The following is a 51,018-nucleotide window of genomic DNA, read 5'->3' on the forward strand; positions in this document are numbered from 1 at the left end:
GCTCGCCGGCGTCGCCGATCACATTCGCCGTTTCTGGGAGCCGCGCATGCGGCGTGCGATCCTCGCGGCGCTCGATGAGCCGGACGCGGCTGCGTCGATGGCGCCGATCGTCAGGGAGGCGCTGACGAAATCGCGCGACGCGCTGACGCCGGCTGCTGCGGTTTGATGGGGTTCGACTGAAGCAACGCCAAAGCGGGAACGAAAAAAACGTGCGCCGGACAAGCCCGCCCTAGCCGTGCTCTCGCGTCCGCCCGAACCACATTTCGCAGTGGCGCAAGAGCGCGTTGCCGTCCGACGCCGGCCGGCCGCGCGCGCAAATATAACCGTCCGGCCGCACGAGATAGAACGCCGGCCGCGTGCGTCCATACGACTCGCTAAGCGAGGGCGCGCCGTCGCGGGGCGTTTCGGACACGTGCCAGATGCGCACCGCGCCCGGCAGCGCGCGTTCGAGATCCTGAGCCAGCCGGGCGAGTTCGGCGTCGAGCGCGGGCGCGGCGCGCGCCGGCGCGTCGAACGGCGTGTCGCCGTCCTGCTCCGCCGCAACCAACAGGAACAGCGAAAAGAACCCCGGGTCGTGCAAATCGAAGATGCGGCCAATGCCTGGCGCACGCCCGAGCGGACCGTCGACCACATGAACCAACGCATCAGGCGCCCGCTCACCCGCGCGCGGCCCGCCGTCGAGCACGCGTTCGAGCGAGAGCGCACTGCGCCGGTATTGCACCGACAACTCGCTGACCGTGAGCCGCGCCGCATCGCGCAGCGGCCCGAGCGTGGCGAGCACCGGCATCACGCGGTCGCGCAGCAATTTGAGCGGACCGTGTTCGGCTTCGGCCATCTGCATCATGAAGCTCGTTTGGCGCAGCACGTCGCGCTCGATCGGAAGACGCTCGGCCTGATACGTGTCGAGCAACTGATCGGGTGCGCCGCCCGACATCAGCCGCGCGAGCTTCCAGCCTAGATTGAACGCCTCCTGAATCCCCGTGTTCATCCCTTGCGCGCCGGCGGGGCTATGGACGTGGGCCGAATCGCCCGCGAGGAAAACCCGTTGCGCGCGCAACCGTTCGGCCATCCGGCTGTTCACGTGGAAATACGACGACCACGCGAGCGTATCGAGATCGAGCCGGCCATGCACGCGCCGCGCGGCAATCTGCCGGCATTCGTCGAGCGACGGCGCAGCCGCCGGCGATGCGATCGCCTGATGGGTTGCCGCGGCGTTCGCTTCCGCCGTCGTGCCGGCGACAACTGCGGCCAGCGACGGCGGGTTGTCCGCGATCAGACGATGACGCCCGCCGCCCAACGGAAACAGCCCGACGAGCCCCTCGCCCGACGCGAAAATATGAAACTCGTCGTCGGAGCAATCGGATACGGCCTGCAGATCCGCGAGCAAGAACGTCTGCTCGAACGTCTTGCCCGCAAAACCCACGCTGAGCAGATGCCGCACCGTGCTGTGCGCGCCGTCGGCGCCGATCAGATACGCCGCGTGCGCGATCTCGCTGCGGCCATCGGCATGCGACAGCACGGCCTCGACCCGCGACGCACCCGGCGTCATCCCCGTCAGCTCGACACCGCGCTCGACCGTCACGCCGAGCGTCGCCAGGTGCTCGGCCAATAGCCGCTCGGTGACGCTCTGATCGAGAAACAGAAGGTACGGATAGCGCGTCTGCAGCGGATCGAAATCGAGCCGCGCAAGCCGGTGTCCGTTCGAATAGAGATTGGCGGCCCGTGCGCGATGGCCGAGTTCGAGAAACGGCTCGACGATCCGGTGCTGCTCCAGCAATTCGAGCGTGCGCGCCTGGATGCCGATCGCGCGCGAAAACGGCGACGGCTGCGGCGACTTGTCGATCAACCGCACGGGAATGCGCGCCCGCGCCAGGCTCATCGCGGCGGCAAGCCCAGTCGGACCCGCGCCGACGATCAGCACTGGATGCGCGTTCGGGTGGACGTCGGCGCTCATGCGTGTCCTCCAACGGGCAACATCCAGCCAGTGTACGCCGCCCTCCCCGCTTGAGGCACACCCCCCCCGCGTCCCAAGGCCACTTCCTTCGGGGCGCAGGAAGTCCCCGTGGGGGACGGCCCGTAGCGGACGCCCGGATTACAGCGCTCCGTGCCCTCAATAGTCCCGGTGATCGAGCGAGCAATGATGCTCGCTCGTGCCGAGATCGACCTGCAGCGTCGCATGATGCATCGCGTACTGCTCGCGCAGCGTCCGCACGATGCCGTCGAGCACCGAATCGCCCGGGTGGCCCGCCGGCATCACGAGGTGCGCGGAAAGCGCGCTCTCCGTGGTCGACAGCGCCCAGACGTGCAGATCGTGCACGCCGGCGACGCCCGGCTGCGCCGCGAGGTAGCGCTGGATGCGCTGCGTATCGACGCCGGGAGGCACTGCGGCGAGCGCCATGTGCACGGAATCGCGCAGCAACCCCCAGGTGCCGTAGACGACCACCGCGACGACCAGGAGGCTCATGACCGGGTCGATCCACGTAAGGCCGGTCGCGAGGATCACGAGACCGCTCGCGGCCACCGCGGCCGAGATCGCCGCGTCTGCGGCCATATGCAGGAACGCGCCGCGGATGTTCAGGTCGTCCTGGTCGCCGCGCATGAAGAGCCACGCCGAGAAACCGTTGACGACGATGCCGATGGCCGCCACGACAAACACGTCGAAGCCCGCGACCGGCGCCGGATTCAGCAGCCGCTGAATCGCCTCCGCGACGATCGCGCCGCTCGCGAACAGCAGCAGCGCGGCATTGGCGAGCGAGGCGAGAATCGACGAGCTGCCGTAGCCGAACGTAAAGCGCGCCGACGGACGGCGCTTCGCCAGCCAGATCGCGCACCAGGCGAGCAGGAGGCCGAGCACGTCGGACAGATTGTGGCCGGCGTCGGCGAAGAGCGCAGTCGAGTGCGCGAGCACGCCGAAGACGACCTGCGCGACGACGATCGCGAGGTTCAGCGCGACCGCGATCGCGAACGCGCGTCCGTGACCCGGCGCGGGCGCGTGGTGATGATGGTGGTGATGTCCGCCGCCTGCGCCGTGATCGTGGCCGCCGTGCGAATGCGCCTGACGATCGTGGCTGCCGCCGCCGTGATCGTGGTCATGCGCGGGGTCGTGCGAAGGGGGTGCCGTCATGGTCGAGTCGTGGAAGGTTCGAGCGCTTCAGCCACGGTACCGCAGGATCAAGGCGTCGTCGCGACATCGGAGGGACGACCGTTCCCTTGTTATAGACCACGCGGGCCTTCGTCCGAAAGCGGGGGCGTCCCGGCGAGTGTGGGAGAATGCGGCGTTTGCCTGTCCGCATCTGCCCGTCATGGAACCCCTTTTTGACCGTGCCTACGCGGCCCACGGCGCAGGCCGGCTCGCCGACGCCGAGCGCGATTACCGCGCGGCGCTCGACGCCGATCCGGCCCACGTCGACGCGCTGCACCTGTTAGGCGTGCTGCGCCATCAGCAAGGGAAGCACGCCGAGGCGGCCGAACTGGTGCGCCGCGCGGTCGACTTGCGTCCGCACGACGCCGCCCTGCAACTGAACCTTGGCAACGCGCTGAAGGCGCTCGGCCAGCTCGACGGCGCGATCGAGCGTTTTCGCAACGCGCTCACGCTCGCGCCGGAATTTGCGCTTGCCCACTACAACCTCGGCAATGCGTACGCGGCCGCCGGCCGTCACGAAGACGCGCTGTTCGCGTTCGAAAAGTCGCTGCGCTTCAAGCCCGGCGACGCGTCGACCTTCAACAACCTCGGCAACGCCTTGCATGCGCTCGGGCGCCACGACGAGGCGATCGACGCGTTTTCGCGCGCGCTCGAGCTGCGCCCGCGGCATGCGGGCGCGCACAACAATCTCGGGATGTCGCTCGCGGCGCTCGCCCGGGCCGACGAGGCGCTCGCGCAATTTCGCGCGGCGACCGCCGCCGAGCCGCGCTTTGTCGCCGCGCACTTCAATCTCGGCAACACGCTCGATGCGATCGGCCGGCACGAAGAAGCGGTTGCGGCATTCGAGGCCGCGCTCGCGCTGCACGCGCCGTTTTCGCCGGCCCTGTTCGGGCTCGGCAACGCGCTCGCCGCGCTGGGGCGGCACGCCGAGGCGGCGCAGCGCTTCGAGCTTGCGGTCGGCCTCGATCCGACCTTCTGCCTCGCGTGGCTCAATCTCGGCACCGCGCACCATGCGCTCGGCGCGCACACCGCTGCGCTGCGCGCGTTCGACCAGGCGTTGCGGCTGCGTCCGGATCTCGCGTCCGCGCATATGAACCGCGCGCTCACGCTGCTCACGCTCGGCGATTTCACGCGCGGCTTGCCCGAATACGAATGGCGGCTGAAGGCGCTCGCCCACACGTCCGGCGCCGCAACGCCGCTGCCGCGCTGGCAAGGCGAGCCCCTGGATCAAGAAACATTGCTCGTGGAAGCCGAACAGGGCTTCGGCGACACGCTGCAATTCATCCGCTTCATGCCGCTCGTGCGCGAGCGCGCGGCGCTCGTCGTGCTGGAAGTGCAGCCCGAATTGCTGCCGCTCGTGGCGCCGCTCGCGGAAAAGTGGCGGATCAAGATGGTTGCGCGCGGCGCGCCGCGGCCGCTCGCGCACCTGCGCTGTCCGCTCCTCAGCTTGCCGTTCGCGCTCGGCATAACCGCCGACACGCTCCCCGCGCGCGCCCGGTACCTCGACGTGCCGAGGGACTATCAACGCCGCTGGCGCGGCTCGCTCGGCGGCCATGCGAAGCGCAAGATCGGCCTCGCCTGGTCGGGCCGCATTCAGGCGCGGGAGAACCGCGCGATCCCGCTGGCCGCGCTCGACCCGCTCTTCGCGCTCGAAGGCATCGACTGGATCGTGCTGCAGCCCGACTTGAGCGCCGACGAGCGCCGCGCTCTGGACACGCACCCGCGCGCCGTGTCGATTCATCGCTTCGACGAGCACATCGGCGATTTCGCCGACACGGCCGCCATCGTCGACCGGCTCGACGCGGTGGTGTCGATCGATACGTCGATTGCCCACCTCGCCGGGGCGCTCGGCAAGCCGCTGTGGCTGATGCTGCCGCTCGCCGCGGACTGGCGATGGTTCGTCGATAGCGACCGAAGCCCGTGGTATCCGAGCGCGCGTCTCGTGCGGCAGCGCACACCGGGGGCTTGGGAAGAGGTGATCGAGGCTGTCGCGCGCGAAGTGCGCGGCGCTTGACGCGCGGCGCGAGCCGCATGCATCGACGCCGGCGTGAAACCGCCGATGGTCGTCGCCAGGCGGTACGCGAGCGAAAAGCCGGCGGTCCGCACGTCCGACGGCATCTTCGCGTATTTACCCATTCGGCTCGCTGACAGCGAGCCGCGGCCAGGCAGTAAACTGGCCGCAATACGATTTTTCCATCGCTTTCGATGACACTCCCCGCGCCTATCACGTTGCGTCACGCGAGTCCCGCCGATGCGGGCCTCCTTGCTGCCATTCACGCGGCAAGCTGGCAGGCGACTTACCGGGGCATCCTGCCCGACGAATTCCTGGACGACCAGGTCGCCAACGAGCGCGCCGCGTTTTGGCACGAGCGGATGAACGCGCCCGACGACGGCCGGCGGCTCGTCCTGATCGCCGAGTTGGCGGGCGAGGCAGTGGGGTTCGTTTGCGTCGAGCGGCCGATCGGGTCGGCCTGGGGCGCGCTCCTCGACAACCTTCATGCGTTGCCGCAGCGCCAGCGGATCGGCATCGGCAAGCTGCTGATCGGCGCGGCGCAGGATTGGGCGCGTGCGTGCGGCGAATCGCAGATCCATCTGTATGTGCTCGAAGGCAATACGGCCGCGATCGCGTTCTACGAGCGCCAGGGCTGGAAGCCTGCGGGCAGGGAACCGGACCACATGGGCGGCATCGATGTGACCGCGCTGCGCTATGCGTACCGGTTGAGCTAAGCCGGATCGGCACAATGCGCGCTGCCCCTCTTAAACGCCCGTAAAAAAGGACGGTATGCGTTGGATCATGCGGCGCTTTGATTGCCCCCGACTCCCGCTCCGTTACTAAAACCAATTCAGGCTTTTTAGGACAAGTCTGATCGTCAGACGGACAGTGAACGAGCATCATCGGCTGCACATCGCGGAACTCTCTGTGCAGGCGTTTGCGAGCGCCCGTCTCGAAAGTGCCGCATCCCGATATCGTTGTATGCCACCGCTGTCAACACATCCGATGACGACCTTACCTCGCGCGGTCATTCGAGGCGCGCTCGCGTTGCCGAGAATGCGTCCCCTGGGCGATCCCACTCCGTCGTTTGGCAGCGAATGGCGATTCTCGCTGCCGCAAGTCGATTTTCGAGCCGACTTTCCCACGCTTTATGCGGCGGTTCTGGAAACCTTCTGCGTGAACCGGCGGTGGCAGACAGCCAAGCCGGACGCTCAGCGGACGGCGGAAAAGCCAACGCCCGCCCCGGCGCCGTCTGCCGAACCCGTCTCCACGGCGCCCAAAGCCGCCCCCATTTCTCCGGCGCCTCCGGTCCGGCCGATCGCGACCGCCATCCGTTCGACGCCGCGGGAGCGCAAGATCGGCGCTGCTTGCGCGCTGGCCGGCGCGGCGGTGCTCTCATGGATCGTGCTCAGCCACCTACCGCCAAGCCCCACGGAGCGGTACGCTGCCCGCGGCGGCGATGCCTCGCGCGGATCGACGGAAGGTCCCATCGAGCCCGCCGAGCCCGCGGTCCAGATCTCGACAGCTGCCGGCGCGCCGGCAACCATGGCAGCGAAGGACAAGCCCGCCACTGAACTGGCCTCGGCAGCTCCGCTGGAGCCGCTTCCGCAACCGAGCACCCACACGGACGAACACGCCCCGATGCCACGGCATCGCGCGGAACCGGCGGTGCGGCCAGAAACAGTGGTCCGCCGTCCGCCGCTCCCTGCGACGCTCCCGCCCACGGCACCTATCTACGCCGACCAACAAGCGGAGCGCGCCGCGGGCCAATCGGTCGCAGATGCATCGGCCGCGCAGCAAGAGACGTCGCAACCCGCCGCTCCCGCCGAGCCGGACTCAGAAAGCACGGCAGTCGCCGCAGCGAGGCCCGCAGCCGCCCCTGGCCGCCATGCCGCCGGTCTCCCCGGCTACGCAAAGGATACGACCTGGGTCAACCACGTCACGCATCGGCGCATCACCGATTCGCCGAACCAGTTCGGCATGTAACGCAGAGCGTCAAAGGCAAAACGGCTCGACCAAACGTCGAGCCGTTTTTTTGCGGCGGTGGCCTTATCGAGCGACAGAAACGGCCGCTCGACAAGGCCAGCCAGAACCGCGCCTAGAAGCGTGTTTCCCGCGCGACGCGCAGGAACGTGTCGAGCAGCGGCGTGCAGTCGAGCAGTTCCGGACCGCCCGCGCGATGGAACTCGGGGTGCCACTGCACGCCCACCACGAACGGCGCGCGCCGGTAGCGAACAGCCTCGATGATCCCGTCCGACGACGACACCGCCTCGATATTCAAGTCGCGGCCCAGCGTCTTCACGGCCTGGTGGTGAATCGAATTGACCACCGCTTCGCTCCGGCCGGGGAACATGCTGGCGAGCGTCGAGCCGCTGGGGAAGCGGACGGCATGGCGGTGCTGGTCGTAGTGCTCGTTGACGTGGACGCCGGCCGTCGGCACATCGGTCGCGATGTCCTGATAGAGCGAGCCGCCAAACGCGACGTTGATGAGCTGGCAGCCGCGGCAGACGCCCAGCACCGGCTTGCCGGACTCGACGAATTCGTGCAGCAGCTCGAGCTCGTACATGTCGCGCACGCGGTCGCCGGGCCATTCGGGGCGGCTCGAGGTCTCCGCGTAAGACTGCGGCGAGACGTCGGCGCCGCCTTGCAGCAGCAGGCCGTCCAGATGCTTCGCGTAGTCGCGCAAGCGGATGTTGCTCGGATGCAGCATTCCTTGATGGCCGACCGTCGGAATCATGAAGACGAGCACGTCGCGCGACATGACCCAGTGGGCGATCGACTCCTCCAGATACTGCAGCGTCTTGCCGCGCAGGCCCTTCGCGCCGGGCTCCGGGTGGAAGATGCGCGCCGATACGCCGATGCGCAGCGTGCGTTGCGTGATGCGCTGGCCGGCCCGGTCGAAGAGCCGCCGGGCGCGCGCCGCGACCGTGCGGCCCAGCACCGACCACGCCGAATCGGTTTGCCTCAGGTAGGCGGGCGGCGCGGCAGGCACCGAGCCTGGGGGCGGCGGGCGCGGCGTATCGAAATCCGGTGGCGCGCCGAAGCCGGGCGGCGGCGTGCCTTGACGCGTGGCGCTTGGCGGCGCCGCCTCGGGTTGTTCGGCGGGCGCCGGCTCCTCCGCCAGTGCGGCTGCCGCGTGATCCGGCACCTCCTGTGCCGCAGCCTCATGCGCGGCGCGCTGCGGGGCGGGATTCGAAGCCTGGGATTGACCGGTTGAAGCGGATGCAGAGCCGGGGCTACCGGCGTTGGGCGGCGTGTTTTCGCTCATGGCTTTAGGGCAGGCGCGCCTGGCACGCGAACGGTGGAGAGTGTCCCATTATCCGCTAGTGAGCGCGGCGGCCGCAAACGCGCGCTCCCTGCGCACCCGGGCCGCCCCGCCGCGAAGCCTTGCTCTACAATGCCAGCGACATCCGCCCACCCGACTTTCGAGACGACCCAGCACATGCCGGCGCACGCAAGCGCGCGTTTCGCCGCAACCGCGCCGCGCTGCGTACGGATCCCAACCGCCCCAATCTCATCGCCATGTCAGCCGACTTCACCCCGTTTGCCCCGCTCGCTCAACTCGCCGCCGATCTCGCCGCGGGCAAAACGACGAGCCGCACGCTCGTCGACGCGGCGCTCGACAGAATCGCCGAACCGTCGGGCCAAGGCTCGACCGTATTCATCGAGGTCGACGCCGACAGCGCCCGCGCCGCCGCGGACGCGCACGACCGCCTGCGCGCCGCCGGCACCGTACTCTCGCCGCTCGCGGGCATCCCGGTGTCGGTCAAGGATCTGTTCGACATCGAAGGCCAGGTCACGCGCGCCGGTTCGCGCGCGCTGGCCGGCGCCGCCCCGGCCGGCGCCGACGCCATCGCGGTCGCCCGGCTCAAGCGCGCGGGCGCGGTGATCGTCGGGCGCACGAACATGAGCGAGTTTGCGTTCTCCGGGCTCGGCCTCAATCCGCACTACGGCACGCCGCTCTCGCCGTACCGCCGCGACGTTCCGGGCGATGCGCGGGTGGCGGGCGGCTCGTCGTCGGGCGCGGCGGCATCGGTTGCCGACGGCATGGCCGCGGTCGCGCTCGGCACCGACACGGGCGGCTCGCTCCGCATCCCCGCCGCGATGTGCGGCCTGGCGGGCTTCAAGCCGACGGCCAGCCGCATTCCGAAGCAAGGCGGCGTGCCCCTCTCGAGTACGCTCGATTCGTTCGGCCCGATCGGCGTATCGGTCGCGTGCTGCGCGCTCGTCGACCGCCTGCTCGCCGGGCTCGAACCGCGCGTGCCCGCGCGCCGCCCGCTGGAAGGCGTGCGCCTCGGCGTGCTGAGCCACTACGTGACGGACGATGTCGAGCCTGCTGTGGCTGCGGCCGTCGATACCGCGCTCAAGCATCTCGAAGCAGCCGGGGCGATCGTCTCCGAGGTGCGCTTCGCGCCGCTCGACCGCTGGCAGGAAATCAACGGCATCGGCTTTTCGTCGATGCAAGCGTACGCGTGGCATCGGCCGCTGATCGAGAAGCACCGCGACATCTACGATCCGCGCGTGCTCGCCCGGATCCTGAAAGGCGAAACCGCCACGGCCGCCGACTATCTCGACCTGCTGGCCGAGCGCACCGCGCTCTTCGACGCCGCCCGGCACGCGCTATGGCAGCGCTTCGACGCGATCGTCGCGCCGACGGTGCCGATCGCTCCGCCGCGCCTCGCCGACCTCGAACACGACGACGAGACGTTCGCGCGCATCAATGCGCTCGTCCTGCGCAATCCGAGCGTGTTCAACGTGCTCGACGCGTGCGCGCTGTCGGTGCCGTGCCATGCGCGCGGCGACGCGCCGGTCGGGCTCATGCTCGCCGCCGCGCCGCATGCGGACGACGCCCTGCTCGGCATCGGCCTCGCGGTGGAACGGGTGTTGAACCCGATTCGCTGAGCGGCGCGGCATCTGACAAACACGCCGCCTGTGCGCGGCGCGGAGTCGAATTGCCGAGGTGGTGTTGATGCAAGAATTGCGTGTTCGAAAAGCGCACTAAAATCACCCGGTTCTACCCATTTCGAAATCAATTTTTCTCTCATGAACGACAACACCACGTTGCTGCGCCGCGAGCGCCGCCTCCTAGTCCTGCTGGGCCTCGTCTGCCTGGGCCTCCTGGCCGGCGCGCTCTACATGCAGTTCGTCAAGAACGAAGATCCCTGCACGCTGTGCATCATCCAGCGTTATTTCTTCGCGCTGGTCGCGTTCTTCGCGTTCTTCGGCGCGACGATGAAAGGCTGGCGCGGGGTCGCCGTGCTCGAGACGCTCATTGCCATCACCGCCGCGGCCGGCATCGCGGCGGCCGTGCGCCACGTGTACATCCAGTTGAACCCCGGCTTCAGCTGCGGCTTCGACGCGCTGCAGCCGGTCGTCGACAGCCTGCCGCCCGCGCATTGGCTGCCCGCCGTGTTCAAGGTCGGGGGCCTGTGCGAAACGGTGTATCCGCCGATTTTCGGCATCCTGCTGCCGGGCTGGGCCCTGATCGCGTTTGTGGCGATCTTCGTGCCGGTCGTCGCGAGCTTGTGGCGCCATCGGGCCCGCCGCGCGCTGTAGTGCTCGCCGGGGGCGTGCCCGGCAATCTCGCCGAGCCGTGCTTGAAGGCAGGATCCGGCCCCGGTCTGCGTGTAAACACCTAGTTTGTCTCCGCGCGCGCGCCGCCGCTGGCCGGCCTTCCTTGCGCGATCCGGCGCAAGCCTTGCCCCGCGCGGCCGTCCGCGATGTGCGCCGGATTGCCGCCACGGCGCGCGCACCGCGTCGCAAAGCTGTCATGGGCGGCGGCTGATAGCCCGCATCACCATCGCGGAATATTGTCCTGAGATGGACGGTGCTATCTTGCAACCATGGATGGCGATCTACGTGCGCGAGGCCAGAGGGCTCTCGGCCATGCGTAACGCGCGCCTGATCCGCAATGTCTCTGGATTGGCTATGACAACGCATCCCATCCGCTTCTATCATCGCGGCGCCGTCCGCGAAGTCTCCGGCGTGCCCGCGACGCGCACCGTGCTGCAGCATCTGCGCGAAGACCTCCATTGCACCGGCACCAAGGAAGGCTGCGCCGAAGGCGATTGCGGCGCGTGCACGGTCGTCGTCGGCGAGCTCGACGCGGGCGGCGCTCTGGCGCTGAAAGCGGTCAATGCCTGCATTCAGTTCCTGCCGACGCTCGACGGCCGCGCACTGTTCACCGTCGAGGACTTGCGTGCCGCCGACGGCGCGCTTCATCCGGTGCAACAGGCGCTCGTCGATTGCCACGGCTCGCAATGCGGCTTTTGCACGCCGGGCTTCGTCATGTCGATGTGGGCGCTCTACGAGAACCAGCCCGCGTCGAGCGGACTGCCGACACGCGACGAAATCAACGCCGCCCTCTCCGGCAACCTGTGCCGCTGCACCGGCTACCGGCCGATCGTCGATGCCGCGCAGAAGATGTTCGACTATCCGCAGTACCCGCGCGCGGCGTTCGATCGCGAGGCAATCGCGCGCGCGCTGCAATCGATCCAGCGCGGCGATACGTTCACCTACACCGCTGCGGACACGCGCGGCGCCGAATTCGGCACGTCCTCGTTCTGGGCGCCGGCCACGCTCGACGCGTTCGCCAAGCTGCGCGCGCAGCATCCTCGCGCGCGCGTCCTCGCGGGCAGCACGGACGTCGGCTTGTGGGTAACGAAGCAATTCCGCGATCTCGGCGACATCCTGTTCATCGGCAACGTCGCCGAATTGAAGGCGATCAAGTGCGACGGCATGACGCTCACGATCGGCGCGGCGGCCTCGCTCGAAGACGCGTATGCGGCCCTCGCCGCCGACTATCCCGAACTCGCCGAGCTGTGGACGCGCTTCGCCTCGCTGCCGATCCGCAATGCGGGCACGCTCGGCGGCAACGTGGCGAACGGCTCGCCGATCGGCGATTCAATGCCCGCGCTGATCGCGTTGAACGCGCAAGTCGTGCTGCGCCACGGCGCCGACACGCGCACGCTGCCGCTCGACGCGTTCTACCTCGGCTATCAGAAGACCGCGCTCGAACCCGGCGAATTCGTCGCCGCGATCCGCGTGCCGCGCCCCGCGCCCGATCTGCGCTTTCGCACCTACAAGGTAGCGAAGCGCTACGACCAGGACATCTCGGCCGTCTGTGCCGCCTTTGCGCTTCACGTGACGGACCGACGGATCACCGAGGCGCGCATCGCGTTCGGCGGCATGGCTGCGACGCCCAAGCGCGCGGAGCACGCCGAGGCCGCTCTCAACGGCTCGGCATGGGACGAAACGGCCGCGCGCCGCGCCATGGACGCCCTCGCGTCCGACTACCAGCCGCTCACCGATATGCGCGCGTCGAGCGCGTACCGGATGAAGGCCGCGCGCAACGTGCTGTGGCGCTTCTATCTGGAAACGCGCTGCGAAGCGCCGCTTGCGCTCGCCGACGTGAACGCGTTCGCTTTCGAAGACGCCGATGCGTTCGCCGCGGGCGCGAGCCTTGCATGGGATCAGAGTAAGCGCTGAAGCGCCAACTCGGGTCGACCGCGAAGCATGGGACCCGAGTAAGCGCTGAAGCGCCAACTCGGGTCGACAGGAGACCGCAATGAACAAGCAATCCGATGCTTTCATAGGCAATCTGCGCGGCAGCACGCCCGATGCAGTCGCAATCGGTACGTCTTTGCCGCATGAATCGGCCACGCTGCACGTCAGCGGCGAAGCGGTCTATACCGACGACATTCCGGAACTGGTCGGCACGCTGCACATGGCGCTCGGTTTGTCGCGCCACGCGCATGCGCGCGTCGTCTCGCTCGATCTGACGGCCGTGCGCGACGCGCCGGGCGTGATCGCGGTGCTGACCGCCGCCGACATCCCCGGCGAAAACAACTGCGGCCCCGTGCTGCACGACGACCCGATCCTCGCCGACGGCACCGTGCTCTATCTCGGCCAGCCGGTCTTCGCCGTGGTCGCGCAAACGCACGAACTCGCGCGGCGCGCGGCGTCGCTTGCCAAGAGCGACGAAGTCGTGCGCTACGAGCCGCTCGAACCGGTGCTGTCGGTGGCCGAGGCGAAGGCGCAAAAGCAATACGTGCTGCCCCCTTTGCACCTGACGCGCGGCACGCCGGACGCCAAGATCGCGTCGGCGCCGCACCGCGTTGCGCGCACGTTCGAAGTCGGCGGGCAGGAGCAGTTCTATCTCGAAGGGCAGGTCGCCTACGCGGTGCCCAAGGAGCTGGACGGCATGCTCGTCTACAGTTCGACGCAGCATCCGAGCGAAATGCAGCAGGTCGTCGCGCACATGCTCGGCTGGCCGACGCATAACGTCGTCTGCGAATGCCGGCGCATGGGCGGCGGCTTCGGCGGCAAGGAATCGCAATCGGCGCTGTTCGCGTGCGCCGCCGCGCTCGCGGCGCAGCTACTGCATCGCCCGGTCAAGCTGCGCGCCGACCGCGACGACGACTTCATGATCACCGGCAAGCGGCACGACGCACTCTATCAATACGAAGCGGGCTTCGACGAGCGCGGGCGCATTCTCGGCGCGCGCGTCGAGATCGCGCTGCGCGCCGGCTATTCGGCGGACTTGTCGGGCGCCGTCGCGACACGCGCCGTGTGCCATTTCGACAACGCGTACTACCTGTCCGACGTCGAGATCCTCGCGCTCGCGTGCAAGACCAACACGCAATCGAACACCGCGTTCCGCGGCTTCGGCGGCCCGCAAGGCGCGCTCGTGATGGAAGTGCTGATGGACGACATCGCGCGCGAGCTCGAGCTCGATCCGCTCGACGTGCGGCTGGCGAATTACTACGGCATCGGCGAGCGCGACCTGACGCCGTATGGGCAGCGCGTCGAGGACAACATCCTCGTGCCGCTCACCGAGGACCTGCTCGCATCGAGCGACTACCGCGCGCGCCGCGCGGCGCTTGCCGCCTTCAACGCGAAGAGCCCGGTGCTCAAGCGCGGCATCGCGATCACGCCGGTCAAGTTCGGCATCTCGTTCAACGTGCCGTTCCTGAACCAGGCGGGCGCGCTCGTGCACGTCTACAAGGACGGCTCGGTGCTCGTCAATCACGGCGGCACCGAGATGGGACAGGGGCTCAATACGAAGGTCGCGCAGGTCGTCGCGAACGAGTTCGGGCTCGCGCTTTCGCGCGTGCGCGTCTCGGCGACCGATACGTCGAAGGTCGCGAACACGTCGGCCACCGCGGCGTCGACCGGCAGCGACCTGAACGGCAAGGCCGCCGAAGCGGCCGCGCGCGCGATCCGCGAGCGGCTCGCGGCGCTCGCCGCGCAACAGCTCGGCGGCAACGCGCAAGACGTGCGCTTCGAACAAGGCAGCGTGATCGGCAACGGCGGCGCGATGCCGTTCGAGCAGCTCGTCAACGCGGCCTATCTCGCGCGCATCCAGTTGTGGTCCGACGGCTTCTACGCGACGCCGAAAGTGCACTGGGACGCCAAGACGCTGACGGGCCACCCGTTCTACTACTTCGCGTACGGCGCGGCCGTGTCGGAAGTGATCGTCGACACGCTCACGGGCGAATGGAAGCTCGTGCGCGCCGACCTGCTGCACGACGCGGGCCAGTCGATCAACCCGGCCATCGATATCGGCCAGGTCGAAGGCGGCTTCATTCAAGGCATGGGCTGGCTCACGACCGAGGAACTCTGGTGGAACCGCGACGGCCGGTTGATGACGCACGCGCCGTCGACGTACAAGATTCCCGCCGTCAGCGACACGCCCGCCGCGTTCCATGCGCGCCTCTATCGCAACGAGAACGCGGAGCCCACGGTGTTTCGCTCGAAGGCAGTCGGCGAGCCGCCGCTGTTGCTGCCGTTCTCGGTGTTTCTCGCGATCCGCGATGCGATCGCGGCCGCCGTGCCGGACGTGAAAAGCGCACCGCCCTTGCGCGCGCCGGCGACGCCCGAGGCGATCCTCGACGCGCTCGATGCGCTGCAAGCCCAGCGCGCGTCCGCCTCGCCGTCATCGGCCGCTGCCCCGGCAACGGCGTGACTTCACGACGCCTCACGCCTCGCCGCCCATGCGCGGCGAGGCGCCCCGATCAACCGCCCCCCGCACGCTTGAATTCGCGGGAGGCACCGCCTGGAGCGACCGGATGCAACCTTGGCTGCCCGATCTGCAACACCTGCTCGCGCACGGCGACGCCGCCGTGCTCGTGACGGTTGCGCGCGTCGAGGGTTCGGCGCCGCGCGAAGCCGGCACGAAGATGATCGTCACGCGCGATTCGGCGTGCCATACGATCGGCGGCGGACACCTCGAATGGCGCGCGATCGAAGTCGCGCGCCAGGTGCTCAAGGACGGCATGCGCACGCAGCGCGCGCGCCGTCTCGAGCGCTTCGCGCTCGGCCCGAGCCTCGGCCAATGCTGCGGCGGCGCGGTCGTGATCGCGTTCGAACGCCTCGACGTGGGCGACCTCGGCTGGGTGACGACGCTCGCCAAGCGCGTGCTCGCGGGCCAATCGACCGTGCGCAGCGTATCATTCGGCCCCGCGCCGGATGACGTGATGCTGTCGGACCCGGAGCCCGGCGTAGACGGCCCCGACTGCCTGCTGTGGGACGGCACCGGCTTCGACGAAAGCACTGCGCTGCTGACCGAAACCATCGCACCGCGTGACTTCGCCGTCGTGCTGTTCGGCGCGGGCCACGTGGGTGCCGCGCTCGTGCGCGTGCTCGCCACGCTGCCGTGCCACGTGCAGTGGGTCGACGAGCGCGACGCACAGTTCCCGCCGCCCGAAGCGCTGGACGGCATCCTGAACGTGACGATCGACGCCAACGACGCGCCCGACGAGGCCATCGACCGTGCCGCCCCGCACACGTATTTCATCGTCATGACGCACAACCACGCGCGCGATCTCGAGCTTGCCGAGCGCATCCTGCGGCGCCACGATTTCGCGTTCTTCGGCATGATCGGCTCGCACACGAAGCGCAAGCAGTTCGAGCATCGGCTCGCCGCGCGCGGCATCGACCCGGCGCAGATTGCGCGCATGCACTGCCCGATCGGCGTCGGAGGGATCGTCGACAAGTCGCCGGAGATCATCGCGGTGTCCACGGCGGCGCAGTTGCTGCAGGCCGTCGAAGCGAACGCTCGCCATGCTGCGAGCGGTGTTTGAAAAGGACGCAGACCGCGCCAAGCCCCAAGCATCCGGCGCGCAACCCGTCCGCCACGCCTTGAAAAAAAGCCCCTTGGAAGACCGACCGACCATGACCCCAACCCTTGCCGACAAAGCCGCTGGCGCACCGAAGGCCGAATTGCACATCCATATCGAAGGCTCGTTGGAGCCGGAGCTGATCTTCAAGCTCGCTCAACGCAACAATGTGACGCTCGCGTACGACTCGATCGACGCGCTGCGGGCCGCCTACGCGTTCACCGATCTCCAATCGTTCCTCGACATCTACTACGCGGGCGCGAGCGTGCTCTTGACCGAGCAGGACTTCTACGACATGACCGCGGCGTACGTCGAGCGCGCGCTCGCCGACAACGTCGTGCACGCCGAGATCTTCTTCGATCCGCAGACGCACACCGAACGCGGCGTCGCGATCGAAACGGTGGTGGCCGGCATCGAGCGTGCGCTCGCCGAGGCGGAGCCGCGCGGCATGACGAGCAAGCTGATCCTGTGCTTCCTGCGCCATCTGTCCGAAGACGATGCGCTCGCCACCTTCGACGCCGCCCTCCCGCTCTTCGACACCTACCCGCACCGGCTCATTGGCGTGGGTCTCGATTCGTCCGAGCGCGGCCATCCGCCGTCGAAATTCGAGCGCGTATTCGCGAAGGCGCGGGCGAAAGGGCTCAAGCTCGTCGCGCACGCGGGCGAGGAAGGGCCGCCCTCGTACATCTACGAAGCGCTCGATCTGCTGAAAGTGGACCGCGTCGACCACGGCGTGCGCAGCATCGAAGACCCGGCGCTCGTCACGCGCCTCGCCGATACGCGCGTCGCGCTCACCGTCTGCCCGCTGTCGAACCTCAAGCTGTGCGTGTTCGACGATCTGACCCAGCACACGCTGAAGGGCCTGCTCGATCGCGGCGTGGCCGTGACCGTCAACTCCGACGACCCCGCCTACTTCGGCGGCTACATCAACCAAAACTTCCTCGCGACGATCGACGCGCTGCAGCTCTCCGACGGCGACGTCTACACGATCGTGAAGAACAGCTTCGAAGCGTCGTTCATCACCGAGGCCGAGCGCGGCGCATTCGTCGCGAAGCTCGACGCTTACTGGCATAGCGGGCAACCGCATGCCGCCCCCTGACGTTCCACCCCTATTTTCGCAAGAGACGTACTAGTCATGAGTCAAACTGCACAACGTGATACCCGCGCAAAGCGCACCGCCTACCGTGCGCAACTGCTGACCTTCAAGGGCGACCCGGCGCGCTCGGCCGACGGCGCCGTGTTCGACGAAGACGGCGTGCTGATCGTCGAAGACGGCCGCGTGGTTGCCGCGGGTGCCTATTCGGCACTCGGCGGCCAGATCGCACCGGACACCCAAGTGCAGGATCTGCGCGACAAGGTGATCGTGCCGGGCTTCATCGACACGCATATTCACTATCCGCAGACGGACATGATCGCGTCTCCGGCACCGGGCCTCTTGCCGTGGCTCGAAACGTACACGTTCCCGACCGAGCGCCGCTTCGCCGATCCCGAGTACGCGGCGGACACCGCGAGCTTCTTCTGCGACGAGCTGCTCGCGTCGGGCACGACCACCGCGCTCGTCTACTGCACGGTGCACAAGGGCTCGGCGGACGCGCTCTTCACGGCGAGCGAAGCGCGCAACATGCGGATGATCGCGGGCAAGGTGTTGATGGACCGCAACTGCCCCGAGTTCCTGCGCGACACCGCGCAATCGGGCTACGACGACAGCGCCGAGCTGATCGGCCGCTGGCACAATCGCGGACGCCAGCTCTACGCGCTCACGCCGCGCTTCGCACCGACCTCGACTGAAGCGCAGCTCGAAGCGTGCGGCGTGCTTGCACGCGAGCACAAGGACGTGTTCATCCAGAGCCATGTGGCCGAGAACGTCGACGAAGTGAAGTGGGTGGCCGAGCTGTTCCCGGGGCACCGCAGCTATCTCGACATCTACGATCACTACGGCCTCCTGCGTTCGCGGGCGGTGTACGGCCACTGTATCTACCTCGACGCCGAAGACCGCAAGCGGATGGCTCAGACGAACACGGTCGCCTCGCACTGCCCGACGTCGAACTTCTTCCTCGGCAGCGGCCTCTTCGACTTCGAAAAAGCCGACGAAGCGGGCGTGCCGATCGCGCTCGCAACGGATGTCGGCGGCGGCACCTCGTTCTCGATGCTGCAGACCATGAACGAAGCGCACAAGGTCGCGCGTCTCTCCGGCTTTCACCTGACGGCGACGCGCATGTTCTGGCTCGCGACGGCGGGCGCCGCGCAGGCGCTGAATCTGGGCGACAAGATCGGTACGCTCGCGCCGCAATCGGAAGCGGACTTCATCGTGCTCGATCCGGCCGCGACGCCGCTCCTCAAGCGCCGCACGTCGCGCGGGCAGTCGCTCGAAGAGCTGCTGTTCGCGTTCGCATTGCTCGGCGACGACCGCGCCATCTTCGAAACCTATACAGCGGGACAACGCGCGCATCAGCGCGATGCGAAGCGCGAGCGGTTCGCGGCGCAAGCGGCGGCGGCATGACGTCTGCCTAACCGTCCGCGAGCAAAGTTCGATCGCGGACCGGGGGCCGGTCAGCGACAAACGGCGCTTCGAGCACGCAGCGCCGTCTTTTTAACGCCGACGTTCAAGCGTCGAACGCCGCGCTTACAGGGTCGTGCAAACCTCGTGCAGCGCCTTGAGCCGGCGCACCGGATCGGCGACGAACGGGTTCGTCTCGTCCCACGCGTAGCCCGCGAGCACGGCGCTGATCATCCGGCGAATCGACGGCGACTGATCAGGATAGAAGATGATGTCCTGCAGCTCGCCCGTGTACCAGCGGTCGACGAACGCGCGGAACGTGTCGATCCCGCGGCGCAGCGGCCGGTCGTAGCCGGCAAGCCAATCCACCGTCTCGCCGCGCAACTGGCGCTTGAGCGTTTCCACGGCCAGATGCGCGGAACGCAGCGCGATCGTCACCCCCGACGAGAACACCGGATCGAGAAACTCGCCCGCATTGCCGAGCAGCGCGTAGCCCGGGCCGTACAGGCGCTCGACGTTCGCCGCGTAACCGCCGATGTGCCGCACCGGCATCAGGAACGGCGCATCGCCGATCAGCGCGCCAAGCGTCGGCTCCGCACGGATCAGCGCGCGCAGCTGCGCTTCGCGCTCTGCCTCCTGCACGTCGAAAAACGACGCTTCCGCCACGCACCCCACCGAAGCGCGCCCTTGCGCAAGCGGAATCATCCAGTACCAGACATCGCGCCGCGCGGGATGCACCGCGATGCAGATCTTGTCGCGATCGGTGCTGCCCGCGGGCAGGCCGTCGCGCACATGCGTGAAGATCGCGGCGCGCGTCGGCATTCGCGTCGGCGACTCGAGAGCGAGCAGACGCGGGAGCACGCGGCCGAAACCGCTCGCGTCGAGCACGAAGCGCGCCTGGACCGCATACGCGCTGCCCGCTTCGTCCTGGACTTCGAGCACCGGCGCATCGCCCGTTTCGAGCGCCTGCACCGTGTGGCCGAAGCGCACCTCCGCGCCTTGCTGGGCGGCGCGGCGGATCAGGATGTCGTCGAACGCCGCGCGCTCGACCTGATAGGTCGTCCCCCAGCCTGGCGTGTGCTTGTCGCGGAAATCGAACGACGACGTCTTGTCGCCGTGCACGAAGTGCGCGCCATTCTTGTACTGAAAGCCGGCCTCGACGACGGCTTGCAGCATGTCCGCTTCTTCGAGATAGGCCATGCTCTGCGGCAGCAGGCTCTCGCCGATCGAAAAGCGCGGGAAATGCTGCCGCTCGAGCACCAGCACCGAATGGCCGGCCTTTTTCAAGAGCGCGGCAGCCACGGCGCCGGACGGCCCTGCGCCGATGATCGCGACGTCGACATCGACAGCCGCTGGTTGCGAATTGGCGTTGATCATTGCGTTCTTCGTGGTTTCAAAAGTATTCGTGGGTGATCGGTTCCCGCGGTCTCGAAGGCCATCCCTCGTCCGCGACGTTTGCCGGCAACGGCTCGCTACATCCGGCACAGCCTGCCATTACAATTCCGCCATCACAAGATTACGCCGCACTGCAAATACCGGCGGCCCGAGACGCGAGCGCCGAGCCGGCCGCTACGCAAAACCCTGTGCTATACTCCGGCCCTCATTGGGGAGTAGCCGCCCCGCCGCACGACACTCGCAATCCAAGCTTCATCGACATTGCGTGCAACGCGTGATCCGGCGGGGGCGTCTGTCAACAAACTTGGCCTGACCGGCCATGGCAGACGCAGCCTTTCGGGCCTGGCGAGACCGATGATCCACACGCGCCGCTTTAGGGCCCGGTGCTGTCGTGGATCGTCGCGCTCGCACACATCTCGGCCCCGGAAAAAATCAACAAGTGGAACAAGCCTTTCTGATCTCGACCGGCGCGGTCGCACTCGCCGAAATCGGCGACAAGACCCAATTGCTGTCGCTCGTCCTCGCGGCGCGCTATCGCAAGCCCCTGCCGATCATTCTCGGCGTGCTCGCCGCCACGCTCATCAACCACGCAGGCGCCGGCGCGCTCGGCACGTGGCTCGGCTCGATCCTCACGCCCACTGTCATGCGCTGGGCGCTCGCCGCCTCGTTCCTCGGCATGGGGCTCTGGATTCTCGTGCCGGACACGCTCGACGAGGGCGAGGCGGACAACAACCGCACCCATCTCGGCGTGTTCGGCACGACCGTCGTCACATTCTTTCTCGCGGAAATGGGCGACAAGACGCAGATCGCGACCGTCGCGCTCGCCGCGCGCTTTCATGATTTCTTCGGGGTCGTCGCAGGCACGACGCTTGGGATGATGATCGCCAACGTGCCGGCCATCCTGCTCGGCGACCGCTTTGCGCACCGGCTGCCGACCAAGGTCGTGCACGGCATCGCGGCGGTGATGTTCGTCGTGCTGGGAGCGCTCGCGCTATTTGGCGTCGGCGTCTGAGGAAAGGGCCGCGGCTCGGGGTGCCGCAGCCCTTGTGCTACGCACTGCGGCCGGTTGCTATTGCGCCGCTTTAGGCGCGGCGCCCGGCGCGCTTGCCGGGGCCGGCACCGCGACTTCATTCGATGCGCCGCCGTTCTTGTCCACGGCGATCTTCACGGTACGCACCGCGCCGTTGCCGGCGGGAAAATCGGTCAGCGCGCTGCGCACGAGGTACGGCATCGACGTCACGAGCGACGGGTCGTCGTTCGCGTTGCGCGCCGTCACGTTGTAGACCTCCTTGCCCGTCGCACGCTCGGTGATGCGGATGCCGAGCGTATGCGTGAAGACCGGGAAGCTCTGCGTCACGTAGCCCGACGGATACGGGCCCCAGGGACCCCACGGATCGATCGGCCGCCAGAAAGGGCCCCAAACGGGCGGCGCGTAGTAGACCGGCTGCGACACCGTCGCCATGTCGCTCTTGATCGAATAGGTCAGGCCGACCCAATAGCGCGCCGCGGTGGCCGGCGCCTGCTTGAACGAGAGCGTCGCCAGCTCGTTGGCGACGTACTGTTCGTAGGTGGATTGCTCCAGGCTGTTTTCCTGCGAGGGCGAGCGCGCGAACGCATAGGTGCGCGTGGCGTCGCTGGTATTGCCCCAATCGGAGAAGGCCGTGACCTGCGTCGTCACGTAGGTCGTGCAGCCGGAGAGCAGTGCGGCAAACGCCGCCAGGAGCAGCCTTGCGCGGCGCTTGAACTGGTCGAGCTTCATGGTCATCCTTGTCTTGCTTTCGTCGCCCTGGCACCGTGCGCGGGCGGCCCGATGATACGCCGACTAAAGCCGGGCACAAAAAGTTCGCCCCTCACAACCGGCCACAGGCTTTGTACAATGGCCCGGCAGCCTCGCCCGCCGCTCTCGTTCCAGCAGGCGCGAGCCGATTCTTCCGGTTTTTTCATTCGAAAGCCATGACCGATACCGCTACCCCCGCTGTCATCAACCGTGCCGACTACGCGCCTCCTGCTTTCCTGATTGATTCCGTCGCGCTCGAATTCGACCTCGCGCCCGCGCGCACGGTCGTCAAGAACACGATGCGCGTAAAGCGCAACCCCAACGCCTCCGCCGCGGCGCGCCTCGAATTGATGGGCGAGCAGCTCGAACTCGTCTCGGTCGCCGTGAACGGCATCACGCACGCGGCCGCCCGCGCGCACGAGCACGGGCTCACGCTCGACGACGTGCCCGACGCGTTCGAGCTGACCATCGTCAGCGCCTGCGCGCCCGCCGAGAACACGACGCTCTCGGGCCTCTATGTGTCGAGCGACAACTTCTTCACGCAGTGCGAAGCCGAGGGCTTCCGCCGCATCACGTATTTCCTCGACCGCCCCGACGTGATGACCCCCTACACGGTCACGCTGCGCGCCGACAAGGCCGCCTACCCGGTGCTGCTCTCCAACGGCAACCTGATCGAAGAAGGCGAGCTGCCGGACGGCCGCCACTTCGCAAAGTGGGAAGACCCGTTCAAGAAGCCCAGCTACCTGTTCGCGCTCGTCGCCGGGCGGCTCGTCGCGCTCGAGGAGCGCATCAAGAGCGTGTCGGGCAAGGAAAAGCTGCTGCAGGTGTGGGTCGAGCCGCACGATCTCGACAAGACGCGCCACGCGATGGAGTCGCTGATCCATTCGATCCGCTGGGACGAGGAACGCTTCGGCCTCGAGCTCGACCTGGACCGCTTCATGATCGTCGCCGTGAGCGACTTCAACATGGGCGCGATGGAGAACAAAGGCCTCAACATCTTCAATACGAAGTACGTGCTCGCGAATCCGGAAACGGCGACCGATACCGACTTCGCGAACATCGAGGCGGTGGTCGGCCACGAGTACTTCCATAACTGGACGGGCAACCGCGTCACCTGCCGCGATTGGTTCCAGCTGAGCCTCAAAGAAGGCCTGACTGTGTTCCGCGATCAGGAGTTCTCGGCCGATATGGCCGGCGGCGCGACTCACGAAGCCGCGCGCGCGGTCAAGCGCATCGAAGACGTGCGCGTGCTGCGCCAGATGCAGTTCGCCGAGGATTCGGGCCCGATGGCGCATCCGGTGCGTCCTGAGCGCTACGTCGAGATCAACAACTTCTACACGATGACCGTCTACGAAAAAGGCGCGGAAGTCGTGCGGATGTATCAGACGCTCTTCGGCCGCGACGGCTTTCGGCGCGGCATGGACCTGTACTTCAAGCGGCACGACGGCCAGGCCGTCACCTGCGACGACTTCCGCCTCGCGCTCGCCGATGCGAACGGCCGCGACCTCGCCCAGTTCGAGCGCTGGTACAGCCAGGCGGGCACGCCTCGCGTCACGGTGCAAACAGCCTATGACGCCGACCGCCAGCGCTACACCCTCACGCTGAAGCAAGGCTACGGCGACGCCGCGCCGGCTGCGCGCGAAACGCAAGAGGGCCCGCTCCTGATCCCGTTCGCGATCGGACTGATCGGCCGCGACGGCGCCGATCTGCCGCTGCGTCTCGAAGGCGAAAGCGCGGCTTCCGGTACGACGCGCGTGCTCGAGTTCACCGAGACCGAGCAGACCTTCACGTTCGTCGACGTCCGTGAAGCGCCGCTGCCGTCGCTGCTGCGCAATTTCTCGGCACCGGTGGTCGCCGAATACGACTACACGGCCGACGAACTCGCGTTCCTGCTCGCCCACGACAGCGACCCGTTCAACCGCTGGGAGGCGGGCCAGCGGCTCGCGACGCGCGAGCTGCTGGCGCTCGCCGCACGTGCCGCGGAAAACGCGCCGCTGCGGCTCGACGACTCGGTCGTGGCCGCGTTCGCGCGCGTGCTGAACGACGAGACGCTGTCGCCGGCCTTCCGCGAGCTGGCGCTGATGCTGCCGTCCGAAGCGTACCTTGCCGAGCAGATGTCCGAGTCGAACCCGGCCGCCGTGCATCGCGCGCGTCAGTTCGTGCGCAAGCGCCTCGCCGCGGCACTGCGCGAACCATGGCTCGCGATCTACGACCGGCACCGCACGCCCGGCGCCTACGCGCCGACGCCGGAAGCCGCAGGCCATCGCGGCCTCAAGAACCTTGCGCTCGCCTACCTTGCCGAGCTCGACGATCCGGCCGACGCCGTCAAGCTTGCTACAGCGCAATACGCGGAAGCGAACAACATGACCGACCGCGCAGCTGCGTTGTCGGCGCTGCTCGCGGCGTCGACGTCGAAGGATACGCCGGCGGCCGAAAGCGCCCTCGCCGATTTCTATCGCCGCTTCGAGAAGGAGCCGCTCGTGATCGACAAGTGGTTCGCGCTGCAAGCAACGCAGCGCGGCACCGAGTCGCGGCCGATCATCGACGTCGTGCGCAAGCTGATGACGCACCCCGCGTTCAACCTCAAGAACCCAAACCGGGCGCGCTCGCTGATCTTCAGCTTTTGCTCGGCGAACCCGGCGCAATTCCACGCGGAAGATGGCTCCGGCTACGCGTTCTGGGCCGAGCAGGTGATCGCGCTCGACGCGCTGAATCCGCAGGTCGCGGCACGCCTTGCACGCGCGCTCGAATTGTGGCGGCGCTATACGCCGGTGCTGCGCGAGAAGATGCGCGCAGCGCTCGAGCAAGTGGCCGCGCAGGCGAAATCGCGCGATGTGCGCGAGATCGTTGAGAAGGCGCTGGTGTGAGCGTCCTGCGATATGCGCGGCGCTCCGGATCAGTCCGTTGCGGTGCTGCGCCGGCGGCCGGCCTGCTTCTCCGGGCACCGCGCTGACGCCGCCCCATCGGGCCGAAACCGGCACTTCGGTGCCGGTTTTTTTCGCCTCCCGTCAGCGGACGGCCATCCGGACGACGGGCATCGTTCGCCCGGGCGCAAAAAGACACCAGACGGCCATAAGCCGGCGGGTAAAATCAGGGCATTCCCCTGCCATACCGGAGTACAGCAATGTCACTGCAGCGACGTACCACCCTCACGAAGTACCTGATCGAGCAACAGCGCGAGACGAACAACCTGCCCGCCGATCTGCGCCTTTTGATCGAAGTCGTCGCGCGTGCATGCAAGAGCATCAGCTATCACGTCAGCAAGGGTGCGCTTGGCGACGCGCTCGGCTCGGCCGGCAGCGAGAACATCCAGGGCGAGGTGCAGAAGAAACTCGACATTCTCTCCAACGAAATTCTGCTCGACGCGAACGAATGGGGCGGCAATCTCGCGGCGATGGCGTCGGAAGAAATGGAACACGTTTTCCCGATCCCGGCCAACTATCCGCGCGGCGAATATCTGCTGGTGTTCGACCCGCTCGACGGCTCGTCGAACATCGACGTCAACGTATCGATCGGCACGATCTTCTCGGTGCTGCGCTGCCCGGACGGCCAGCAGGCGACCGAGCAGTCGTTCCTGCAGCCCGGCACGCAGCAGGTCGCGGCCGGCTATGCGGTGTACGGCCCGCAATCCGTTCTCGTGCTCACCACTGGCAACGGCGTGAACTGCTTCACGCTCGACCGCGAACTCGGCTCGTGGGTGCTCACGCACGCCGATCTGCGCATTCCCGTCGACACGCGCGAATACGCGATCAACGCGTCGAACGCGCGCCATTGGTACCCGCCAGTGCAGAAATACATCGGCGAGTTGAACGCCGGCAAGGAAGGCCCGCGCCAGGCAGACTTCAACATGCGCTGGATCGCGTCGATGGTCGCCGACGTGCACCGCATCCTGAACCGCGGCGGCGTCTTCATGTATCCGGCCGACAAGCGCACGCCGGACAAGCCCGGCAAGCTGCGCCTGATGTACGAAGCGAACCCGATGGCGTTCATCGTCGAACAAGCCGGCGGCGCCGCCACCAACGGCAAGCAGCGCATCCTGGAGATTCAGCCGAAGAGCCTGCACGAGCGTGTCGCGGTGTTCCTCGGCTCGAAGAACGAGGTCGACCGCGTGACCCGCTACCATGCCGAATGAATAATTTGACGATCGGCTTGCCAACCGGCTAAAAGCGCGTCTATAATCGCGTTTCTCTGATGCCGGAATAGCTCAGACGGTAGAGCAGCGCATTCGTAATGCGAAGGTCGGGGGTTCGATTCCTCTTTCCGGCACCAACAGAATCAAGCAAAAAGCCCAGTCCAAGTGACTGGGCTTTTTGCTGCGGCAACCGGATGTGCATCGAGAAGACAGGACCTCCGCACCGCCGATCGTGCGTCAAACGTGGCCGGTCAGATTGAAGCGCGTTCTTTGTTGTCCGTTGTTCTCATGCCCGCGATTTACTGCCCTCTCGCCGGCGTCATCGCCTGAATCAGCGCGGCCTTGCCTTCGATAGCGGCACCCAGCAAAGCGAAGCCGATGGTCCGCTCGTCTTCGGCGTGGCGGCAGATCGCCCGCGCGGCATGGGGCGGCGCCCCCGTCATATCCTCGATGCGCCATTCGCCGGCGCGCTCCGGCGACACCACCACGGCGGGCGTCGCCGGCGTCTTCACCGTGACCGGCATCACCGGGAAAGCGACGCGCGTCGGCTCGCCGTGCAACGTGCGCGCAAGCGCGCGCGCCGCATGCATGATCGGCAGCACGTAAGGCTGGACCTTGCCCTCGATCTCGGCGCAGTCGCCCAGCGCGTAGATATCGGCAGCGCTGGTGCGGCACCACGCATCCGTGCAGACGCCCTGCCCGATTGCGAGCCCAGCCTGGGCCGCCAACGCCGTGCGCGGCACGAGACCGACCGCCGATACCACGAGGTCCGCGTCGAGATGTCCGCCGTCGGCGAACGTGAGGCGATAGCCGGCCTGCAAGCGATCGACCGACGCCGCGCTGCGCGCCAAATGCAAGCGAACCCCGCTCGCATCGAGCGCATTCGCGAACACGGTGCCGAGCGCTTCGGGCAGCAAGCGGGCAAGCGGCGTGCTTGCAGGATCGATCAACGAGACGGCATAGCCCGCCGCCGACAAATCGTTCGCGAACTCGCAGCCGATCAATCCGGCGCCGAGAATCGCCACCGCCTGGCAGCGCTCGAGCGCCTGCCGGAACGTCGCGTAGCCGCCGAGGTCGTTGATCGACAGGATGTCGCCGGCCCCGCTCCCCTCGATGCGCAGGCGCCGAGGGTCCGCGCCCGTCGCGAGCACGAGCTTGCGATAGCGCAGCGGCTCGCCGTTCACCACGATCTCGCGCTCGTTCGGAGAGAGACGTTCGACGCGTCGATGGACGCGAATGTCCGCGTTCAATTGCGCACGCATCTGAGCGGCGTCGAACGTCGCGAGCGCCGATGGATGTTTCTTCATCGCGAGCGCATTCGAAAGCATCGGCTTCGAATAGAAGCTGCCGTCGTCCTGCGTGACCAGGACGAGCGGCGCTTCGCCGTCCAGCTTGCGCAACTCCCGCGCGACCGTATAGCCGGCGATGCCGGTGCCGACGATGACGATCGGTTCGCGATCGTCGACATGTTTCGCTGCCGCCGTCATGAGCTCACCACGTGCATTTCGAAGTCGTGCTTGCCCGTCGCGCAATCGGGGCAGATCCAGTCGCCGGGGACGTCTTCCCAACGCGTACCCGGCGCGATCCCCGCCTCCGGCAAGCCAGCGAACGTAAGTGAGCGTGGGGGTAGTTCATTTGTGTCTCCGAACCTGACTGGAAAAGTCGCGGCCTCTCGCTTCCCGACCACGTGGACACAACAGTATCGACAGGCGCATCTCTCACCCATCCCTCGGCGAACATCTACTCTATGTACGAACCGGCATAGGGTGCGGATTCAAAGGAGAAAACATGTGTGGGTTGCAGAGCGTTTCCCGAATGGCGGGCCGGGCCATCCGCTCAGTGAGCGTGATTTGCGTCGTCGGCGCGCTAGGTGCTTGCAGCGGCGCACACTCGTTCGGCGTTTCGCCGCAAGGCATCGCGTTCGGCCTCGCCGCGCCGCAGCGCATCGCACTGGACGCCCACTCGAACGGCGTCGCCGTGCGTCCCTCGGACGGCGCCGTGTTCATCACCGACGATCGCACCAATACCGTGTTGAGCTCGGCGGACGGCGTGACGTTCACGCCTTACGCGGCGATTCCCGTCGTCGCAGGCCAGCCGAATGCGCTGAGCCAGTTGACGTTCTCCCGCTCGGGTGTGCTGTTCGCCGAGCGCTTCGGGTACGGCACCGCAAGCGCGGTCTTTGCGATCACCGGCCGTGGCGCGCTCGCTGCGCTAGGCGGCCCTGATCCTGCGCGGCGCAGACTGGGGCTCGTATCCGCCGGCGAAGGCGAGCTGCTGTCGACATGGTTCGTCAAACACGGCGCGAGCCCGCCGCAAGGCGGCCTGAGCCTCTTGACCTACGACGCGGCGACGCACACCGCCCTCGAGCGCGATCTGCTGACGGGTCTCGGCAAGCCCGTCGGCGTCGCGGTATTCGGCGGCACCGTGTTCGTCTCGGACCAGGCCAACGATCGCATCGTCGAGGCGAACCTCGATCAATTGCTGAATGCGCCGCAACCGCTCCCATCCGCCGCTACGTTCGCGCACGTCGAGAGTCCCGACCTGCTGGCCGTCGATGCGAGCGGCACGCTCTATACGAAATGCAACAAGGACGGCCTCTGCAAGATCGCGCCGGACGGCACGGTCGGCGTGCTCGCGGACGACTTTCAGGGTGCGCGCGGCGTCGCGATCGACGCCGCGCGCCACAAGCTGTACGCGATCGATCGTGCCGCTTCGAAGTCGTCGGCGAGCTACTTGCGCGTGTTCTGGCTCAGGGACTAACCGGATGACGCCCGCCGACGAAGTGATGCGCGCGATGGACGATGCCGTGCGGGCCGGCAAGTTCCGCTACATCGGCCTGTCGGACACGCCCGCGTGGGTCGCCGGCCGCGCGCAGACGATCACGCGCGGCTGGCCATTCGGCCCGCTATCGGCGGCCGCGCCCGTCACCGGCACGGAGTTCGAGCCGAGCAGGTTCGACAGTAGCAGACCGTCGGGATAGACGAGCCGCGCGCGCTTTGCAGTTCGTTGAAGTCGCGCCCGGCAAACGGCGCGTTGCGGCCGCCCGAGAAACGCTTGCGCACCATCAGGTTTGGCGCGTATTTCAGCGCGTCTTCGGTGGTGACGACGTTGTGCGTGTCGAACTGCTCGCGCTGAATCCGTTCGACCACGCCCCGCGTATTCAGAGCGAATGCAGGATGCGCGGCCGTCACGCCGATGGTCTGCAATGTGTGCCTCGGGGTCAACGATTCGGCGGATTGAGTCGTTAACTTGGAATCGGCTTGAGATGCAGCTTGAGACCCGGGAACGGTGTGATCCGCCAAAGCGGGTTGGATGGTGAACGCGATCGTGCGCGCGATGCAAAGACATCGATGAGGCGATCGCGCAGCGGTAGCGATGCGCATGAGAGTCTGAAACATGTGATCGGGTTAGCCAGGGTGCGAACGCATCCGGCGCCGGTCGATGCAAGATCGGCGCGCGAGCGGACGGACGGCGGCACGAGTGCCCATGCCGGCTCGCGACGAGCGGCATACGGACGGCGGTACAACTAGATCAGCGTGGTTTCAGGAAGGGCGCGAGGTTGCGCGACGCAGGCAAGGCGCTGCCCGAAGATGGAAGGCGTTGCATTGATGAGATTTAAGCGATCGCAGTATACCAAGCGCCACTCAAATCGTTAACAAAATGCAAGACGATTGATGGGAACTATTCATTTTATTGATCCATCTTGAAGAAGAGCGGGTGTGTGCCGTTAAAGCAACAAAGCAGCGGTGAAACGTTTCCAGGCTGGTGCAAGGCAAGAACCGCGTCAGATAATTGGTTCTACTAGGAGAAACATCATGGATGCCAAACCGATGAAAGTTCCGACACCCGACAAGGTGATGAGCCCGGATCCGGAACCGGTGGGCGTTGAATTTCTGGGTGCCGAACTGCCTGAGCACGTTCGCGCGTTCCTCGACGAACAACGCAAATCGTGCGATCCGAAGTAATTGCACAACCGCGCACTCCACTGCGCCTTGGTGTGACATTTGCCTCGGGCGTCGCCACGCCGAGCGCCGTCGCGCCGGGCGTCGCCCACAAGGTCCGCGGCGGCGCGGCTTGTGGACGTCTTATCGCCGCTGCGCGCGCCTTGCCTTGCGTTTGCGCAACTTCACCTTTGAACGGCGTGACACGTCCAAGCGCGTCCGTTCGTTGAATCCACTCCCGAGCGCGGTTGACGCGCATCGTCTATTCTCTGTCGTTTCGTTCCCGGCCCATCGCCTGACCTGTCATCGCGGGCCACTCATTGCCTCACCATCCATGACACTTTCGCTTCGCGTCGGCGCCATTGCCGCGCTCGTATGCGCAATTTTTGCCGGCTTCGCGCCCCGCCCTGCCGCCGCCGACGGCGACGACACGGCGCTCACCAATCTCGTCGCACTAGCCTCGCAACGTCTCGCGCTGGCCGAGCCGGTCGCTCGCTGGAAGTGGGCCAACCATAAGCCGATCACCGACGCGCCTCGCGAAGCGGCGTTGCTCGCGGACGTCGAGAAGCGCGCGCCGGCGGCAGGCGTCGATCCCGCATTCGCACGCGCATTCTTTCAAGATCAGATCGACGCAAGCAAACAGGTGCAGAACGCACTCTTCGATGGCTGGCGCGCGACGCGTCCGCCAGAAGGCACGCCACCCGATCTCGCAACGAGCACGCGCCCCCAACTCGACCAGCTCACGAAGTCGATGCTCGCCGGACTCGCGCGAGTGCAGAGCATACGCGATGCGCCAGACTGCCCGTCTCGAGTGGCGCGCAGCATCGCGAACTGGAAGGCGCTGACGCGCTACGGCGCGACCGGTTCGAGCGCGCTTATGACCGCGCTCGGGCACGTGTGCTCGGTAGGCGGCGTGGGAGCCGTGGGTTAAGCCGTGAGTTAAGCCGTGGGTCCGTCAGGCGGTCGTGGCAACACGGTCGCCAAGTGGGCTGACGCGCAGTCCGCGTGCGAGATGCGTCTGCAGAATTCGATAGGTCGACAATTCGAAATCGCTCGCCGCACTGCCCGCGGCAAGCGTCGCCGCTTCCGCCAAGGACGCCACGCAGCCGAGATAACGCCAGCGGTCGACCACATGAATCGCAGCCCGAGACGCGCCATCTTCGCGCTCTTCGAAGACAATCGCGCCCTCGAACGGCCACGGCGCGTCGACGGGATCGCTACGGCTCACGCGCAGTACCCGGTTATGGAGCGGCCGCAGCGCAGCGATCCACTGCGCCTCGGTGAGCAATGCGCCGAGTTCGCCGCCGGTCTCGCGCCACTCGACTCGCCGGATTTGCTGGGCGAGCCGCGTCTCTTTTGCGGAACGGCGCTCGCCGGACAAATGCGAGCGCACACGCTGGCGCAGGCGGACGCTGCGCCCCACGTACAGCGGGACATCCGCTTCGCCGTAGAACGCATAGACGCCGCAGCCCCCGGGTGCAGCGTCAAGCACGTCTTCCGTAATATCGCCGGCGAGCCGGAAGCGGCGCGTCGTGCGCTCGATCTGCTCGCGGAGCACGTCGACTGGAATCAGTCCGTGCAGCCGCTGCCAGAACTGCCACAGCAGATCCGCGTCGGCGAGCGCGCGGTGCCTTGCCGACGGCACGAGCGCGTGACGCTCGACAAGCGCATCGAGGCCATGGCGTTTTTCGGCCGGATACAGCGCACGCGACAGGCGCACGGTACACAGCACATCGGGATTGAACCCTACTCCCGCGCGCTGGAACTCGCCGTGCAAAAAGCCACGATCGAAACTCGCGTTGTGCGCAACGAACAGCTTGCCGTCTAGCCGCTCGAATAGCTCGTGTGCGATTTGGTCGAAAGTGGGCGCCCCGCGCACCATGTGATCGGTAATGCCGGTGAGCTGCTGGATGAATGGCGGGATCGGCTGTTGCGGGTCGACCAGCGTGCTCCAGCGGGACACGCCCTGCGGACCCGCCTCGACGACGCCGATCTCGGTGATCCGGTGCTCCGAAGTCGAACCGCCCGTGGTCTCGAGGTCGACGAAAGCGATAGGCGTGTCGATAGCAGGGTTCAGCAGAAGCGGATCGGGCATGGAGAAGAGCGTTGGATGCGTCGGTTAACGAAGTATGCACCAGCCGATGCCCGACCGACGCCGACGCTGGGGAATTTGTTGCTCGGTTGTGGCCATCGCCTGGAATAACGACGCAAAACCATCCGATGATAAAACGATGTTGCAACCGGCCGATTGAAAAAGCAGCCCCGATTTTATTTCCGAATTTAGCGATATATTGACTCTTCGCGACGAAATTCAATATATCTGACAAAAAAATAATTACCGCATTCCAAACTGCTAACGTTATATCTATTCTGTTAGATTGATTATTTGCTTGCACGAGCACTGCGGAACCTCTGCGGCAACATATCCGAAAAAGATTCCATCAACAACGGCAATGGCGTTGCCTGGCCCGCGCCGTCCGCCTCCGAGCCACATCGACGAACGCAACTGCAATCAAAAAAAGCCCCCATACAGGGGCTTAGCCTAGTCGAAGGCGAGCGACGCGGCAATCAGAGCGGCTGGATATTCGCTGCCTGCTTGCCCTTGGGGCCGGGCTTCGTTACAAACGAAACCCGCTGGTTCTCTTTCAGCGATTTGAAGCCTTCCGCGCGAATTTCCGAAAAATGCGCAAACAGATCATCGCCACCCCCATCGGGTGTGATGAAACCAAAGCCCTTAGCATCGTTAAACCATTTGACGATACCGGTTTCCATAATGCAGTTTCCCTCGAAATTTTAATAAAACGGGCCAAGCCCACAGCTAAAAAATATCAAAACCCGACCAGGTCGCGCAGCGGCCAAATTGCCACAGCACAGTGATTGCCAAATCGAGCCTCGCTTTTATAAAGGCAACAATCAGCGACAGTCAAGTTATTTTTTTGGCAATGCTTAGCGCATTACGTGCCTGCTGATGATGATTATCCGTTCTGCATAATCTCACGAATAACCTTTGTCCAACAATTGCATGGCGATATTACTTGGACACGTCAAACGGTGCCGGACCAAGCGGGAGAAGATACCGCAATCGTAACGAAGTATGTCTTTGGTAAGTGTTTTTACGGGTTGTTGCAGTAAAGCTGTCACATCATGATGCAAGTAGCTGGTTTGCATCTGGAGATTGCCATGCTGATGACTGACTTGAAGCGCCTGGTCTCGTGGTTTACCCGCCCACACCACGCAGCAGAAGCGTGCGTTGAGGCGGCATCCAAGCGTCAGGCATCGGTATTGGATTTCGACCCTGCGTGGCACGGCGACCATTGGCAAAATCTACTCTCTTCACCGATGGACGCGCGACACTATGTAATGGAGGATTGGACGACGACGGTAACGCCGGCTTTCGAAGGGGCGGCTTCAACGGGAGTACGCCGCGCGCATCGCCGGACTCACTAATATTAGGGGCAAAAAAAAGCGCGACTGGAAGGTCGCGCCGACAAAGGTTTGGAGATCTTTTTCCGTCAACGAAAAAGTCTGCTTGGGAAAGCAGAGACCCAATTATATCGATGTGATACCGCGTGATTATCGGTAGGCGACGCAAACATCTATTTCAAGAGCATCAACAATCGATCGAGACACCTCGAAAACTGTTGTTTTTGCGCCGCATCTCCTGTCATAAAAACACAACACCACGCGGTTGACTACCCCGTCAAGCCCCAGCAGGCATGCCGAAGACCCTTGAGTATCAAGGCATCTCCGGACTAACCCCATCATTGCGATATTCCGAATAGATTATTGCGAAATTCGAAATCGCACCGCGAACAACGGACTATTTACACTCTGCCCTGTCTGGTGATGGCTGTCCTTGCATACCGGCGCGCGGTCATGCGGTTCTTCTCGCAGCACGGCTGCGTGACACAAGTTTCCTTCAAGACTGGGTTAGAAAGCCCGCTCTCCTATTCCGGAGCTCACAAAGATGAAAAAGACTCTTCTCGTCGCTGCCCTGTCGGGCGTTTTTGCAACCGCCGCTCACGCACAAAGCAGCGTCACGCTGTACGGCCTGATCGACGCGGGCATCACGTACACGAACAACCAACACGGCCACAGCAACTGGCAACAAACGAATGGCGCGATCAACAGCAGCCGGTGGGGCCTGCGTGGTTCCGAAGACCTCGGCGGCGGTCTGAAGGCTATCTTTACGTTGGAAAACGGCTTCACCATCGGCAATGGCACGCTCGGCCAAGGCGGCCGTGAATTCGGCCGCCAGGCGTTCGTCGGCTTGGCGAGCGACCAGTTCGGCTCGGTGACCCTCGGCCGTCAATATGACAGCGTGGTCGATTATGTCGGCCCGCTGGCGCTGACCGGCACTCAGTTTGGTGGCACCTACTTCGCCCACCCGTTCGACAATGACAACTTGAACAACACGTTCCGCGTGAACAACTCGGTGAAGTTCACGAGCGTAAACTATGCCGGCCTCAAGTTCGGTGCGTTGTACGGGTTCTCGAACACCGCAGGTCAATTCTCGAACAATCGAGTCATCAGCGCCGGCGCTTCGTATACCTACGGCGGCTTGAACGTTGGGGCGGGGTACCTGCAATTGAACAACAACTTTGGCGGCAACACGGCCGCTGCAGGCTTGGCCGCAGTGAACGCGTCCGGGGCAGTCAGCCTCGACAACACGTTGCTCGCTGGCCGTCAACAAACCTGGGGCGCGGGCGCGAACTATGCGTTCGGACCGGCTACGGTCGGCTTCGTGTACACGCAAACGAACCTGACCCAAGGTTCGGGCATCAATTCCAGCACGGCGGGTGGGCAGACCGTCAACTTCTTCGGCAACAGCGTCCACTTCCAGAACTTCGAATTGAACGGCCGCTACGCTCTGACGCCGGCACTGAGCCTCGCAAGCGCGTACACGTACACGCAAGCCAACTTCGGGTCGGGCTCGATGCCGAAGTGGGGCCAATTCAACCTGCTCGCCGACTACTCCCTGTCCAAGCGGACGGACGTGTACCTGCAGGGCGAATACCAACACGTGATGAACAATCAAGGCCTGAACGGCGAAACGATTGGCGCGATGATCAACAACACCACCAGCGGTGGCGGTGCATCGACGACCAGCAACCAAGTTGCTGTGACGGCTGGCCTGCGTCACCGCTTCTAAGCTGCATAAGCTTCACTGCAGTATTGAAGGCGCCGCTTGCGGCGCCTTTTTTTTGTCTGCTGAAAAGCCCCCGCTGGCCGGCAGCCGCCCCGCGCGCCGTTCTGGAAGGAAGCCAACTTGTGGATCCAGCTCAGCGGCGACGGCTGGATCTACCTCCCGTCCAATTTCCCGCCGCAACAGGCTCGCTACTCGAAGTATCTGGTGTCGAAGTGCAGCAGCGTCCTCAATCAGGTCCAGGCGCTGCTCGTCCTAGTGGAGGCACGGCCGGACGCCGGCTGATACGGACCTAAGGGCCTGATCGTGGCGTCGTTCAGGCCGCCGGCCCGAGCGACGCCAGAAGCCTTATTCGACTACCGGCTACGCCGACGGATAGCGCACGTCGAGCACGTCGATGAGTTGGGGCCCGGCCGGCGTATGCAGCGTCACCGCATCGCCGACCCGGGATTTCAACAGCGCCCGCGCAATGGGCGAAATCCAGCTGACGTGCCCTTGATCGAGGTCGACCTCGTCGACACCGACGATCGTGACCGTATGCGACTCGCCATCCGCCGTCGCATATTCGACTGTCGCACCGAAAAACACCTGATCGATGCTCTCCTGCTTGCTGCTGTCGACCACTTCAGCGAGATCGAGACGCTTCGTCAGAAACCGTATGCGCCGATCGATTTCGCGCAGCCGACGTTTACCATAGATGTAATCGCCATTCTCGGAGCGATCCCCATTCGATGCTGCCCACGACACCAGGCGCACCACCTCGGGCCGCTCGACATCGATCAGATGCAGCAGTTCATCGCGCAGGCGCTTGTGCCCCACGGGCGTGATGTAGTTCTTCGCGCCGGCCGGCATCTCCGGCTGTGCGACGTCGAGATCGTCGTCAGCGTCGTCGCTCGACTCTTTGACAAAGGCTTTGTTCATGATGCAGACCGCAACGGACGTACAAGCATCAAGGTTACACGCGAAAGGCACGACAGGAGAAAAAAGCGCTGATGGCTTCCCTTTTCTCGCGACTTTGCTATAATCCCACTCCTGCGTGCGGCTGTAGCTCAGTTGGATAGAGTACTTGGCTACGAACCAAGGGGTCGTGGGTTCGAATCCTGCCAGCCGCGCCACTCTTTTCAAGAGCCTTCCTGCGAAGGCTCTTTTGTTTCACCGAAGTATCGTTTTGCGTGCGGCTGTAGCTCAGTTGGATAGAGTACTTGGCTACGAACCAAGGGGTCGTGGGTTCGAATCCTGCCAGCCGCGCCACCCATGTTGAAAGGCCTTCCGTTCGGAAGGCCTTTTGTCTTTTCTGCTGCGTTTTTTTGTTTTTTGACGCCGGGGCGCTGAGCTGCGCCGCCGCGAAGCCCGCGCTCCGGGCCCCTCGACGGCACCCGGAAAAGCACGCTAGTAGTCGGCCCGCTCGCGATCGATCCGCATCCCGCCATCGTGACGGTGGTGCCCCTCTTCGCTCGGACGTTCGCGCGCGATACGCATCACATCCGGATTCGTGCGCACACGGCGCATCACGTTCGCCAGGTGGACGCGATCGCTGACCTGAATCACGAAGCGCAGAATCGTCGACTCCTGCGACAGATCCTCATCCATGGCGATGTGGACGATATTGGCGTCGGCGGAGGTGATGTCGGCCGCCACGCGCGCGAACACGCCCTTGGTGTTCTTCACGAGCACCTTCACGGCCACATCGAACAGTCGTCCCGGCTGCGGCGCCCACGCCACGTCGATCCAACGGCCCGGATCGCGACGATGGATCCTCTGAGCAACGCGGCAATCGGTCGTGTGTATTGCCATACCTAAGCCGATGCCGATATAGCCCATGATGTCGTCGCCAGGAATCGGGCGGCAGCACGCCGACAACTGCACCGACATGCCCTCGGTCCCCGTGATGACGACAGGAGGCGCGTGGTGACCCGCGCCCGCATGTTCGGCACGCGGATGCTCGTCGTCGCCGTCCCGGCCGCTCATCAGCACCTCGATGCGCTTGGCCATCACGGCGGCGACGCGCCGGCCGAGCCCGATGTCCGCGAAGATTTCCTGGCGGTTCTTGTTGCCCGTCCACTGAACGAGCTTCTCCCAGACTTCCGGCTCGACATCGGCGAGCGAGAAACCATAGCCTTTGAGGCTCTGGTCGACGAGCCGCTCGCCCAATTGCACCGACTCGTTCAGGCGCATCGTCTTCAGATAATGCCGGATCGCGGATCGCGCCTTGCCGGTGCGCACGAAGCCAAGCCACGCGGGATTCGGCTTCGAGTACGGTGCCGTAATGACTTCGACGATGTCGCCGCTCTTCAACTCCGTGCGCAGCGGCAACAGCTCGTTGTTGATCTTCACCGCGACGCACTGGTTGCCGAGGTCGCTGTGGATCGAGTACGCGAAGTCGAGTGCAGTCGCGCCGCGCGGCAACGCCATGATCTTCGACTTCGGCGTGAACACGTAGACCGCATCTGGGAAGAGATCGATCTTGACGTGCTCGAGGAATTCGCTCGAATCGCCCGCTTCGCTTTGAATGTCGAGCAGCGATTTGAGCCATTGATGTGCGCGCTTCTGAACGTCGTTCAAATCCGCGCCGCCGTTCTTGTACAGCCAGTGCGCGGCAACGCCCGCCTCCGCGATTTCATGCATCTTGCGCGTGCGAACCTGGAATTCGATCGGTGCGCCAAACGGGCCGACGAGCGTCGTATGCAACGACTGATATCCGTTGACCTTCGGAATCGCAATGTAATCCTTGAACTTGCCCGGCACCGGCTTGTAGAGCGCATGCAGCGCGCCGATGCAGGTATAGCATTCGAGCGCGCTGTCGACGACCACGCGGAACCCGTACACGTCGAGCACCTGCGAGAACGACAACTGCTTGTCGCGCATCTTCTTGTAGATGCTGAAGATCGTCTTCTCGCGGCCGGTGACTTCGGCTTCGATTTGCGCGTCCGCAATTGCGCGTTGGACCGATTCGAGAATCTTCCCGACCACTTCGCGCCGGTTGCCACGCGCGGCCTTCACGGCCTTTTCGAGCGTGGCGTAGCGGTACGGATTGAAGTTCGCGAAGCTCAGGTCTTGCAGCTCGCGATAGGTATTGTTCAGCCCGAGCCGGTGCGCGATCGGCGCGTAGATGTCGAGCGTTTCGCGCGCCACGCGGCGGCGCTTCTCGGGCGGCACCGCGCCGAGCGTGCGCATGTTGTGGAGGCGGTCGGCCAGCTTCACGAGAATCACGCGCACGTCGCGCGCCATCGCGAGCAGCATCTTGCGGAAGTTTTCCGCCTGCGCTTCTTCGCGATTGCGAAACTCCATCTTGTCGAGTTTCGACAAACCGTCGACCAGTTCCGCCACCTTTGCGCCGAACCGCTCCGCGAGCTCGGCCTTGGTCACGCCCTGGTCTTCCATGACGTCGTGCAACAGCGCCGCCATGATCGACTGGTCGTCGAGCTTCCAGCCGGCGCAGATTTCCGCGACGGCGACAGGATGAGTGATGTAGGGCTCGCCGCTTTGGCGATATTGGCCGAGGTGGGCTTCGTCGCTGAAATGGAACGCCGCCTTGGCCTCTTTGATCTCCTCCGGGCTCAGGTAGCCGGAGAGTGCCGCCGTGAGCTTCGCAATCGATACGACATCGTGCTTGCGAGGCTGCTCTGGCGTCGCGGTCGGCCCGAACAAATGGCGAAACGATTGTTCGAGGACCGCATCGATGTATTTGCGCGCAGCCGATGGCGCGTCAGCTTCGTGGTCCGTGTCTGCGGAGGCGGACGATGGGGTAATGCTCATATTCGCCTCCGTATCGGTTATGTTGCCGGGCTGCGCTTAGGTTCCACATGGCTGCCAAAGCAAGCCGTGCGTTATACCGGGACCTTCTTGAGCATCTCGAGACCGATCTGGCCGGCCGCGATTTCGCGCAGTGCCACGACGGTGGGTTTGTCGCGGCTTTCGATCTTCGGCGTATGGCCTTGCGCGAGTTGGCGCGCGCGATACGTGGCGGCGAGCGCCAGCTCGAAACGGTTCGGGATTTGTTTCAGACAGTCTTCGACGGTAATGCGAGCCATGTTCGGAAATTCCTTCTCAGTATGTTGCTTATTCTACCTTATGTGCGCAAGCACCCGCCCTCAGTCGGCGTGGGGCAAGTGGATGCCGAGCTCGACGAAAAGCGCCGCGTGCCGCGCGTATTGCGAGCCGAAGCGCAGACGTGTCGCGTCGACGAGGCATTGCAGCTCTGCGAGCGCCTGATCGAAGTGCTCGTTGATCAGCACATACTCGGCTTCCGACGCGTGCGCGATCTCGCTGCCCGCGGCAAGCAGGCGCCGCGTGATCACATTCGGCTCGTCCTGGCCGCGCTTTTTCAAGCGCACTTCGAGCGCTTCGAGCGACGGCGGCAGAATGAAAATCTCGACCGCGTTGCGGAACTGCTTCTTCACCTGCTGCGCGCCTTGCCAGTCGATTTCGAGCAGCACGTCATGGCCGCTTTTCATCTGCTCTTCGATCCAGACGCGCGACGTCGCATAGTAGTTGCCGTGCACTTCCGCACTTTCGAGAAACTCGCCTTGCGCATGGCGCGCGAGGAAATCGTCGACGGTCGTGAAATGGTAGTGCTGGCCGCCCTGCTCGCCGGGGCGCGGCTTGCGCGTCGTGTATGAAATCGACAGGCGGATCGCCGGGTCTTTCGCGAGCAGCGCGTTCACGAGCGTCGACTTGCCGGCGCCCGAGGGCGCGACGACCATGAACAGGTTGCCGGGATAAACGCCGGCATACGGATTGCGCGGCGCCTTGCGCGCGCCGCCGCCCGCGTTCGCTTCGTGCGGTTCTTGAGGTTGATGGGTGTGGTCGGTCATGAGCGTGGTTACTCCAGGTTCTGTACTTGTTCGCGCATCTGTTCGATCAGAAGCTTCAACGTCATCGATGAATCGGCGAGTTCCTTCGCCGCCGCCTTCGAACCCAGCGTGTTCGCTTCGCGGTTCAGCTCCTGCATCATGAAGTCGAGCCGCTTGCCGACCTTGCCGCCCTTCTCGATGACGTGGCGCGTTTCATTCAAATGCGCGGAAAGGCGCGACAGCTCCTCGGCGATATCGATGCGAATGCCGTACATCGTCACTTCCTGACGAATACGCTCGGCGATCTCCTCGCGCGACACGATCGTCGCCGCGGTATCGGGCGCCGCGATGCCGAGCGCTTCCTGCAGGCGCTCGACGATCTTCTGCTGGTGCTTGGCGATCAGCTCCGGCACGAGCGGCGTAATGCGCTGCACGATCGATTCCATCTCGGTGACGTTGTTGAGCAGCATCGCGGCGAGCTGCGCGCCCTCGCGCGCACGCACGTCGATCAGATCGTGAATCGCCTGCTTGCCGCACGCGAGCACCGCGTCGCGCAGATCTTCCGGCGACACGCCGCTCTCGGCGAGCACGCCCGGCCAGCGCAGGATTTCGCCGGTACGCATGCGCTCGGCGTCGGGAAACGATTCGAGCACCGCGCGCTCGAGCGCGGCGAGTTGTTCGAGCGCGGCGCGATTGAGCGAGCCGGCCGTCGTCGCCTGCTCGCTGCGCTGCAGGTTGATGCGAATGTCGACCTTGCCGCGCGAGAGCTTGTTCATCAGCATTTCGCGCAGCGTCGGCTCGCACGCGCGCACGTCTTCGGGCATGCGGAAATTGAGGTCGAGGAAGCGCGAATTCACCGTGCGCAGCTCAACCGAGACGCTCACGCCGCCGGTGCCTGCCGCGGCCGCGAGTTCGCGCGTTGCGCTCGCGTAGCCTGTCATGCTGTAGATCATCGTTCGTCTCTCTGAAGAAAACGCCGGGCCGCCCCAAGTTTTCCGCCCCGCAGGAAGTCCCCTTGGGGGATCGGGGGATCGCCCCCTCGGGGGGCTGTCGCGTAGCGACAGGTCTGGGGGCACTTGAGCTGGGCCGTCGCCGGCTGTTTGGTTGGAGACGCCCGGCGCGTACGAGGCGCAAGGCGTTGAACGCGCATTATCCCATTTTTACCGACCGCGCTTGGTCCAGCCCGGCGCGCGCAAATCGGCGTTGCGCACCGTGCACGGACGCGCGTGCATGCCGGGACCGGCGCCGCCGCGCATCCTCGCAACAGGACGCTTTGGCGCGGCATCGGCGCAATTCGATCAGCGGTAAAATCACGGTTTCCCCTCCCCATCTCCCGACCTATGTCCGACACCATCCAGCGCCCCGGCGGGCGACGCGCCGACGCCTTGCGCAACGTACGCATCACGCGACACTACACGAAGCATGCGGAAGGCTCGGTGCTCGTCGAATTCGGCGACACGAAAGTGATCTGCACGGCGAGCATCGCCGAGCGCGTGCCCGAATTCCTGCGCGACCGCGGTCAAGGATGGCTCACCGCCGAATACGGCATGCTGCCGCGCGCGACGCACACGCGCAGCGACCGCGAAGCCGCGCGCGGCAAGCAGACGGGACGCACACAGGAAATCCAGCGCCTGATCGGGCGCGCGCTGCGCTCGGTGTTCGATCTCGAGAAGCTCGGCCCGCGCACCTTGCACATCGACTGCGACGTGATCCAGGCCGACGGCGGCACGCGCACGGCGAGCATCACCGGCGCGTTCGTCGCCGCGCATGATGCGGTCGCGAAGCTGCTCGCAGCAGGCCGCATCGAGAAGTCGCCGATCACCGACTACGTGGCGGCGATTTCGGTCGGCGTCTACGAAGGCACGCCCGTGCTCGATCTCGACTACGACGAAGATTCACAGTGCGACACCGACATGAACGTCGTGATGACGGGCGACGGCGGCTTCGTCGAAATTCAGGGCACGGCCGAGGGCGTACCGTTTTCGCGCGACGAGATGAACAAACTGCTCGATCTCGCGCAAAGCGGTATTACGCAGTTGATCCAGAAACAGAAGGAAGCGCTGGAGAACCAAAGTGAGTGATCAACTGCACACGCAAGCGGACGCATTCGTGCCCGCGGCTGGCGTGAATGCGCCGCTCAAACGCGTCGTCCTCGCGTCGAACAACGCCGGGAAGCTGCGCGAATTCGCGGCGCTCGCGAGCGCGGCCGGCATCGAGCTGGTCGCTCAAGGCGAGCTGGCCGTATCGGAGGCCGAAGAGCCGCATCCGACGTTCGTCGAAAACGCGCTGGCGAAAGCACGCCACGCCGCGAAATCGACCGGCCTGCCCGCGCTCGCCGACGATTCCGGCCTGTGCGTGCGCGCGTTGCGCGGCGCGCCCGGGGTCTATTCGGCGCGCTACGCTCAGCTTGCCGGCGGCGAAAAGAGCGACGCGGCGAACAACGCGCGCCTCGTCGAGCAGTTGCAGGAGGAAGCCGATCGCCGCGCCTACTACTACTGCGTGCTCGCGCTCGTGCGGCACGCCGACGACCCCGAGCCGCTGATCGCCGAAGGCCGCTGGCACGGCGAAATCCTCGATGCGCCGCGCGGCGCGAACGGCTTCGGCTACGACCCGTACTTCTTCATCCCCAGGCTGAACGCGAGCGCCGCCGAACTCGACCCTGCCGTGAAGAACTCGTGCAGCCACCGCGCGATCGCCTTGCGCGCGCTGCTGGCGCGGCTGTCGGAGGAAAAGTGAGCGCTCAATCGACCGGCGCCGGCGTAATCAAGGCGTTCGTCGCACCGGGCAGCCTCCGCCTGACGTCGCTGCCGCCTCTCGCGCTGTACGTGCATTTCCCGTGGTGCGTGCGCAAGTGCCCATATTGCGATTTCAACTCGCACGAGTGGAAAGGCGAGCGCTTTCCCGAAGACGAGTATCTCGACGCGCTGCGCGCCGATCTCGAGCAGGCGCTGCCGCTCGTTTGGGGACGGCAGGTGCATACGGTGTTCATCGGCGGAGGCACGCCGAGCTTGCTGACCGCGCGCGGGCTCGACCGGCTGCTGTCGGACGTGCGCGCGCTGCTGCCGCTCGACGCCGATGCCGAGATCACGCTCGAGGCCAACCCGGGCACGTTCGAAGCCGAGAAATTCGCGCAGTTCGGCGCGAGCGGCGTGAATCGGCTGTCGGTGGGCATCCAGAGCTTCAACGAGGCGCATCTGAAGGCGCTGGGCCGCATCCACGATACTTCGCAGGCGCACCATGCCGTCGAAATCGCCGCCAAGCATTTCGACAACTTCAACCTCGACCTGATGTTCGCGCTGCCGCAGCAAACGCTCGACGAATGCCGCGCCGATATCGAAACGGCGTTGTCGTTCGCGCCGCCGCACCTGTCGCTGTATCACCTGACGCTCGAGCCGAACACGCTGTTCGCGAAGTTCCCGCCCGCGCTGCCGGACGACGACGCCTCGGCTGACATGCACGACTGGATTCACGAGCGCACCGCGTCGGCGGGCTATGAGCGCTACGAGGTCTCGGCGTACGCGAAGCTGCACCGGCAGTGCAAGCACAACCTCAACTACTGGCGCTTCGGCGATTACCTCGGGATCGGCGCGGGCGCGCATACGAAGCTGTCGTTTCCGAACCGGATCGTGCGGCAGGCCCGCTACAAGCATCCGGCCACCTTCATCGAAGAGGCGCGCGCCGGCACGCCGGTTCAGGAGGAGCATGAAGTCGGCGTGCACGATTTGCCGTTCGAGTTCATGCTGAACGCGCTGCGGCTTGTCGAAGGTTTTCCGGTGCATCGCTTCATCGAGCGCACCGGGCTGCCGATGACGTCGATCGAGCCGGCGCTGCAGGATGCGGAGCGGCGCGGGCTCATCACGCGCGACTACGAAAAGATTGCGCCGACAGCGCTTGGACAGCGCTTCCTCAACGATCTGCAGGCGCTCTTCCTGAAGGGCAAGGGAGAATAAAGGCGCGCTGCGGAGGCCTGCGCGCTGTTTCGCGTTACAATGGCGGCCCTCGGAGGGCTGGCAGAGCGGTTGAATGCACCGGTCTTGAAAACCGGCAAGGCTTTACGGCCTTCGTGGGTTCGAATCCCACGCCCTCCGCCAGATAGCAAGCAAGAACGGGCCTTTCGGCCCGTTTTTCATTTCTACACCCGCCATAGAGCCCGCCACGGGCTCAAGCGCAAAGATCTTATCGGGCAAGACCGCCGTCGATGCCGGCAGCCTCGGCCGCCGTTGGGTCGACGCTACGCAACGCATGCGCGCTTGTCTTCGCGACCTCGCGAGGCGCGACCCCGAGGAGTCGCTTCATCCAGTGCGCCAGGTGGCTTTGATGCGCGAAGCCTGCTTCCAGTGCAACCTGGCTGACACTGAGCCTGCCCTGCAGCAACAATATCTTGGCGCGCTCGACGCGGCGCTGCACCACGTATTGATGTACCGGCACGCCAAGCGTCTCGCGAAACAGCACCTTGAAATACGGCACGCTCAGTTCGGCCAATGCGGCCAGTTCGGTCAGCGTAAGGCGTTGTTCAAGGTTGCTCTCGATGAACTCGATCACCCGCGCCGCCAGTTTCGGTGCAAGCGTACGGCGTCGGTCATCAAGCGCCGACACACCGTCGATCAACCGCACGATCATCGCCGTGCAAAGGCTTTCCGCATACAACGGATCGGACGCGTCGTCGGCCTCGAGTTCCGCGCGCAACGCCCACGCCAGGTGTTGAAAGCGCGGGTCGCGCATCTGGAGTTGCGCGCGAATCTGCGGCTGACTCGGCTTCCGATGCAATTGCTCGAATGTCGTGCGCGCGAACAGCTCGCCTATCCAGATACTGAAAATCGTGCAGGCGGACTCGTCGATCCATTGACCATCGAGTCCGGCCGGTATGACGTCGGCATCACCGTGCGCCTGGACGCGCGCGTAGCGACGTTCGTCGCACATGCAGCGCGCCTTGACGGGGGTACCGACGTGCACGCCGATCCGATGATGCTTCTGCGCGGGAATCCGGTGCATGCCGGCTGAGACGCGCATCAGTTCAGCACCGAAGCCTTTCCAGCCGAGGCTGGCGCTGGAGCGCAGGCTGATGCGGGAACCGGAATGCGGCAACTGAACGGGCGTCTTGGCGTTCATTCCATCCCCTCACGGACGTCGTCGGAAATGCCCGCATTGTGCAACGCTTTTAGGCAATCCGCTTGACGCCACGCGTCCCGCCACACGTCCCGCCACACGTCCCTTATGGCGGCACAAAAGAAAGTCATCCGGATCTGCTCACGACTATCGTTGTCTGCGCACCCGGCAAGCCGCCTGCCCCTATCCTTACGAAAACCAGACCGACCCGGGCCACCAAGGAGTCCAACGTGTTCGTGATATTCGGAGCAACAGGCAATGCAGGACGCGTCACCGCTGCAACCCTTCGAAAGGCAGGCCACGCCGTGCGCGCAGTGGTGCGCAACGATCGACAAGCTGAAAGTCTTGCGGAAATCGGCTGCGAGATCGCGCTGGCCGACCTGACAGCCCCCGCTTCGGTGGCCAAAGCGATAGACGGCGCGCGCGCGGTACAAATCCTCTGTCCGGTGCCAAATGGCGACACCCAGCCTCGCGAAACGATGCGCCAAATGATCGAAGTCGCCGCCGCGGCATTGCGCGCGAATCCGCCGCCTCGGGTACTCGCGCTATCCGACTATGGCGCGGAACTGGAGCACGGCACGGGAATCACGCTGCTCTTTCACCATCTTGAAGCGCAGTTGAAGCCGGCTAAGACGACTCTGACGCTGCTGCGCTCCGCCGAACATATGGAGAACTGGGCGCGCGTGCTGCCGGTCGCACTGGCAACAGGCGTGCTGCCAAGCTTGCATCACCCGCTGACCCGATGCTTTCCGACCGTCGCGGCGCACGACGTGGGACGACTCGCCGCCGAACTCCTGCTCGACGATGCGCGCCACGAGACGCCGCGCGTTGTCAGCATCGAGGGACCACGGCGCGTCAGTGCGCTCGATGTCGCCCGTACGCTGGGTGAAGTGAGTGGCAGCGAAGTTGTCGCGCGTGAACTGCCGCGCAGCGAATGGACCTCCACCTTGCTGCGCAGCGGACTCAGTGCAAACCACGCGCAACTGATCACCGATCTGTACGACGTATTTAACGCGGGTCGGATCGACGTTGAAGACGGCGTCGGCGAAAGGCGTTTCGGCGCGACGGAACTGTCGGAGCTGTTTGCATCGCTCCTGTCGCAAGCCAGCTAGGTTTCGAAATCGCCGGGATGAGCATCACGCTTTAGCAATACAAATTACAGCCCGGGAAAAACGCCCGAATCGCACATTTAACAATTGCACCACCGCGCGATACGCGGACGCCCGCCGCTGCGCCACCCGATACCTTTTCGAGAGACAAGTCTGCAACCTGTCAATGCGGTCAGGTTTTCTCTATGCCGCTTAGCCGCTAAAAACGCATGGCGCATCACGGCGTCCCTCTGTCGAGTGCATCGCCGTTTCGGTCCGCGCTTTTGGCCATCGGGGAGAACCATGAATCAGCTTGATTTGCTTGAATCGAGAATCAAAGAACAGCACAAAAAACTCGCGCGTCATCCGGTATTCGGCGCCATTCGGGACATCGAGGAATTGCGCACGTTCATGGAATGGCACGTGTTCGCGGTGTGGGATTTCATGTCACTCGTCAAACGCCTGCAAGCCGATCTCACAACGGTCGCCGTGCCGTGGAGCGCGCCCCGCAGCGCCGCCGCCGCGCGTCTCATCAACGAGATCGTGCTCGGCGAGGAATCCGACGAGACGCCGCTCGGCTACATGAGCCACTTCGACCTGTACCTGCACGCGATGCGCGACGTCGGCGCGTCGACCGAGCGCATCGAGCACATGGTCTCGCTGCTGCGCTCGGGCTTCACGGTAGCGGCAGCGCTCGCGGCGGTCGATGCGCCTGCGCCCGTGCGGCGCTTCGTCGAGGCCACCCTGTCCGCCTGCGTGAACGGCGAGACGCATCAGGTGCTCGGCAACTTCTTCTATGGCCGCGAAAACGTCATTCCCGACATGTTCCGCGCACTGCTCGATCAATGGCGGATCGACCGCGCGTCGACTCCGCTCCTCGCCTACTACCTCGATCGCCACATCGAAGTCGATTCCGGCGAGCACGGGCCGGCGGCACGCGCGATGATTCGCGAGGCGGCCGGCAGCGATCTCTCGCAACAGACCCGCGCACTCGAAGCCGGACTCGCGGCGATCGACGAACGGCTCGCGCTTTGGGACGGCCTCTTCGCTCATCTCGACAAGGAACGCACGTCCGTCGCGTGACGCGTTTGGGCAACATCGCGGGAAGATTCAAGCCGCCTGATCGACAAAAAAAAAGCGCTCGAGGCGCGTCTGGAGTTAACCGATCGACGAATAGCGGTACCGCTCCGGTTCGCGCGCGCACGCAATGAGAGCGAATGCCGATGCGGCCGGCTGCGCGATTGACTACCCTTCAATCACGCCCTCAACAAGAACGGCAGAGGACCATGATCTCCGAACTCTCTCGCTCTCGCCCCGCACGCACGCGCGGCGCCTGGTGCATTGCCGCGCTCGGTGCCGCGCTTGTCGCATCCGGATGCTCGTTCACGCTTACGCCTCCAGGACAGCCAGCAGCAGCCGCGCTGCCGCCGCCGGCCGCGGTCAACAGCGCAACGCTCGATCAGTACCGCACCGCGGTCGCGCAGCGCATCGCCGAGCGCAATCCGTCGTATGTGCTGCAAGGGACGCCGCAGGCGATGCTGCGCTCGCTCGTCGTCGTCTCGTTCACCATCGACCGCGACGGACGCGTTCTCCAGTCGGCGGTGTTCCGGACCAACGGCGACGACGAAGCCGAGAGCACCGCGCTCGCCGCGCTGCGCCGCGCGTCGCCGCTGCCGCAGCCGCCGACGAAACTGCTCAACGGCCGCGGGCAGTTGGAGCTGTTCGAAGACTGGCTCTTCAACGACAACGGCAAGTTCCAGTTGCGCGAGCTCGCGTCGCCGCAGGCGCAAACGATCGATTGAGACGCGCTGCGTCGACGCAAGCGCGTACGACGGCGCTCGCCTAACCGGCCGCGCGCCGGCGAGTACGGTCGCCGCCCTCGCTGCATCGCGGTAGTATCGAATTCGCCCAATTCGAACAACAGACGCTCAGCAGCAAACGCAAACGGCTGCCGCTTGCCTTCGCCGCAACCCCGGCAAAAGCAAGCGGCAGCCAGATGCTTGCGTCACGACAATGGAGACCCCCATGTCATCGTCGCCGTCATCGCGCGCCGCGGCGTCGGCGCCCGACGCCGCCGCCCAAACCAGCCGCTCGCGCATCATCTTCGCGAGCTTCATCGGCACCGCGATCGAGTTCTACGACTTCTACGTCTATGCGACGGCCGCCGCGCTCGTTATCGGCCCCGTGTTCTTCCCGCACGGTTCGGCCACCGCGCAGGCGCTCTCCGCGTTCGTCACGTTCGGCATTGCGTTCGTCGCGCGGCCGATCGGCTCGTTCCTGTTTGGCCACTTCGGCGACCGCATCGGCCGCAAATCGACGCTCGTCGCGTCGCTGCTCGTGATGGGCATTTCGACGACGCTGATCGGCGTCGTGCCGGGCTATGACGCGATCGGCAGCCTCGCGCCGATCCTGCTGTGCATCCTGCGCTTCGGCCAGGGCATCGGACTGGGCGGCGAATGGGGCGGTGCGGCGCTGCTCGCGACCGAAAACGCGCCCGCCGGCAGGCGCGGCTGGTTCGGGATGTTTCCGCAACTGGGGCCGTCGGTCGGTTTTCTCGCGTCGAACGGGCTCTTCTTCGGCCTCGCGCTCACGCTCTCCGACGCGCAATTCCGCAGCTGGGGCTGGCGCGTGCCGTTCCTCGTGAGCGCGGTGCTCGTCGCGCTCGGGCTCTACGTGCGGCTCAAGATCGCCGAGACGCCCGCGTTCAAGGCGGCCGTCGAGCGGCGGGAGCGCGTGCGGGTGCCGCTCGCTTCGCTCGTCGCGCATCACTGGCGGCCGACCCTGCTCGGCGCGTTCGCGATGGTCGTCTGCTACACGCTCTTCTATATCTCGACGGTGTTCTCGCTGTCGTACGGCGTGTCGACGCTGCACTTCTCGCGCCAGAGCTTTCTCGGCATGCTCTGCTTCGCGGTGGTCTTCATGGCGCTCGCGACGCCGCTCTCCGCCTGGGCCAGCGACCGCTACGGCCGCAAGCCGGTGCTGATCGCCGGCATCGCCGCCGCGATTCTGTCGGGATTCGCGATGGCGCCGCTGCTCGGCAGTGGGTCGATGCCGCTCGTCGCGCTGTTCCTGACGATCGAACTCTTCTTGATGGGCATCACGTTCGCGCCGATGGGTGCGCTCCTGCCGGAGCTGTTCCCGACCCACGTGCGTTATACCGGAGCGGGCGTCGCGTATAACCTCGGCGGGATTTTGGGCGCCTCCGTCGCGCCTTATATCGCGCAGTTGCTCGCCGCACACGGCGGACTCGCCTGGGTCGGCGCGTACGTTTCCGCCGCCGCCGCGCTGAGCCTCGTCGGCGTGCTTTGCATGCGGGAAACGCGCGACGCCAAGCTGATGTAGCCCGCGCTTCGTCAGCGAGTCAGGAGCGCTTCTGCCGGCTCGTCAGCGTTCGCCCCGGCCGCTTCGCTCATCGCCCACGGCACGCGCCGGCACCGCAGCCGGCCGCAGCGGCGCCGACCGGGCGCGCGGCGCTTTCCGGTCGTGTGCGAGCTTTGCGAGCGCCAACAGCAGGCCGATCGCGGCGATATCGCCGAGCAGCCGGAACGGCCACAGCGCGAGCCCATGCGCGAGCCGCGTCGCGGCATCCACGGCAATCGACACCACCGCCCCGCCGACAAAGCACACGACCCCTTGCCTGCCCGCCATGACGACGCCCGGCAGGCGCTCCGCGAGCGTACGCACCCATTGCAGGCGGACGGCTTGCGCGGCAAGCCAAGCCACCGCGACGAAACTGACGATCCTCAGGCTCGCGAGGTTCTGCTTCATGTAGCCCGGCGCGGGCTGCGTATCGACGAACAGCTTGATGAATGCCAGCGTGAGCGCGACGACGAGCGCGAGCGCGGTGAGCCACTGTCCGGTGCGCGACGCCTGAAACGCGTTCGACGCCGGATGCACGCGGCACAGCACGCCGAACACGAACATCAATTGCCAGGCGACCGGATTGAACGCCCAGCCGCCGTCGGCCGGGGCCGGCAACGCGCCCGCGAGCCACGGGCCGCAGAACCACAACGCGAGGCTCGCGAACAACACCGTGGACGGCGTGCGCTCGGCGAGCGGCACGATCGCCGGCACGCTCAACGCAAAGCACACATACATCGGCAACACGGCCGACAGATACGGCTGCTGCTTGAGCAGCGCGACATCTGCCAGCAGGCCTAGCGGATGGTGCAGGAAGCGCGCCCATCCGGTGTCGGCGAGAAACGGCGAATCGACGCGCAACCGCGTCAACGCGGCGCCGGATAGCAGGATCAGCAACGCGGTGAGCAGATACGCGCGGTAGATCTCCCATGCGCGCCGGAGAAAGCGCCGGTTCGCCGCAGGTTTGCCGCGATGAGCCTCGATGCCGGTGTACGCCGCCGCCGACGCGTAGCCGCCGAGAAACACGAACACCTCGGCCGCGTCGCAATACGCGTAGCTGTGCAGCATGACGTGCGAGAGCACGCTGCCGGGGATGTGATCGATGGCGATGACGATCAGCACGAGTCCCCGGAAGAAGTCGATTTCGAGCGAGCGTCTGACGGGCGAATTCATCGGTGGCCACTCCAATTCGGGTCGCGCGGCGCGTGAAATTCCGCGCACCGCGCGACCCTCTATTGGTCCACATCGAGCATCAAAGTTTCGTCAATTTCTTCGATTTTTTTGCCACCGCGGGGACAACCTTTGCGTCTGCCTGCACCGCACGACAAACGAGCAAAGCCACCATCGCTAAGTGGTTTTCCTCTGTTGCGGCGGTTTTTTGCCTGCCTATACTGAACCCGCCAATCAACGAATAAGAAAGGCGCCACGCACCGAAAGGAGGCGTCATGAACTACCCCCACGCTCACTATCGTTCGCTGCCCCCCGAGGGGGCGGATGCCTCCCTTGGGGCGGCCCGGCGGGAGGCATC

At 65.5% G+C, this 51,018-nt stretch carries 45 protein-coding genes, 4 tRNA genes, 1 pseudogene and 1 riboswitch; of the genes and pseudogenes, 32 read left to right on the forward strand and 18 right to left on the reverse strand.

Annotated elements, in window-relative coordinates; translation table 11 throughout:
• Nucleotides 1-166: formate dehydrogenase subunit delta (locus tag J3489_RS25905; RefSeq protein WP_207003078.1), on the forward strand; the 166-nt coding region annotated here is incomplete at its 5' end.
• A gap of 63 nt (nt 167-229) precedes the next feature.
• On the opposite strand, the gene J3489_RS25910 is transcribed toward J3489_RS25905, so the two are convergent.
• Nucleotides 230-1,954 carry an FAD-dependent monooxygenase gene (locus J3489_RS25910; RefSeq protein WP_207002960.1) on the reverse strand — a complete coding sequence of 575 codons (1,725 nt, stop codon included), beginning with the start codon at nt 1,952-1,954 and terminating at the stop codon, nt 230-232.
• Nucleotides 1,955-2,110: 156 nt separating this feature from the next.
• A complete protein-coding gene (locus J3489_RS25915) occupies nt 2,111-3,124 on the reverse strand; it encodes a cation diffusion facilitator family transporter (RefSeq protein ID WP_207002962.1) in 1,014 nt (337 codons plus the stop codon).
• A 178-nt stretch (nt 3,125-3,302) separates the two neighbouring features.
• Between J3489_RS25915 and J3489_RS25920 the strand changes: the two genes are divergently transcribed.
• The 3 genes from J3489_RS25920 to J3489_RS25930 all read left to right on the forward strand — a co-directional run bounded on the left by J3489_RS25920 (nt 3,303) and on the right by J3489_RS25930 (nt 7,121).
• Nucleotides 3,303-5,156 carry a tetratricopeptide repeat protein gene (locus J3489_RS25920; RefSeq protein ID WP_207002965.1) on the forward strand — a complete coding sequence of 618 codons (1,854 nt, stop codon included), beginning with the start codon at nt 3,303-3,305 and terminating at the stop codon, nt 5,154-5,156.
• Nucleotides 5,157-5,347: 191 nt separating this feature from the next.
• Nucleotides 5,348-5,869 (forward strand): GNAT family N-acetyltransferase, encoded by a 522-nt coding sequence (locus J3489_RS25925; RefSeq protein WP_207002967.1) that lies wholly within the window; start codon nt 5,348-5,350, stop codon nt 5,867-5,869.
• Between the two features lie 271 nt (nt 5,870-6,140).
• Nucleotides 6,141-7,121 (forward strand): hypothetical protein, encoded by a 981-nt coding sequence (locus tag J3489_RS25930; RefSeq protein WP_207002969.1) that lies wholly within the window; start codon nt 6,141-6,143, stop codon nt 7,119-7,121.
• A 112-nt stretch (nt 7,122-7,233) separates the two neighbouring features.
• Here J3489_RS25930 and J3489_RS25935 read toward each other — a convergent pair whose 3' ends face one another.
• Nucleotides 7,234-8,403 carry a gamma-glutamyl-gamma-aminobutyrate hydrolase family protein gene (locus J3489_RS25935; RefSeq protein WP_207002971.1) on the reverse strand — a complete coding sequence of 390 codons (1,170 nt, stop codon included), beginning with the start codon at nt 8,401-8,403 and terminating at the stop codon, nt 7,234-7,236.
• Between the two features lie 254 nt (nt 8,404-8,657).
• On the opposite strand from J3489_RS25935, the gene J3489_RS25940 reads away from it, so the two are divergent.
• The 7 genes from J3489_RS25940 (at nt 8,658) to guaD (ending at nt 18,755) form a co-directional block, all read left to right on the forward strand.
• Nucleotides 8,658-10,037 (forward strand): amidase, encoded by a 1,380-nt coding sequence (locus J3489_RS25940; RefSeq protein ID WP_207003080.1) that lies wholly within the window; start codon nt 8,658-8,660, stop codon nt 10,035-10,037.
• Nucleotides 10,038-10,178: 141 nt separating this feature from the next.
• On the forward strand, nt 10,179-10,691 hold the full coding sequence (locus tag J3489_RS25945) for a disulfide bond formation protein B (RefSeq protein WP_207002972.1): 513 nt from the start codon (nt 10,179-10,181) through the stop codon (nt 10,689-10,691).
• 372 nt (nt 10,692-11,063) lie between these two features.
• Nucleotides 11,064-12,623 (forward strand): xanthine dehydrogenase small subunit, encoded by a 1,560-nt coding sequence (gene xdhA, locus J3489_RS25950; RefSeq protein WP_207002973.1) that lies wholly within the window; start codon nt 11,064-11,066, stop codon nt 12,621-12,623.
• A gap of 79 nt (nt 12,624-12,702) precedes the next feature.
• Nucleotides 12,703-15,102 carry a xanthine dehydrogenase molybdopterin binding subunit gene (gene xdhB, locus J3489_RS25955; protein WP_207002974.1) on the forward strand — a complete coding sequence of 800 codons (2,400 nt, stop codon included), beginning with the start codon at nt 12,703-12,705 and terminating at the stop codon, nt 15,100-15,102.
• Between the two features lie 103 nt (nt 15,103-15,205).
• Nucleotides 15,206-16,219, forward strand: a complete 1,014-nt coding sequence (gene xdhC, locus J3489_RS25960; RefSeq protein ID WP_207002975.1) for a xanthine dehydrogenase accessory protein XdhC — start codon at nt 15,206-15,208, stop codon at nt 16,217-16,219.
• Nucleotides 16,220-16,310: 91 nt separating this feature from the next.
• Nucleotides 16,311-17,354 carry an adenosine deaminase gene (locus J3489_RS25965; RefSeq protein ID WP_207002976.1) on the forward strand — a complete coding sequence of 348 codons (1,044 nt, stop codon included), beginning with the start codon at nt 16,311-16,313 and terminating at the stop codon, nt 17,352-17,354.
• 36 nt (nt 17,355-17,390) lie between these two features.
• Complete coding sequence (gene guaD, locus J3489_RS25970; protein ID WP_207002977.1) at nt 17,391-18,755, forward strand: guanine deaminase; 1,365 nt, start codon at nt 17,391-17,393, stop codon at nt 18,753-18,755.
• Between the two features lie 123 nt (nt 18,756-18,878).
• Here the strand turns inward: guaD and J3489_RS25975 are convergent, their stop codons facing one another.
• The gene (locus J3489_RS25975) at nt 18,879-20,129 is read right to left on the reverse strand and encodes an NAD(P)/FAD-dependent oxidoreductase (protein WP_207002978.1); all 1,251 of its coding nucleotides are present in this window, start codon (nt 20,127-20,129) and stop codon (nt 18,879-18,881) included.
• Between the two features lie 216 nt (nt 20,130-20,345).
• Nucleotides 20,346-20,529: riboswitch (yybP-ykoY riboswitch) on the forward strand.
• Nucleotides 20,530-20,586: 57 nt separating this feature from the next.
• On the opposite strand from J3489_RS25975, the gene J3489_RS25980 reads away from it, so the two are divergent.
• Complete coding sequence (locus tag J3489_RS25980) at nt 20,587-21,159, forward strand: TMEM165/GDT1 family protein (RefSeq protein WP_207002979.1); 573 nt, start codon at nt 20,587-20,589, stop codon at nt 21,157-21,159.
• 57 nt (nt 21,160-21,216) lie between these two features.
• Here the strand turns inward: J3489_RS25980 and J3489_RS25985 are convergent, their stop codons facing one another.
• The gene (locus J3489_RS25985) at nt 21,217-21,906 is read right to left on the reverse strand and encodes a DUF4136 domain-containing protein (protein WP_207003082.1); all 690 of its coding nucleotides are present in this window, start codon (nt 21,904-21,906) and stop codon (nt 21,217-21,219) included.
• Between the two features lie 194 nt (nt 21,907-22,100).
• Here J3489_RS25985 and pepN point away from each other — a divergent pair, with 194 nt between their 5' ends.
• The 3 genes from pepN (at nt 22,101) to J3489_RS26000 (ending at nt 26,193) form a co-directional block, all read left to right on the forward strand.
• The gene (gene pepN / locus J3489_RS25990) at nt 22,101-24,791 is read left to right on the forward strand and encodes an aminopeptidase N (protein ID WP_207002980.1); all 2,691 of its coding nucleotides are present in this window, start codon (nt 22,101-22,103) and stop codon (nt 24,789-24,791) included.
• 257 nt (nt 24,792-25,048) lie between these two features.
• Nucleotides 25,049-26,056: a class 1 fructose-bisphosphatase gene (locus J3489_RS25995; protein ID WP_207002982.1), complete on the forward strand. Its 1,008-nt coding sequence runs from the start codon at nt 25,049-25,051 to the stop codon at nt 26,054-26,056.
• Between the two features lie 61 nt (nt 26,057-26,117).
• A tRNA-Thr gene (locus J3489_RS26000) sits at nt 26,118-26,193 on the forward strand.
• 162 nt (nt 26,194-26,355) lie between these two features.
• On the opposite strand, the gene J3489_RS26005 is transcribed toward J3489_RS26000, so the two are convergent.
• Nucleotides 26,356-27,543, reverse strand: coding sequence for an NAD(P)/FAD-dependent oxidoreductase (locus J3489_RS26005; RefSeq protein WP_207002984.1), 1,188 nt, complete (start codon nt 27,541-27,543; stop codon nt 26,356-26,358).
• Nucleotides 27,540-27,782: a rubredoxin gene (locus J3489_RS39080; protein ID WP_207002985.1), complete on the reverse strand. Its 243-nt coding sequence runs from the start codon at nt 27,780-27,782 to the stop codon at nt 27,540-27,542. Before J3489_RS39080 ends, J3489_RS26005 begins: the two co-directional genes overlap by 4 nt.
• Before the next feature lie 62 nt (nt 27,783-27,844).
• Between J3489_RS39080 and J3489_RS26015 the strand changes: the two genes are divergently transcribed.
• Both J3489_RS26015 and J3489_RS26020 read left to right on the forward strand, forming a co-directional pair.
• Nucleotides 27,845-28,816 (forward strand): NHL repeat-containing protein, encoded by a 972-nt coding sequence (locus J3489_RS26015; protein ID WP_207002986.1) that lies wholly within the window; start codon nt 27,845-27,847, stop codon nt 28,814-28,816.
• A gap of 4 nt (nt 28,817-28,820) precedes the next feature.
• On the forward strand, nt 28,821-29,036 hold the full coding sequence (locus J3489_RS26020) for an aldo/keto reductase (RefSeq protein ID WP_207003092.1): 216 nt from the start codon (nt 28,821-28,823) through the stop codon (nt 29,034-29,036).
• Here J3489_RS26020 and J3489_RS26025 read toward each other — a convergent pair.
• Nucleotides 28,994-29,265, reverse strand: a pseudogene (locus J3489_RS26025) (TonB-dependent receptor); the annotation flags it as partial. The gene J3489_RS26020 and the pseudogene J3489_RS26025 sit on opposite strands and share 43 nt — an antisense overlap.
• 606 nt (nt 29,266-29,871) lie before the next feature.
• Here J3489_RS26025 and J3489_RS26030 point away from each other — a divergent pair.
• Both J3489_RS26030 and J3489_RS26035 read left to right on the forward strand, forming a co-directional pair.
• Nucleotides 29,872-30,021 (forward strand): hypothetical protein, encoded by a 150-nt coding sequence (locus J3489_RS26030; RefSeq protein ID WP_175425629.1) that lies wholly within the window; start codon nt 29,872-29,874, stop codon nt 30,019-30,021.
• Between the two features lie 310 nt (nt 30,022-30,331).
• Nucleotides 30,332-30,928 (forward strand): chorismate mutase, encoded by a 597-nt coding sequence (locus J3489_RS26035; protein ID WP_207002991.1) that lies wholly within the window; start codon nt 30,332-30,334, stop codon nt 30,926-30,928.
• 24 nt (nt 30,929-30,952) lie between these two features.
• Here the strand turns inward: J3489_RS26035 and J3489_RS26040 are convergent, their stop codons facing one another.
• Nucleotides 30,953-32,092: an exonuclease domain-containing protein gene (locus J3489_RS26040; RefSeq protein ID WP_207002993.1), complete on the reverse strand. Its 1,140-nt coding sequence runs from the start codon at nt 32,090-32,092 to the stop codon at nt 30,953-30,955.
• Between the two features lie 473 nt (nt 32,093-32,565).
• Nucleotides 32,566-32,769 carry a cold-shock protein gene (locus J3489_RS26045; protein ID WP_207002994.1) on the reverse strand — a complete coding sequence of 68 codons (204 nt, stop codon included), beginning with the start codon at nt 32,767-32,769 and terminating at the stop codon, nt 32,566-32,568.
• Nucleotides 32,770-33,141: 372 nt separating this feature from the next.
• Here J3489_RS26045 and J3489_RS26050 point away from each other — a divergent pair, with 372 nt between their 5' ends.
• The 3 genes from J3489_RS26050 to J3489_RS26060 all read left to right on the forward strand — a co-directional run bounded on the left by J3489_RS26050 (nt 33,142) and on the right by J3489_RS26060 (nt 35,428).
• Nucleotides 33,142-33,444, forward strand: a complete 303-nt coding sequence (locus J3489_RS26050) for a hypothetical protein (protein WP_242540306.1) — start codon at nt 33,142-33,144, stop codon at nt 33,442-33,444.
• A gap of 520 nt (nt 33,445-33,964) precedes the next feature.
• Nucleotides 33,965-35,149 (forward strand): porin, encoded by a 1,185-nt coding sequence (locus J3489_RS26055; RefSeq protein ID WP_207002996.1) that lies wholly within the window; start codon nt 33,965-33,967, stop codon nt 35,147-35,149.
• 117 nt (nt 35,150-35,266) lie between these two features.
• Nucleotides 35,267-35,428, forward strand: a complete 162-nt coding sequence (locus J3489_RS26060) for a hypothetical protein (RefSeq protein ID WP_207002998.1) — start codon at nt 35,267-35,269, stop codon at nt 35,426-35,428.
• Nucleotides 35,429-35,506: 78 nt separating this feature from the next.
• Here the strand turns inward: J3489_RS26060 and greB are convergent, their stop codons facing one another.
• On the reverse strand, nt 35,507-36,064 hold the full coding sequence (gene greB, locus J3489_RS26065) for a transcription elongation factor GreB (protein ID WP_207003000.1): 558 nt from the start codon (nt 36,062-36,064) through the stop codon (nt 35,507-35,509).
• A gap of 117 nt (nt 36,065-36,181) precedes the next feature.
• On the opposite strand from greB, the gene J3489_RS26070 reads away from it, so the two are divergent.
• Nucleotides 36,182-36,258, forward strand: a tRNA-Arg gene (locus J3489_RS26070).
• A gap of 59 nt (nt 36,259-36,317) precedes the next feature.
• Nucleotides 36,318-36,394 (forward strand) — tRNA-Arg (locus J3489_RS26075).
• Nucleotides 36,395-36,532: 138 nt separating this feature from the next.
• Here the strand turns inward: J3489_RS26075 and J3489_RS26080 are convergent.
• The 4 genes from J3489_RS26080 to J3489_RS26095 form a co-directional block, all read right to left on the reverse strand.
• Complete coding sequence (locus J3489_RS26080) at nt 36,533-38,899, reverse strand: RelA/SpoT family protein (protein WP_207003002.1); 2,367 nt, start codon at nt 38,897-38,899, stop codon at nt 36,533-36,535.
• Nucleotides 38,900-38,970: 71 nt separating this feature from the next.
• Complete coding sequence (gene rpoZ / locus J3489_RS26085; protein WP_136892627.1) at nt 38,971-39,174, reverse strand: DNA-directed RNA polymerase subunit omega; 204 nt, start codon at nt 39,172-39,174, stop codon at nt 38,971-38,973.
• A gap of 60 nt (nt 39,175-39,234) precedes the next feature.
• Nucleotides 39,235-39,957, reverse strand: a complete 723-nt coding sequence (gene gmk, locus J3489_RS26090) for a guanylate kinase (RefSeq protein ID WP_207003005.1) — start codon at nt 39,955-39,957, stop codon at nt 39,235-39,237.
• Between the two features lie 8 nt (nt 39,958-39,965).
• Complete coding sequence (locus J3489_RS26095) at nt 39,966-40,889, reverse strand: YicC/YloC family endoribonuclease (RefSeq protein WP_207003006.1); 924 nt, start codon at nt 40,887-40,889, stop codon at nt 39,966-39,968.
• A 387-nt stretch (nt 40,890-41,276) separates the two neighbouring features.
• Between J3489_RS26095 and rph the strand changes: the two genes are divergently transcribed.
• The 4 genes from rph (at nt 41,277) to J3489_RS26115 (ending at nt 44,027) form a co-directional block, all read left to right on the forward strand.
• Nucleotides 41,277-42,017 carry a ribonuclease PH gene (gene rph, locus J3489_RS26100; protein ID WP_207003008.1) on the forward strand — a complete coding sequence of 247 codons (741 nt, stop codon included), beginning with the start codon at nt 41,277-41,279 and terminating at the stop codon, nt 42,015-42,017.
• A gap of 28 nt (nt 42,018-42,045) precedes the next feature.
• Nucleotides 42,046-42,672: an RdgB/HAM1 family non-canonical purine NTP pyrophosphatase gene (gene rdgB, locus J3489_RS26105; RefSeq protein ID WP_207003086.1), complete on the forward strand. Its 627-nt coding sequence runs from the start codon at nt 42,046-42,048 to the stop codon at nt 42,670-42,672.
• Nucleotides 42,669-43,886 carry a radical SAM family heme chaperone HemW gene (gene hemW, locus J3489_RS26110; RefSeq protein ID WP_207003010.1) on the forward strand — a complete coding sequence of 406 codons (1,218 nt, stop codon included), beginning with the start codon at nt 42,669-42,671 and terminating at the stop codon, nt 43,884-43,886. The genes rdgB and hemW overlap by 4 nt, the downstream gene beginning before the upstream one ends.
• Nucleotides 43,887-43,937: 51 nt before the next feature.
• Nucleotides 43,938-44,027, forward strand: a tRNA-Ser gene (locus J3489_RS26115).
• Between the two features lie 85 nt (nt 44,028-44,112).
• Here J3489_RS26115 and J3489_RS26120 read toward each other — a convergent pair.
• On the reverse strand, nt 44,113-45,045 hold the full coding sequence (locus J3489_RS26120; protein WP_207003012.1) for an AraC family transcriptional regulator: 933 nt from the start codon (nt 45,043-45,045) through the stop codon (nt 44,113-44,115).
• Between the two features lie 227 nt (nt 45,046-45,272).
• On the opposite strand from J3489_RS26120, the gene J3489_RS26125 reads away from it, so the two are divergent.
• The 4 genes from J3489_RS26125 to J3489_RS26140 all read left to right on the forward strand — a co-directional run bounded on the left by J3489_RS26125 (nt 45,273) and on the right by J3489_RS26140 (nt 49,472).
• Entirely contained in the window at nt 45,273-46,154 is an 882-nt protein-coding gene (locus J3489_RS26125) for an NmrA family NAD(P)-binding protein (RefSeq protein ID WP_207003014.1), read from the forward strand.
• A 279-nt stretch (nt 46,155-46,433) separates the two neighbouring features.
• Complete coding sequence (locus tag J3489_RS26130) at nt 46,434-47,213, forward strand: DUF3050 domain-containing protein (RefSeq protein ID WP_207003016.1); 780 nt, start codon at nt 46,434-46,436, stop codon at nt 47,211-47,213.
• A gap of 203 nt (nt 47,214-47,416) precedes the next feature.
• The gene (locus J3489_RS26135; protein ID WP_207003018.1) at nt 47,417-47,932 is read left to right on the forward strand and encodes an energy transducer TonB family protein; all 516 of its coding nucleotides are present in this window, start codon (nt 47,417-47,419) and stop codon (nt 47,930-47,932) included.
• A gap of 223 nt (nt 47,933-48,155) precedes the next feature.
• On the forward strand, nt 48,156-49,472 hold the full coding sequence (locus tag J3489_RS26140) for an MFS transporter (RefSeq protein WP_207003019.1): 1,317 nt from the start codon (nt 48,156-48,158) through the stop codon (nt 49,470-49,472).
• 42 nt (nt 49,473-49,514) lie between these two features.
• Here J3489_RS26140 and J3489_RS26145 read toward each other — a convergent pair whose 3' ends face one another.
• Nucleotides 49,515-50,663 carry an OpgC domain-containing protein gene (locus tag J3489_RS26145; RefSeq protein ID WP_207003021.1) on the reverse strand — a complete coding sequence of 383 codons (1,149 nt, stop codon included), beginning with the start codon at nt 50,661-50,663 and terminating at the stop codon, nt 49,515-49,517.
• 79 nt (nt 50,664-50,742) lie between these two features.
• Entirely contained in the window at nt 50,743-50,937 is a 195-nt protein-coding gene (locus J3489_RS26150) for a hypothetical protein (protein ID WP_207003023.1), read from the reverse strand.
• Nucleotides 50,938-51,018 lie beyond the last annotated feature (81 nt).

This window comes from Trinickia mobilis (assembly GCF_017315705.1).
GTDB classification, from domain to species: Bacteria; Pseudomonadota; Gammaproteobacteria; order Burkholderiales; family Burkholderiaceae; genus Trinickia_A; species Trinickia_A mobilis.

What these genes read in the sequence shown, in the direction of transcription:
- J3489_RS26015 (WP_207002986.1), top strand. Translation starts at nt 27,845, where the DNA reads ATGTGTGGGTTGCAGAGCGTTTCCCGAATGGCGGGCCGGGCCATCCGC.
- J3489_RS26080 (WP_207003002.1), bottom strand. Translation starts at nt 38,899, where the DNA reads ATGAGCATTACCCCATCGTCCGCCTCCGCAGACACGGACCACGAAGCT.
- gmk (WP_207003005.1), bottom strand. Translation starts at nt 39,957, where the DNA reads ATGACCGACCACACCCATCAACCTCAAGAACCGCACGAAGCGAACGCG.
- J3489_RS26005 (WP_207002984.1), bottom strand. Translation starts at nt 27,543, where the DNA reads ATGACGGCGGCAGCGAAACATGTCGACGATCGCGAACCGATCGTCATC.
- J3489_RS26095 (WP_207003006.1), bottom strand. Translation starts at nt 40,889, where the DNA reads ATGATCTACAGCATGACAGGCTACGCGAGCGCAACGCGCGAACTCGCG.
- xdhB (WP_207002974.1), top strand. Translation starts at nt 12,703, where the DNA reads ATGAACAAGCAATCCGATGCTTTCATAGGCAATCTGCGCGGCAGCACG.
- J3489_RS26030 (WP_175425629.1), top strand. Translation starts at nt 29,872, where the DNA reads ATGGATGCCAAACCGATGAAAGTTCCGACACCCGACAAGGTGATGAGC.
- J3489_RS25965 (WP_207002976.1), top strand. Translation starts at nt 16,311, where the DNA reads ATGACCCCAACCCTTGCCGACAAAGCCGCTGGCGCACCGAAGGCCGAA.
- xdhA (WP_207002973.1), top strand. Translation starts at nt 11,064, where the DNA reads ATGACAACGCATCCCATCCGCTTCTATCATCGCGGCGCCGTCCGCGAA.
- J3489_RS26150 (WP_207003023.1), bottom strand. Translation starts at nt 50,937, where the DNA reads ATGACGCCTCCTTTCGGTGCGTGGCGCCTTTCTTATTCGTTGATTGGC.
- J3489_RS26045 (WP_207002994.1), bottom strand. Translation starts at nt 32,769, where the DNA reads ATGGAAACCGGTATCGTCAAATGGTTTAACGATGCTAAGGGCTTTGGT.
- J3489_RS26135 (WP_207003018.1), top strand. Translation starts at nt 47,417, where the DNA reads ATGATCTCCGAACTCTCTCGCTCTCGCCCCGCACGCACGCGCGGCGCC.
- J3489_RS25995 (WP_207002982.1), top strand. Translation starts at nt 25,049, where the DNA reads ATGTCACTGCAGCGACGTACCACCCTCACGAAGTACCTGATCGAGCAA.
- pepN (WP_207002980.1), top strand. Translation starts at nt 22,101, where the DNA reads ATGACCGATACCGCTACCCCCGCTGTCATCAACCGTGCCGACTACGCG.
- J3489_RS26035 (WP_207002991.1), top strand. Translation starts at nt 30,332, where the DNA reads ATGACACTTTCGCTTCGCGTCGGCGCCATTGCCGCGCTCGTATGCGCA.
- J3489_RS25930 (WP_207002969.1), top strand. Translation starts at nt 6,141, where the DNA reads ATGACGACCTTACCTCGCGCGGTCATTCGAGGCGCGCTCGCGTTGCCG.
- guaD (WP_207002977.1), top strand. Translation starts at nt 17,391, where the DNA reads ATGAGTCAAACTGCACAACGTGATACCCGCGCAAAGCGCACCGCCTAC.
- J3489_RS25940 (WP_207003080.1), top strand. Translation starts at nt 8,658, where the DNA reads ATGTCAGCCGACTTCACCCCGTTTGCCCCGCTCGCTCAACTCGCCGCC.
- J3489_RS25935 (WP_207002971.1), bottom strand. Translation starts at nt 8,403, where the DNA reads ATGAGCGAAAACACGCCGCCCAACGCCGGTAGCCCCGGCTCTGCATCC.
- J3489_RS26120 (WP_207003012.1), bottom strand. Translation starts at nt 45,045, where the DNA reads ATGAACGCCAAGACGCCCGTTCAGTTGCCGCATTCCGGTTCCCGCATC.
- J3489_RS26040 (WP_207002993.1), bottom strand. Translation starts at nt 32,092, where the DNA reads ATGCCCGATCCGCTTCTGCTGAACCCTGCTATCGACACGCCTATCGCT.
- J3489_RS39080 (WP_207002985.1), bottom strand. Translation starts at nt 27,782, where the DNA reads ATGGGTGAGAGATGCGCCTGTCGATACTGTTGTGTCCACGTGGTCGGG.
- J3489_RS26140 (WP_207003019.1), top strand. Translation starts at nt 48,156, where the DNA reads ATGTCATCGTCGCCGTCATCGCGCGCCGCGGCGTCGGCGCCCGACGCC.
- J3489_RS25945 (WP_207002972.1), top strand. Translation starts at nt 10,179, where the DNA reads ATGAACGACAACACCACGTTGCTGCGCCGCGAGCGCCGCCTCCTAGTC.
- J3489_RS25915 (WP_207002962.1), bottom strand. Translation starts at nt 3,124, where the DNA reads ATGACGGCACCCCCTTCGCACGACCCCGCGCATGACCACGATCACGGC.
- J3489_RS26145 (WP_207003021.1), bottom strand. Translation starts at nt 50,663, where the DNA reads ATGAATTCGCCCGTCAGACGCTCGCTCGAAATCGACTTCTTCCGGGGA.
- J3489_RS25985 (WP_207003082.1), bottom strand. Translation starts at nt 21,906, where the DNA reads ATGAAGCTCGACCAGTTCAAGCGCCGCGCAAGGCTGCTCCTGGCGGCG.
- J3489_RS25925 (WP_207002967.1), top strand. Translation starts at nt 5,348, where the DNA reads ATGACACTCCCCGCGCCTATCACGTTGCGTCACGCGAGTCCCGCCGAT.
- J3489_RS25920 (WP_207002965.1), top strand. Translation starts at nt 3,303, where the DNA reads ATGGAACCCCTTTTTGACCGTGCCTACGCGGCCCACGGCGCAGGCCGG.
- rph (WP_207003008.1), top strand. Translation starts at nt 41,277, where the DNA reads ATGTCCGACACCATCCAGCGCCCCGGCGGGCGACGCGCCGACGCCTTG.
- J3489_RS26130 (WP_207003016.1), top strand. Translation starts at nt 46,434, where the DNA reads ATGAATCAGCTTGATTTGCTTGAATCGAGAATCAAAGAACAGCACAAA.
- xdhC (WP_207002975.1), top strand. Translation starts at nt 15,206, where the DNA reads ATGCAACCTTGGCTGCCCGATCTGCAACACCTGCTCGCGCACGGCGAC.
- J3489_RS26050 (WP_242540306.1), top strand. Translation starts at nt 33,142, where the DNA reads ATGATGCAAGTAGCTGGTTTGCATCTGGAGATTGCCATGCTGATGACT.
- J3489_RS26020 (WP_207003092.1), top strand. Translation starts at nt 28,821, where the DNA reads ATGACGCCCGCCGACGAAGTGATGCGCGCGATGGACGATGCCGTGCGG.
- J3489_RS26055 (WP_207002996.1), top strand. Translation starts at nt 33,965, where the DNA reads ATGAAAAAGACTCTTCTCGTCGCTGCCCTGTCGGGCGTTTTTGCAACC.
- rpoZ (WP_136892627.1), bottom strand. Translation starts at nt 39,174, where the DNA reads ATGGCTCGCATTACCGTCGAAGACTGTCTGAAACAAATCCCGAACCGT.
- greB (WP_207003000.1), bottom strand. Translation starts at nt 36,064, where the DNA reads ATGAACAAAGCCTTTGTCAAAGAGTCGAGCGACGACGCTGACGACGAT.
- J3489_RS25910 (WP_207002960.1), bottom strand. Translation starts at nt 1,954, where the DNA reads ATGAGCGCCGACGTCCACCCGAACGCGCATCCAGTGCTGATCGTCGGC.
- J3489_RS25975 (WP_207002978.1), bottom strand. Translation starts at nt 20,129, where the DNA reads ATGATCAACGCCAATTCGCAACCAGCGGCTGTCGATGTCGACGTCGCG.